The 55133-nt window shown below is 64.1% G+C and carries 55 protein-coding genes and 2 tRNA genes (2 of these 57 cut by a window edge); 21 read left to right on the forward strand and 36 right to left on the reverse strand.

Annotated elements, in window-relative coordinates; translation table 11 throughout:
- Positions 1 to 611 carry the end of a glucose-6-phosphate isomerase gene (gene pgi / locus Q7J44_RS08495; protein WP_304878867.1) on the forward strand. 991 nt of this gene lie to the left of the window's left edge, so 611 of the gene's 1602 nt are visible here — the last part of the coding sequence; its start codon lies beyond the left edge, outside the window; its stop codon occupies positions 609 to 611.
- A gap of 56 nt (positions 612 to 667) precedes the next feature.
- Here the strand turns inward: pgi and Q7J44_RS08500 are convergent, their stop codons facing one another.
- The 12 genes from Q7J44_RS08500 to Q7J44_RS08555 all read right to left on the reverse strand — a co-directional run bounded on the left by Q7J44_RS08500 (position 668) and on the right by Q7J44_RS08555 (position 10112).
- Positions 668 to 1021 carry a RidA family protein gene (locus Q7J44_RS08500; protein ID WP_304878869.1) on the reverse strand — a complete coding sequence of 118 codons (354 nt, stop codon included), beginning with the start codon at positions 1019 to 1021 and terminating at the stop codon, positions 668 to 670.
- Positions 1022 to 1113: 92 nt separating this feature from the next.
- Positions 1114 to 1187 (reverse strand) — tRNA-Gly (locus tag Q7J44_RS08505).
- A gap of 92 nt (positions 1188 to 1279) precedes the next feature.
- Positions 1280 to 1999, reverse strand: coding sequence for a GIY-YIG nuclease family protein (locus Q7J44_RS08510; protein WP_304878870.1), 720 nt, complete (start codon positions 1997 to 1999; stop codon positions 1280 to 1282).
- A gap of 9 nt (positions 2000 to 2008) precedes the next feature.
- Positions 2009 to 3154, reverse strand: coding sequence for a DNA cytosine methyltransferase (locus tag Q7J44_RS08515; protein WP_304878872.1), 1146 nt, complete (start codon positions 3152 to 3154; stop codon positions 2009 to 2011).
- Between the two features lie 271 nt (positions 3155 to 3425).
- Positions 3426 to 3968: a fasciclin domain-containing protein gene (locus Q7J44_RS08520; RefSeq protein ID WP_304878874.1), complete on the reverse strand. Its 543-nt coding sequence runs from the start codon at positions 3966 to 3968 to the stop codon at positions 3426 to 3428.
- Between the two features lie 158 nt (positions 3969 to 4126).
- Positions 4127 to 4774 carry an anti-sigma factor domain-containing protein gene (locus Q7J44_RS08525; RefSeq protein WP_304878876.1) on the reverse strand — a complete coding sequence of 216 codons (648 nt, stop codon included), beginning with the start codon at positions 4772 to 4774 and terminating at the stop codon, positions 4127 to 4129.
- Entirely contained in the window at positions 4771 to 5319 is a 549-nt protein-coding gene (locus tag Q7J44_RS08530) for a sigma-70 family RNA polymerase sigma factor (protein ID WP_304878878.1), read from the reverse strand. Before Q7J44_RS08530 ends, Q7J44_RS08525 begins: the two co-directional genes overlap by 4 nt.
- 51 nt (positions 5320 to 5370) lie before the next feature.
- Entirely contained in the window at positions 5371 to 7413 is a 2043-nt protein-coding gene (locus Q7J44_RS08535; protein WP_304878880.1) for an ASKHA domain-containing protein, read from the reverse strand.
- Positions 7406 to 7858, reverse strand: a complete 453-nt coding sequence (locus Q7J44_RS08540; RefSeq protein WP_304878882.1) for a cupin domain-containing protein — start codon at positions 7856 to 7858, stop codon at positions 7406 to 7408. The genes Q7J44_RS08535 and Q7J44_RS08540 overlap by 8 nt, the downstream gene beginning before the upstream one ends.
- A 6-nt stretch (positions 7859 to 7864) precedes the next feature.
- A complete protein-coding gene (locus Q7J44_RS08545; RefSeq protein ID WP_304878884.1) occupies positions 7865 to 8845 on the reverse strand; it encodes a methyltetrahydrofolate cobalamin methyltransferase in 981 nt (326 codons plus the stop codon).
- A gap of 15 nt (positions 8846 to 8860) precedes the next feature.
- Entirely contained in the window at positions 8861 to 9778 is a 918-nt protein-coding gene (locus Q7J44_RS08550) for a methylenetetrahydrofolate reductase (protein ID WP_304878886.1), read from the reverse strand.
- A gap of 31 nt (positions 9779 to 9809) precedes the next feature.
- Complete coding sequence (locus Q7J44_RS08555; RefSeq protein ID WP_304878888.1) at positions 9810 to 10112, reverse strand: virulence factor; 303 nt, start codon at positions 10110 to 10112, stop codon at positions 9810 to 9812.
- 184 nt (positions 10113 to 10296) lie between these two features.
- On the opposite strand from Q7J44_RS08555, the gene Q7J44_RS08560 reads away from it, so the two are divergent.
- The gene (locus Q7J44_RS08560; protein ID WP_304878890.1) at positions 10297 to 11433 is read left to right on the forward strand and encodes a Ppx/GppA phosphatase family protein; all 1137 of its coding nucleotides are present in this window, start codon (positions 10297 to 10299) and stop codon (positions 11431 to 11433) included.
- Positions 11430 to 12176, forward strand: a complete 747-nt coding sequence (locus Q7J44_RS08565; protein WP_304878892.1) for an RlmE family RNA methyltransferase — start codon at positions 11430 to 11432, stop codon at positions 12174 to 12176. Before Q7J44_RS08560 ends, Q7J44_RS08565 begins: the two co-directional genes overlap by 4 nt.
- Before the next feature lie 87 nt (positions 12177 to 12263).
- On the opposite strand, the gene Q7J44_RS08570 is transcribed toward Q7J44_RS08565, so the two are convergent.
- Positions 12264 to 12833, reverse strand: coding sequence for a DUF882 domain-containing protein (locus Q7J44_RS08570; RefSeq protein ID WP_304878894.1), 570 nt, complete (start codon positions 12831 to 12833; stop codon positions 12264 to 12266).
- A gap of 322 nt (positions 12834 to 13155) precedes the next feature.
- On the opposite strand from Q7J44_RS08570, the gene Q7J44_RS08575 reads away from it, so the two are divergent.
- The 4 genes from Q7J44_RS08575 to Q7J44_RS08590 are packed head-to-tail and all read left to right on the forward strand — an operon-like array spanning position 13156 to position 17424.
- Complete coding sequence (locus tag Q7J44_RS08575) at positions 13156 to 14772, forward strand: murein L,D-transpeptidase (RefSeq protein WP_304878896.1); 1617 nt, start codon at positions 13156 to 13158, stop codon at positions 14770 to 14772.
- A gap of 41 nt (positions 14773 to 14813) precedes the next feature.
- A complete protein-coding gene (locus tag Q7J44_RS08580; protein WP_304878898.1) occupies positions 14814 to 15893 on the forward strand; it encodes a UDP-3-O-(3-hydroxymyristoyl)glucosamine N-acyltransferase in 1080 nt (359 codons plus the stop codon).
- A 40-nt stretch (positions 15894 to 15933) separates the two neighbouring features.
- A complete protein-coding gene (locus tag Q7J44_RS08585; RefSeq protein WP_304878900.1) occupies positions 15934 to 16215 on the forward strand; it encodes an acyl carrier protein in 282 nt (93 codons plus the stop codon).
- 6 nt (positions 16216 to 16221) lie between these two features.
- Positions 16222 to 17424 carry a beta-ketoacyl synthase gene (locus tag Q7J44_RS08590; protein WP_304878902.1) on the forward strand — a complete coding sequence of 401 codons (1203 nt, stop codon included), beginning with the start codon at positions 16222 to 16224 and terminating at the stop codon, positions 17422 to 17424.
- A gap of 61 nt (positions 17425 to 17485) precedes the next feature.
- Here Q7J44_RS08590 and Q7J44_RS08595 read toward each other — a convergent pair whose 3' ends face one another.
- Positions 17486 to 18148 (reverse strand): invasion associated locus B family protein, encoded by a 663-nt coding sequence (locus Q7J44_RS08595; RefSeq protein WP_304878904.1) that lies wholly within the window; start codon positions 18146 to 18148, stop codon positions 17486 to 17488.
- Positions 18149 to 18545: 397 nt separating this feature from the next.
- Between Q7J44_RS08595 and Q7J44_RS08600 the strand changes: the two genes are divergently transcribed.
- On the forward strand, positions 18546 to 20144 hold the full coding sequence (locus tag Q7J44_RS08600; RefSeq protein WP_304878906.1) for a helicase HerA-like domain-containing protein: 1599 nt from the start codon (positions 18546 to 18548) through the stop codon (positions 20142 to 20144).
- A 33-nt stretch (positions 20145 to 20177) separates the two neighbouring features.
- Here Q7J44_RS08600 and Q7J44_RS08605 read toward each other — a convergent pair whose 3' ends face one another.
- The 4 genes from Q7J44_RS08605 to Q7J44_RS08620 are packed head-to-tail and all read right to left on the reverse strand — an operon-like array spanning position 20178 to position 24176.
- Positions 20178 to 21482: an HlyC/CorC family transporter gene (locus tag Q7J44_RS08605; protein ID WP_304878908.1), complete on the reverse strand. Its 1305-nt coding sequence runs from the start codon at positions 21480 to 21482 to the stop codon at positions 20178 to 20180.
- A 33-nt stretch (positions 21483 to 21515) separates the two neighbouring features.
- Positions 21516 to 22481, reverse strand: coding sequence for a tyrosine recombinase (locus tag Q7J44_RS08610; protein ID WP_304878909.1), 966 nt, complete (start codon positions 22479 to 22481; stop codon positions 21516 to 21518).
- Positions 22478 to 24049, reverse strand: coding sequence for a hypothetical protein (locus Q7J44_RS08615; protein ID WP_304878910.1), 1572 nt, complete (start codon positions 24047 to 24049; stop codon positions 22478 to 22480). Before Q7J44_RS08615 ends, Q7J44_RS08610 begins: the two co-directional genes overlap by 4 nt.
- Positions 24039 to 24176 carry a hypothetical protein gene (locus Q7J44_RS08620; protein ID WP_304878911.1) on the reverse strand — a complete coding sequence of 46 codons (138 nt, stop codon included), beginning with the start codon at positions 24174 to 24176 and terminating at the stop codon, positions 24039 to 24041. The genes Q7J44_RS08615 and Q7J44_RS08620 overlap by 11 nt, the downstream gene beginning before the upstream one ends.
- 262 nt (positions 24177 to 24438) lie before the next feature.
- Here Q7J44_RS08620 and Q7J44_RS08625 point away from each other — a divergent pair, with 262 nt between their 5' ends.
- From Q7J44_RS08625 to Q7J44_RS08635, 3 genes are all read left to right on the forward strand, one after another.
- A complete protein-coding gene (locus tag Q7J44_RS08625) occupies positions 24439 to 24987 on the forward strand; it encodes a shikimate kinase (protein WP_304878912.1) in 549 nt (182 codons plus the stop codon).
- The gene (aroB, locus tag Q7J44_RS08630) at positions 24984 to 26099 is read left to right on the forward strand and encodes a 3-dehydroquinate synthase (protein WP_304878913.1); all 1116 of its coding nucleotides are present in this window, start codon (positions 24984 to 24986) and stop codon (positions 26097 to 26099) included. The genes Q7J44_RS08625 and aroB overlap by 4 nt, the downstream gene beginning before the upstream one ends.
- Before the next feature lie 198 nt (positions 26100 to 26297).
- Positions 26298 to 26651 (forward strand): hypothetical protein, encoded by a 354-nt coding sequence (locus Q7J44_RS08635; RefSeq protein WP_304878914.1) that lies wholly within the window; start codon positions 26298 to 26300, stop codon positions 26649 to 26651.
- Positions 26652 to 26757: 106 nt separating this feature from the next.
- On the opposite strand, the gene Q7J44_RS08640 is transcribed toward Q7J44_RS08635, so the two are convergent.
- Both Q7J44_RS08640 and Q7J44_RS08645 read right to left on the reverse strand, forming a co-directional pair.
- Positions 26758 to 27207, reverse strand: coding sequence for a hypothetical protein (locus tag Q7J44_RS08640; RefSeq protein WP_304878915.1), 450 nt, complete (start codon positions 27205 to 27207; stop codon positions 26758 to 26760).
- 78 nt (positions 27208 to 27285) lie between these two features.
- A tRNA-Gln gene (locus tag Q7J44_RS08645) sits at positions 27286 to 27360 on the reverse strand.
- 167 nt (positions 27361 to 27527) lie between these two features.
- On the opposite strand from Q7J44_RS08645, the gene Q7J44_RS08650 reads away from it, so the two are divergent.
- Positions 27528 to 28709 (forward strand): NAD(P)/FAD-dependent oxidoreductase, encoded by a 1182-nt coding sequence (locus Q7J44_RS08650; RefSeq protein WP_304878917.1) that lies wholly within the window; start codon positions 27528 to 27530, stop codon positions 28707 to 28709.
- 36 nt (positions 28710 to 28745) lie between these two features.
- Here the strand turns inward: Q7J44_RS08650 and Q7J44_RS08655 are convergent, their stop codons facing one another.
- Positions 28746 to 29789, reverse strand: coding sequence for a lysine-2,3-aminomutase-like protein (locus Q7J44_RS08655; protein ID WP_304878919.1), 1044 nt, complete (start codon positions 29787 to 29789; stop codon positions 28746 to 28748).
- 9 nt (positions 29790 to 29798) lie between these two features.
- Positions 29799 to 30275, reverse strand: coding sequence for a lytic transglycosylase domain-containing protein (locus tag Q7J44_RS08660; RefSeq protein WP_304878921.1), 477 nt, complete (start codon positions 30273 to 30275; stop codon positions 29799 to 29801).
- 168 nt (positions 30276 to 30443) lie between these two features.
- Between Q7J44_RS08660 and Q7J44_RS08665 the strand changes: the two genes are divergently transcribed.
- The 7 genes from Q7J44_RS08665 (at position 30444) to Q7J44_RS08695 (ending at position 38955) form a co-directional block, all read left to right on the forward strand.
- Complete coding sequence (locus Q7J44_RS08665) at positions 30444 to 31163, forward strand: response regulator transcription factor (protein WP_304878924.1); 720 nt, start codon at positions 30444 to 30446, stop codon at positions 31161 to 31163.
- Between the two features lie 118 nt (positions 31164 to 31281).
- The gene (locus Q7J44_RS08670) at positions 31282 to 32439 is read left to right on the forward strand and encodes an FIST N-terminal domain-containing protein (protein ID WP_304879343.1); all 1158 of its coding nucleotides are present in this window, start codon (positions 31282 to 31284) and stop codon (positions 32437 to 32439) included.
- Entirely contained in the window at positions 32432 to 34630 is a 2199-nt protein-coding gene (locus tag Q7J44_RS08675) for a PAS-domain containing protein (protein WP_304878926.1), read from the forward strand. Before Q7J44_RS08670 ends, Q7J44_RS08675 begins: the two co-directional genes overlap by 8 nt.
- A gap of 81 nt (positions 34631 to 34711) precedes the next feature.
- Positions 34712 to 35239, forward strand: coding sequence for a carbon monoxide dehydrogenase subunit G (locus Q7J44_RS08680; protein WP_304878928.1), 528 nt, complete (start codon positions 34712 to 34714; stop codon positions 35237 to 35239).
- A gap of 41 nt (positions 35240 to 35280) precedes the next feature.
- Complete coding sequence (locus Q7J44_RS08685; protein ID WP_304878930.1) at positions 35281 to 35766, forward strand: (2Fe-2S)-binding protein; 486 nt, start codon at positions 35281 to 35283, stop codon at positions 35764 to 35766.
- Positions 35767 to 35775: 9 nt separating this feature from the next.
- Entirely contained in the window at positions 35776 to 38154 is a 2379-nt protein-coding gene (locus tag Q7J44_RS08690) for a xanthine dehydrogenase family protein molybdopterin-binding subunit (protein ID WP_304878932.1), read from the forward strand.
- Between the two features lie 12 nt (positions 38155 to 38166).
- Complete coding sequence (locus Q7J44_RS08695; RefSeq protein ID WP_304878934.1) at positions 38167 to 38955, forward strand: xanthine dehydrogenase family protein subunit M; 789 nt, start codon at positions 38167 to 38169, stop codon at positions 38953 to 38955.
- 64 nt (positions 38956 to 39019) lie between these two features.
- Here Q7J44_RS08695 and Q7J44_RS08700 read toward each other — a convergent pair whose 3' ends face one another.
- From Q7J44_RS08700 to guaA, 13 genes are all read right to left on the reverse strand, one after another.
- Positions 39020 to 40762, reverse strand: a complete 1743-nt coding sequence (locus tag Q7J44_RS08700; protein WP_304878936.1) for a capsule biosynthesis protein — start codon at positions 40760 to 40762, stop codon at positions 39020 to 39022.
- A complete protein-coding gene (locus Q7J44_RS08705; protein WP_304878938.1) occupies positions 40740 to 41399 on the reverse strand; it encodes an ABC transporter ATP-binding protein in 660 nt (219 codons plus the stop codon). The genes Q7J44_RS08700 and Q7J44_RS08705 overlap by 23 nt, the downstream gene beginning before the upstream one ends.
- Before the next feature lie 198 nt (positions 41400 to 41597).
- A complete protein-coding gene (locus Q7J44_RS08710; RefSeq protein ID WP_304878940.1) occupies positions 41598 to 42830 on the reverse strand; it encodes a Na+/H+ antiporter NhaA in 1233 nt (410 codons plus the stop codon).
- A 111-nt stretch (positions 42831 to 42941) separates the two neighbouring features.
- Complete coding sequence (locus tag Q7J44_RS08715) at positions 42942 to 43574, reverse strand: TetR/AcrR family transcriptional regulator (RefSeq protein WP_135428374.1); 633 nt, start codon at positions 43572 to 43574, stop codon at positions 42942 to 42944.
- Positions 43571 to 44446: a polyphosphate kinase 2 gene (ppk2, locus tag Q7J44_RS08720; protein WP_304878943.1), complete on the reverse strand. Its 876-nt coding sequence runs from the start codon at positions 44444 to 44446 to the stop codon at positions 43571 to 43573. Before ppk2 ends, Q7J44_RS08715 begins: the two co-directional genes overlap by 4 nt.
- Before the next feature lie 46 nt (positions 44447 to 44492).
- Positions 44493 to 45443, reverse strand: a complete 951-nt coding sequence (locus Q7J44_RS08725) for an alpha/beta fold hydrolase (protein WP_304878945.1) — start codon at positions 45441 to 45443, stop codon at positions 44493 to 44495.
- Positions 45418 to 46335, reverse strand: a complete 918-nt coding sequence (metA, locus tag Q7J44_RS08730) for a homoserine O-succinyltransferase (protein WP_304878947.1) — start codon at positions 46333 to 46335, stop codon at positions 45418 to 45420. The genes Q7J44_RS08725 and metA overlap by 26 nt, the downstream gene beginning before the upstream one ends.
- 35 nt (positions 46336 to 46370) lie before the next feature.
- Positions 46371 to 47240, reverse strand: a complete 870-nt coding sequence (locus Q7J44_RS08735; RefSeq protein ID WP_304878949.1) for an ATPase — start codon at positions 47238 to 47240, stop codon at positions 46371 to 46373.
- A 109-nt stretch (positions 47241 to 47349) separates the two neighbouring features.
- A complete protein-coding gene (locus Q7J44_RS08740; RefSeq protein WP_304878951.1) occupies positions 47350 to 48438 on the reverse strand; it encodes an outer membrane protein transport protein in 1089 nt (362 codons plus the stop codon).
- 97 nt (positions 48439 to 48535) lie between these two features.
- Positions 48536 to 49447: a DMT family transporter gene (locus Q7J44_RS08745; RefSeq protein ID WP_304878953.1), complete on the reverse strand. Its 912-nt coding sequence runs from the start codon at positions 49445 to 49447 to the stop codon at positions 48536 to 48538.
- A gap of 41 nt (positions 49448 to 49488) precedes the next feature.
- Positions 49489 to 49767, reverse strand: coding sequence for a putative quinol monooxygenase (locus Q7J44_RS08750; RefSeq protein WP_304878954.1), 279 nt, complete (start codon positions 49765 to 49767; stop codon positions 49489 to 49491).
- A complete protein-coding gene (locus Q7J44_RS08755) occupies positions 49764 to 50756 on the reverse strand; it encodes a zinc-dependent alcohol dehydrogenase family protein (RefSeq protein ID WP_304878956.1) in 993 nt (330 codons plus the stop codon). The genes Q7J44_RS08750 and Q7J44_RS08755 overlap by 4 nt, the downstream gene beginning before the upstream one ends.
- A 96-nt stretch (positions 50757 to 50852) precedes the next feature.
- Complete coding sequence (guaA, locus tag Q7J44_RS08760; RefSeq protein WP_304878958.1) at positions 50853 to 52421, reverse strand: glutamine-hydrolyzing GMP synthase; 1569 nt, start codon at positions 52419 to 52421, stop codon at positions 50853 to 50855.
- A 200-nt stretch (positions 52422 to 52621) separates the two neighbouring features.
- Between guaA and Q7J44_RS08765 the strand changes: the two genes are divergently transcribed.
- Complete coding sequence (locus tag Q7J44_RS08765) at positions 52622 to 54169, forward strand: trimethylamine methyltransferase family protein (protein WP_304878960.1); 1548 nt, start codon at positions 52622 to 52624, stop codon at positions 54167 to 54169.
- Positions 54170 to 54214: 45 nt separating this feature from the next.
- Here Q7J44_RS08765 and Q7J44_RS08770 read toward each other — a convergent pair whose 3' ends face one another.
- Positions 54215 to 54493 (reverse strand): DUF6477 family protein, encoded by a 279-nt coding sequence (locus Q7J44_RS08770; protein ID WP_304878962.1) that lies wholly within the window; start codon positions 54491 to 54493, stop codon positions 54215 to 54217.
- Between the two features lie 226 nt (positions 54494 to 54719).
- Here Q7J44_RS08770 and Q7J44_RS08775 point away from each other — a divergent pair, with 226 nt between their 5' ends.
- Positions 54720 to 55133: the start of a DUF6456 domain-containing protein gene (locus tag Q7J44_RS08775; protein ID WP_304878964.1), read on the forward strand. The gene runs 705 nt beyond the window's last position; only the first 414 of its 1119 coding nucleotides appear in the window; it begins with the start codon at positions 54720 to 54722; its stop codon lies off the right edge, out of view.

Genomic DNA, 55133 nt, shown 5'->3' on the forward strand with positions numbered 1-55133 from the left:
TGCCCGCCTATCTTCAGCAGCTGGAGATGGAATCGAACGGCAAGCGCGTCTCGATGGATGGCGCCGATCTGCCCTACCATTCCGGCCCCGTGGTCTGGGGCGAGCCGGGCACCAACGGCCAGCACGCGTTCTACCAGCTGATCCATCAGGGCACGCGGGTCGTGCCATGTGAATTTCTGGTCGCAAAACGCGGGCATGAACCCGACCTCGCGCATCAGCACCTGTTGCTGGTGTCAAACTGCCTCGCCCAGTCCGAAGCCCTGCTGCGCGGCCGCTCGCTGGCCGAGGCGACGGCGATCATGGCTTCAAAGGGCCTCACCGGGGCCGAGCTGGACCGTCAGGCCCGCCACCGCGTCTTCCCCGGCAACCGCCCGAGCACCACGCTGGCCTATGATCAGCTGACGCCCTTTGTGCTGGGCCAGATCATCGCGCTCTATGAACACCGGGTGTTTGTCGAAGGCGTGATCCTTGGGATCAATTCCTATGATCAATGGGGGGTGGAACTGGGCAAGGAACTCGCCCTTGCGCTGCAACCCATGCTGGAAGGCAAGCGCGAGACGACCGGCAAAGACGGCTCGACCCGGCAACTGGTCGAATGGGCGCGCGGCTGATCCTTCATCTTGATAAAAATACTCTGGGGGTCCGGGGGCAAAGCCCCCGGGGCCGGTCATTTCAGCGCAGCGGTGACGATCACTTCAACCAGATAGTCCGGCGTCGCCAGCTTCGCCTCACCCGTCGCACGCGCAGGCGTATGGCCTTGCGGCACCCAAGCATCCCAGACCGCATTCATCTCGGCAAAATCCGCCATATCGGCCATCCAGATCTGCGCCGACAGGATGCGGGTCTTGTCGGTACCGGCCTGCGCCAGAATCCGGTCCACCTCGGCCAGACAGTCGCGGGTCTGATCCGCCACCGGCGCACCCGGCGTCCCGACCTGACCGGCCAGCCAGATGATCCCGTTGTAACACACAGCCTCGCTCATACGCGCGCCGGTGCCGATGCGTGTGATATCGTCGTTCATGGGGCAACTCCGCTTGTGAAAATCCCCCGCCTGCCTAGCGGGCGGGCCCGGCAAAGGGAAGGGGGGTTGCCTGCGGATTGTGAGGGCGGGATTGGAGCGGGTGAAGGGAATCGAACCCTCGTCATCAGCTTGGGAAGCTGCTTCTCTACCATTGAGATACACCCGCGTCGCAGATTGAATATCTGGTGTGCAGGCCAAGTGCAAGACACCGCTGCGGGGGTGGGATTCACTTTTTGCGGCAAGCGCCGCTGCGTTCTGCTACGGATCTTCGCCTTCGGCTTCTGTCGCGACCGATGCGTCACCGCCAAGTGCGTTGTAGCGGCGGTCGGCCAGCCATTGCAGGCGTTTGGCCTGGGTCAGCAGCACCCGGCGCAGGCCGCCCTGCACCTTTCGTTCGGCAATCACCTGTGCCAGCCGTGACAGGATCAGCGCGCGCCGGGCGGTACGGAAATCGGGGTGCGCGCGGATTTTGTGCACATGATCCGACACGATGCGCCAGCGCAACGAGGGCGGGGCGGTGACGGCAACCACCGGCAGCGGCGGATCTTTTTCGTTCAGCACCGCCTTGAAGGTGCTGTCGGCAATGGCGGTCTGATAGACCAGATGCTCCAGCGCGTTCAGATGGGCGCGGGCGACCGGATCGGCCTTTGGCGTGCGTTCAAACTGGGGCAGGGGCCAGACCTCGATCTCGAACACCTCGAACGGGTCGAGCACGGACATCGCCACCGCATCGGTGCGCTGGTTGGTCAGGTGACGGCGGATGCGGGTGCTGATCTTTTCCTTGGTCTGGCCGACATAGATCGGCTCACCGTCGTAATCGAAAAACGCATAGACGCCCCAGGTGAACGACCCGACCGGGCGGCTGCGGCCTGCGACCGGATCGTCAAACGGGGCCGACAGAAACTCCGCCAGATTGGCCCGCAGATCCTCGGTCTCGAACGGCGGGAAATTGGTGTCATCCGGGTTTCTGTCTGCCATTCCGGATGCTTATGCCACCAAAGCCAGCCGGTTGCGCCGCAGCACAGGCTCAAAAATCGCCGTCGCCAGATGGCGCACCACCGGCACCGCCACGCCGTCGCCCGCCAGTTTATAGGCGTCATTGTAACGGTCCGGCAGAATGAACGTATCGGGCAGGCCCATCAGGCTGACCGCTTCGCGCGGCGACAAAAGGCGCGAGCGCACGCTTTGCCCTTCGACCAGCATGATGGTCTGGCGGCTGGACCCGCCCGACGGTGTGCGCAGGCAGCCGGCGATATCGTCAAACCGGACCTCGGCCCGCTGGCGCTTCAGCCCCGCCGCATCGGTGCGGGTGCGGCGGTAAATCGTGCCGATCTTGCGGCTGCCAAGCTGCTGTGCCGCCTCAACCTTGCTGCGGTTCAGGTCGGACATCAGGGACAGCAGATAGCTGGTTTCCGCCGCCGTGTGCCAGACCACCCCCTGCGGCTGATCTTCGATCAGATCCGACAGTGCCGATGTGCGCGACGCGGGCACCGGCAGGTTCCACCAGACCCAGCGCGCGCGGGCACTGGGCGACAGCAGGGCCTGACCTTCGATCAGCGCGGGCGGATGCCAGACCGCAGACGGCGCGTCTTGGGTGCAGCCGTCAGGCAGGCGCAGATCGCCGCGCACGCCGATGATGAAAAACCGCGGGCGCGATTGGGGCAGGAAGTGCACCGCATCCACCACCACCGCGCCAAACCGATAGCCAAGGCCGGAAAACGCCGCCGCCAGCGTGGCAAAATCGCGGCCGCCATTGCTGGTGATCGCGCCAGACACATTTTCAACCGCCACCATCTTCGGGCCGCGCCCCTGCGCGTTCAGGTCGCGCACCAGCTGCCAGAACGGTCTGAACATGCCCGAGCGTTTGCCCGCCAGCCCCGCGCCCTTGCCCGCAAGCGACAGATCCTGGCAGGGAAACGAGGCCCAGACCAGATCGGCGGTGCCCGGCACCTCATCCGCCGTGACCTGTGCCACGTCTTTCAGCAGCAGTTCCGTGCCGCCATGGTGGTTGGCGCGGTAGCTGACCGCCTTTTTCGGGTCGATGTCATTGGCGAACAGGCAGGTCCAGTCTGGCCCGAGGCCAAAGCCCGCCATGCCACCACCGGCGAAGAAATCGTAATAGGTGTGCGGCATGATCCCTCCGTCTTTCCCTGCTGGTTAGCGCAAGCGGTTGTGTCTTGTCCAAGACTATCCGGCAGCACAGTCGAAGGTGGCGCAAAAACCGACGGCGTTCAAGAACAAACTGGCAACAATGAGCGCCCGCGAAATGGAAAACCCCCCGATGCCAGGGGCACCGGGGGGCTGGGCAGCACATGGGCCACACCGCGTCTGGGGACATTGATCAGCGGCAGACCCATGCGCGCCACCAAAGCGCGGAGGGAGTGACTCCCCGCGCGAGGGTGTCTTACATCGCTGGCAGCAGGACGGTGTCGATCACATGGATCACGCCGTTCGACTGTTTCACATCGGCGATGGTGACCGTGGCCACATTGCCCATGCCATCGGTGATCTTGACGGCATCGCCGTCCATCGCGGCAGTGAACTCGCAGCCGCCGACGGTGCCGATCTTGTGCATGCCGCCGTCATCCGCGATCATCTTCACGATGTCGGTCGACATCGCATTGGCGGCCACGACGTGACAGGTCAGGATCTTGGTCAGCTGATCCTTGTTTTCCGACATCAGCAGGGTTTCGACCGTGCCGGCGGGCAGCTTGGCAAAGGCGTCATTCGTCGGGGCAAACACGGTGAACGGACCTGTGCCGGACAGGGTTTCGACCAGACCGGCGGCCTGAACGGCAGCCACCAGCGTGGTGTGATCGGCCGAGTTCACGGCGTTTTCAATGATGTTCTTGTCCTCGAACATCGCGGCTCCGCCGACCATCGGGTTTTCGGCAAAGGCTGCCACGGTGGACAGGGCAAGGATCGAGGCTGCAAGTGTGAATTTCATCAGACATCTCCCGGAAAGCTGAGGCAGGATCATCCTGCCTTCACCAATGGATACGAGAGGCTGTCGGGGCAAGTTTCAGGTGCGCGCAGAAATATTCGTCAGAATGTTTGCGGGGCGCTGATGGCCGGCCCTGCCTGCACTGCAGGCAGGGCGCGCGCCTAGAGCTCGGCGGTCAGGATGACCGGGCCGGTGGGGGCGCCGGTGGGCGACCCGCCTGCGGGTTCGACCGACACGGCCAGCAGCCAGCCTGCGGGCGGACGCGGGTATTCCACATCCAGCGGGTCGGTGCCCAGCAGGCCCAGCGACACCGGGGCCGCGCCGGGGGCAATCACCCAAAGCTCATGGGTCTGGCCTTCGGGGGCAGGTGTGCCGGACACGCGGGTCACCATCAGCGTGTTGCCATCGTGCCGGGCTTCATACACCAGTGCTGCATCCGGGCTGCCAAGGCTGGCAATCACCTCTCCGGGGGCGGAGGGCGGCATCAGCAGGAACACGCCAAAGCCGACAACCGCCGCTGTGACCGCACCGGCCAGCCACAGACGCCAGCCGCCGCGCAAGGTCGCGACCTTGGGGAACAGCCGCGATTCGATGCGCGGCAACAGATCGGGCGGCACCGGCACAGAGGCATAGGCCTCATTCAGCGGGGCCAGATGCGCGACCCAGGCCGAGACCTGTGCCGCAAATGCGGCATCTGTCTTCAGCCGCTCTTCCACGGCCAGCCGTTCGGACAGGTCGAGCACGCCCAGCACATATTCTGCGGCCAGCGCGTCATCTTCTTCCTGCGGGGTGAGGGGGGCGTCGGTCATTGCTCCAGACACTCCCGCAGTTTGAGCAGGCTGCGGCGCAGCCATGTCCGCATGGTGTTGAGCGGGATGCTGTGGCGCAGCGCCAGCACATCATAGGACAGCCCGTCCAGATAGGCCCCGCGCACCGCATCGGCGCGGGCAGGCTCCAACGTGTCAAAGCAGTCGGTCACCCGCCGCGCCTCGCCCTTGGCGATCAGCCGGGATTCGGCGCGCGGGGCTGTGTCGGCAATCAGCGCGGCCGCATCATCATCATTCTGTTCGGGCTTGCGGGCGCGCAGACGGTCAATCGCATGGTTGCGCGACAATGCCACCAGCCATGTCATGCCTGCGCCGCGTGACGGATCAAACCGTCCCGCCCGCAGCCACACTCTGGTAAACACTTCCTGCAACGCATCCTCCGCCTCTGATCTGGTGCCAAGGATACGGACCAGCACGCCCATAAGTTTCGGACCGGCGTCGTGATACAGCGCGCGGAACGCGGCGCGGTCCTGCCGGGCGATACGCTCCAGCAGCAGGCAGGTGTCGGTGGGGGCGGTTGCGGTCATGGCGCTGAATCTAGCATGCGGGCCGGGCATTGCCAGCCCCAAAACAGGCCCTCAGCCACGCCGCCTGCGCCCCTCACGCCCGCCAGAGGTGTTGAAGGACACATCCGGCAGGGTGACAATCGCCGCAAGCGACGGGAACGTATCCACCGCGTGCGGAATGGCGTTGGCATTGACGAAATGCTCCTGAAAGCGCGGCTCGATGGCGGTTTCGACCTTGTGGATCTGATGCACGGTTGCCTCGATCTGGTCGCGCGCGGCCACATTGCACAGGGCGATGCGCGCGCCGGTGCCTGCCGCGTTACCGGCGCTTGTTACCTTGTCCAGCGGCGCATCGGGGATCATGCCCAGCACCATCGCATGTTTCGGGCTGATATGCGCGCCGAACGCCCCGGCCAGCGTGACCCGGTCCACACGGTCAATGCCCATTTCATCCATCAACAGCCGCGCCCCGGCATAAAGCGCCGATTTCGCAAGTTGGATGGCGCGGATATCGCCTTGGGTCACCATGATGCGCGGCCCGCCCTCCGCCGTGCCATCGTGCAGCAGATAGCTGTGGGTGCGTCCCTCGGGCACACAGCGCGCAGTGCCGGTCTGATCCGGCCCGCCGATCAGCCCGCCCGGATCAACCAGCCCCGCCATCCGCATCTCGGCCACCGCTTCGATGATGCCAGACCCACAAATGCCGGTGATGCCAGAGGTTGCGGTCGCGGCGGCAAAGTCGGGATCGTCGGACCACAGGTCGGACCCGATCACGCGGAAGCGGGGTTCTTTGGTCACGGTGTCAATCTCCACCCGTTCAATCGCGCCGGGGGCGGCGCGCTGGCCGGAACTGATCTGCGCGCCTTCAAACGCCGGTCCGGTGGGCGAGGAACAGGCCAGAACCCGGGTCTTGTTGCCCAAAAGCAATTCCGCATTGGTGCCGACATCGACGATCAGCACCATATCGTCCGACTGGCCCGGCTGTTCCGACAACGCCACCGCCGCCGCATCGGCCCCGACATGGCCCGCGATGCAGGGCAAAAGGTAAACCCGCGCCGCGCGGTTGATCGCCCCGAGATCCAGATCGCGCGCATCAAGCGACAGGCTGCCGGATGTGGCCAAGGCAAAGGGTGCCTGACCCAGCTCTACCGGGTCGATCCCCAGCAGCAGATGGTGCATCACCGGGTTGCAGACCACCACGGCCTCGTAAATGCTGGCCGGATCAATCCCGCCTTCCGCCGCGATCGACTGCGCCAGTGCATTCAGCGCCTCGCGCACCACGCGGGTCATCTCGACATCTCCACCGGCGTTCATCATCACATAAGACACCCGGCTCATCAGATCTTCGCCAAAGCGGATCTGCGGGTTCATCACCCCGCCCGATGCCAGCACCCGCCCGTCACGCAGATCACACAGATGCGCCGCGATGGTGGTCGATCCAAGGTCGATGGCCAGCCCGTGGATTGCGCCGTCATGAAAGCCGGGCCAGATGTCGAGGATGCGCGGGCTGGCATCATGGTTGCCCTTGTGCAGGGCGACCGTCACCTTCCACTGGCCCTTGCGCAACACCGGCTGCAACCGGCGCAGGATCGCCAGATCGGCGGTCACATCATCAACCTGCCACTGGTCGCGCAACGCGCGCGCCAGCCGTTCAAAATCGCCGGTGGGTTCGTGCATGTCAGGCTCGGCCACCTCGACGTAGAGCAGGCGGGTGGCGGGGTCCATCGCGATGACCCGCTCGGTCGCGGATTTGCGGATCACCTGCTTGTGGACCTGGGATTCGGGCGGCACGTCGATGACCACATCGCCCATCACCTGCGCCTGACAGCCCAGACGGCGGCCATCGAGCATGCCGCGTTTGGACTTGTACCGCTCTTCCACCGCGTTCCATTCGGTCAGCGCATCATCGCGCACGGTGACGCCGTGTTTGGAAAACTCCCCATAGCCCGGCGTGATCTGGCATTTGGAACAGATGCCCCGCCCGCCACAGACCGAGTCGAGATCGACCCCCAATTGCCGGGCTGCGGTCAGCACCGGGGTGCCAAGCGGGAAATGCCCGCGCTTGCCCGACGGGGTAAAGATCACAAGCGGGTCGTCGGAACGGTCGTCAGACATTGGAATTCTCCTGCGCGCCCGACGGTTCCAGGCCGGTGGGCGGCGACTTCAAGGCGACGGATTGTGCCGTCTGAAAGCTGTAGGCGATTTCAGTAAAGCAATCGGCGGCAAAAACGTAGAACCAGCGCATCGGTTCTGTCGCCTGCAAAATGCCATGCACTGCGCCGCCGGGAATGAACAGGGCAACACCCGGCGACAGTGCCCATGGCGTGCCGTCAATCATCACAACGCCGTGCCCGGACAGCCCGAAATAGACCTCGGCCTGCGGATGGCTGTGCAGGGTGAAGGTCTCGCCCGCATCAATATGCGCCACACCGCAGGTCAGGCTGTCGGTCGGGGTCAGGCCAGCCGAAAACAGGCTTTGCCACCGCACCGTGCCGCAGGCAGGATCAGCCCATGTTTCCATGGGCTGATCGGCGGCGTTCAGGGCAAAGGCTGTGCTCAAGATCGCTCAGGCGCGGCCGCGACGGCCACCGCGACGGCCCCCGGCAGCCTGAGACGCCGCGGCTGAGGCTTCGGCAAAGCTCATCCCGCCTTCAACCGCTTCCAGAACCTTGGCAAAGCGAATCCATTCGCCGCCATTGGCATCGTGGTTCATCAGGAAATTGGCGGCGCGGATCGCCTCCATCTCCTGCAGGCGCACCGGGTTCATGATGGCGCTGGTCATGCCGGCCCCGATGGCCATCGGCAGAAACGCCGCGTTGATGCCATGCCGGTGCGGCAGGCCAAAGCTGATGTTTGAGGCACCACAGGTGGTGTTCACCCCCAGCTCTTCGCGCAACCGGCGCACCAGTGCAAACACCTGCTGCCCCGCAGACCCCATCGCGCCCACCGGCATCACCAGCGGGTCAACCACGATGTCATGCGCCGGGATGCCGAAATCGGCGGCGCGTTCGACGATCTTTTTCGCCACCGCAAACCGCACATCCGGGTCCGGCGAAATGCCGGTATCGTCGTTGGAAATCGCCACCACCGGCACGTTGTATTTCTTGACCAGCGGCAGAACCAGCTCCATCCGGTCTTCCTCGCCGGTGACCGAATTCAGCAGCGGGCGCCCCTCACAGGCGGCCAGACCGGCCTCCAGCGCTGCGGGAACCGATGAGTCGATGCACAGGGGCACGTCCACCGTGGCTTGAATGATCTCGATCAGCGCTTTCATCAGCGGCGGCTCGACAAAGTTGTTGTCGGCGTAGCGCGGGTCCAGCGCCATCTTGTTGGTGAACACCGCGCCTGAATTCACATCCAGCACCGTGGCCCCGCAGGCCACCTGTTCCAGCGCGTCGCGGATCACGGTTTCAAAATTCCCCGCCTCCAACTCGGCGGCCAGCTTTTTGCGCCCCGTAGGGTTGATCCGCTCGCCGATCACGCAAAACGGTTCGTCAAAACCGATGATGACGGTTTTTGTCTTTGATTCAATAACGGTACGGGTCATTCTTCAACCTTTTTGTCAGGCAGCTTTCGCGGGTTTTCCCGCGGTACCGCCGTGCTCTGTCACCCAGGCAGCGTTGGTCTTGATCCCGCCAAGCGGGAAGAAATGGACCTGTTCGATGCCAAAGCCCGGGTTTGCCGCCTTGTGGGCTGCAAGGGCTGTCAGCACATCTGTCGGCTCATAGGGCATCAACAGCTTGGTCACATCCATTGCCCGCTTTTGCAAGACCTTGAGCGACGGGCCCACCCCGCAGGCAATGGCAAACTTGATCAGCGTCTGCAGTTTTGCGGGGCCCGCGACGCCAATGTGAACCGGCAGTTTGATTCCCTCGGCCTGCAGACGCTCCACCCAGTCAATCACCGGCCCTGCGTCAAAGCAGAACTGCGTCGCCATTGCCATCTGCGCATCGGTCCGCGCGGCAAAGGCCGATTTCCAGCGCGCGGCCTCCATCACCATATGGTCTGACCCGTCCGGATCAATATCGCGGTTGCCCTCGGGGTGTCCGGCGACATGCAGCCGGTCAAAGCCGTCAAACGCGCCAGACTCCAGCAGCTGCATCGAAGTGTGGAAATCCCCCACCGGCTGCGCGACGCCGCCCGCCAGCAGCAGGCCCTGCCGCACGCCGACATCGCGGTAGCGGCTGACCCAATCGGTCAGCGTGGCGCGGTCCTTGATGATGCGGGCGGGGAAATGCGGCATGGCGGTGAAGCCTTCACCCGTCACACGTCGCGCGGTGGCGATCATCTCTTCAATCGGAGTGCCGTCGATATGGGCAATATAGACGCGGGTGCCTGCAGGCAGCAGAGCGCGGAAATCTTCAACCTTCTCAGCCGTGCGTGGCATCACCTCGATGGAATAGCCCTGCAAAAAGGCCTCCATCTGCCCGGGCGAAGGCGCGGCGGGGGCTGTCTTGGTGCGGAAATTGAACAGGGCCATCAACCTCTCCCTCAGGGTCATGCGAGCTGCCTCAGGCCTTGGCCCAGCCATCCGCTGCGATCAGTGTTTTCAGACGGTCAGTGTCGTATTCGGCTTCCAGCCGGGCGGCCTCATCGCGGGCGACATCTTCCTGCGCGCCCTCCACCTCATAGGGGGGAGCTTTGCGCCATTCGGCCAGATAGGCGTCGGCATCCTTGGCCCCGATCTTCATGGCGCAGCGGTCGATCGCCTGTTCAAAGCGTTCGGTCAGCTGCACCTTGGCCCCGCGCCGGCCCTTGCCCACAATCACCTGGGCCGGGATGTCACGCCAGAACACCACTGTCACTTCAGCCATGGCATGATTCCCTCCCGACATCTGCTCCTTTCCGTTCTAATGGTCCGGTTGCGACAAGACGGTGCGTTTTCGACATCGCGCATCGCATCTGCGACCCAAGGGCAGACATCGGCCCGCCGCATGAGTGCTTGCGGGGGCTGGGGATCAGCGCTACGTTTGGGATAACCACATATGGAGGGCGACCATGACGCCCGAGCGTCCCCGAGGGGGGGACGCATCGCAAACGCCGATCGAGCCAGATGATGGCTCTCGTCTCGTCGAATCGTCACCCCCTCAAAAGCCGGGGCAGGGCACGCTTTATGCGGCGCTCGACCTTGGCACCAATTCTTGCCGGATGCTGATTGCCCAGCCCAAGGGCAGTCAGTTTCTGGTCGTGGACAGTTTTTCCAAAACTGTTCAGCTGGGCATCGGGCTGGAAGCCTCGGGCCGGTTGTCGCGTGCGTCGATGGGGCGGACGGTGCAGGCGCTGCGGATCTGTCAGAAAAAGATTGAACGCCATGGCGTCAAACGGATGCGGCTGGTCGCGACCGAAGCCTGCCGCCGCGCCCGCAACGCCCGCGATTTCATCCGTCAGGTCAAACGCGAAGCCGGGCTGTCGCTGGAGATCATCACGCCCGAAGAAGAGGCGCGGCTGGCGGTGATTTCCTGCGCGCCTTTGGTCAATGAACGCACCGAACAGCTCCTGGTGGTCGATATCGGCGGCGGCTCGACGGAACTGGTGTGGATTGATCTGTCGGGCGTGGTGCCTGAAAACCGCCCGCGCGCGATCATGAGCCTGCATTCCGGCTTTGACGCCCAGCCGATAGGCGGGGCGCGGGTGGTGGACTGGATCTCGGTGCCGCTTGGGGTGGCAACGCTGCGCGACCAGTTCGGCGATGTCGACGATGACGCCGCCCGCTTTGCGCTGATGAGCTGGTTTTTTGAAGAACAACTGTCGAGTTTCTCGCCCTATAACGCCCAGCACCCGCGCGAAGGGTTCCAGATCATCGGCACCTCTGGCACAGTGACCACGGTGGCCGCCAGCTATCTTGGCCTGCGCCGCTATGACCGGACCAAGGTGGACGGGCTGCAGATGACCAGTGATCAGATCGATTTCGTGATCCGCGATTATCTGACGCTGGGGCCAGAGGGGCGGCGCACCGACCCGCGCATCGGGCGTGACCGGCATGCGCTGATCATGTCCGGTGCGGCTATCCTTCAGGCGCTGATGCGGATATGGCCAACCGACCGCCTTTCCGTGGCCGACCGTGGCCTGCGTGAGGGGCTTTTATATGCCCAGATGACCGCCGATGGCGTGTTGACCGAAGGACCGTTCACATGAGTGAAAAGAACATTTCCGGCCGTGGCCAGCGCGAGCTGCGGGTGCGGGTGAAAACCGCCAAGGGGCGCAAGCTGTCGTCCACCCTCTGGCTGGAGCGTCAGCTGAACGACCCTTACGTGATCCGCGCGCGCAAAGAGGGTTATCGTGGCCGCGCGGCTTACAAGATTTCGGAACTCGATGACCGCTATGGCTTTCTGAAGCCGGGGGCGCGGGTGGTGGACCTTGGCTGTGCGCCGGGGGGCTGGTGTCAGGTGGCGGTGGTGCGGGTGAATGCGCTGGCGCAGAACCCGAAAAAGCCGGTGGGCACGGTGCTGGGCGTTGACTTGCAAGAGATAGAGCCGATTCCGGGGGCAGAACTGCATCAGCTCGATTTCCTGTCGGACGGGGCCGATGATCTGGTCAAGGGCTGGCTGGGCGGGCGGGCCGATGTGGTGCTGTCCGACATGGCAGCGGCGGCTTCGGGGCACAAGGCGACCGACCACTTGCGCATCGTGGCGCTGATCGAGGCGGCCTTGGATTTCGCCTTTGACGTGCTGGAAGACGGCGGTACCTTTGTCGCCAAGGTTCTGGCGGGCGGGGCGGAAAACACCATGCAGGCCATGCTAAAGAAGAACTTCACCAAGGTCGCCAATGTGAAACCCCCGGCGAGCCGCGCCGACAGTTCGGAAAAGTTCGTGGTGGCCATGGGTTATCGCGGACGCGCGATTGCCGCCGCAAAGGCGGCAGAGGATGATGAGGATTGACCCGGATCTGACAACAATCCGCCCTATGCGAAAGGCACCCCGCGGGGTGCCTTTTCACGAAAATCCTGCGAATTTTCGGCTGATCCCTCAGCCGCCCCAGCTGCGGACCGGCCCGCAATCCATGTGGACGAAATCTGACCGCGAGTATTTTCCCACCCCGCCAGAGGCGCAGGCAGAGGCGGCTTTGGCCATCTGACCGACCGAACGCGACTTGAGCCGCAGATCGGCCGCCTGACCCTTGAGGTGCAGGGAATTCTGCGCAACGCCGCCGGATTGCGACCGCAGCATCGCGTTCGTGCGCGGGCTGCGATAGCCCGACAGCATCATATAGGGTTCTTTCACATCCATCAGACGATGGGCGGCGGCCATGATATCGACCGTGCGCGCGTCGATGCCGTACACGTCATTGGACCGCCAGTCGCGCATGAAGTGATTGATTTCCTTCATGACTTCGGGGATGTATTTGCCTTCGATCCAGTAGATCGTGTCAATGCTTTCGCCCGTCCGTCCGGAATACATGCGGATGCGGCGGATATCGCCTGCACCGCGCAACAGACCGAACGCGTTGGAGTATGTCGGGGCCGCAACCACCACAGACGCCGCAAAAGCGCCCAGCAAGCCACGCCGCGAAAAGCCCAACTTCGATGTATCTGTCATTGTAACGCCTGTCCCGTCGCATTGTTGACCACCTAGACGGCGGTTCGTCTGCACTTATCCCCAAGTGTGCAGATCTTATGCCACAGCACATTATGCAACCCAAGGGCAGATTCTCCGCCGGTTCCCCTTTTAGGGTCGATAGGCAAATTTTTGCTTAAAGCGCTGGAAGCGGTGCGCTGTATTTTTCTTATGCCACTGTTGCCAGAAAGTAACGAAATCCGGCGTAAACGTGACCTTCTGGCTGGAACGTGAATGGACAGTGCTGCCCACTTCGCGGAAAGTCGGGAAATTATTGCAAAAAAACCGCAAGGACCATTTCACGATGAAGCGATTGACCGGGACGGCTGTGGCGCGTGGGTTTCTGATTTCTGCCTCTTTTTTGGTCTTTGCCGCGCAGGCCCCGGTGCTGGCGCAAGGTTTTCCCAGCCCTTTCGTCCAGACCATCGCCATCGCGGCGAGCGAAGATGACGCGGTTGCCGCCTTTTACCGTGACAACGGCTATCGCACCCTGTGGACCGGCGCGGCCGAGCAGGATGTGCAGCGCCGCGCGGCGCTGTTTGCCGCGCTGGCAAAGGCCGGGGATCATGGTCTGCCGGTCGCCCGCTATGATGCGACCAGACTGGTGGCGATGCTGACGGGGGCCCGCACCGAAGGCGACCGCGCCCGTGCCGAGGTGGCGCTGACCCGGGCCTATCTGGCCTATGCCCGCGACATCTCGTCCGGTGCGACCGACCCCAAGGCGATTGACCCCGGCATCGTGCGCGACATTGCGCGGCCAGATCCGGCCCGGCTGCTGGCTCAGATGCAGACCCGCAACCCGGCACAGGTGTTGCAGGCGCTGGTTCCGGTCTCCCCCCGCTATGCGCAGCTGATGCGGGCCAAGCTGGGGATAGAGGCCAGGATCGCTCAGGGCGGCTGGGGCCCGGTGGTGCGCGCCGCGTCGCTGGCCCCGGGGGAGTCGGGGGACGCTGTTGTTGCCCTGCGCGACCGGCTGATCACGATGGGCTACCTGACCCGCTCGGCCACCAGCCGCTATGACGCGGCGATTCAGGCCGCTGTTCAGCGCTTTCAGCTCGATCATGGGCTGGCGGGGAATGGCAAGGCCGATGCGGCAACGCTGGCGGCACTGAACACCGCGCCGGAAGAGCGGTTGAAATCGGTGATCGTCGCGATGGAGCGGCTGCGCTGGATGCACGACACCCCGTTGGGCGACCGCCACATCTGGGTGAACCTGCCGGACTTTACCTCGAAAATCATCGATCACGGCAAGGTCACCTTTGAAACCCGCGCCGTGGTGGGCAAGAACGTGCCCGCGCAGCGCACACCGGAATTTTCCGACATGATGGCGCATATGGTGATCAACCCGAGCTGGGGGGTGCCGCGCTCTATCATCGTCAGTGAGTATCTGCCGTTGTTGCAGCGCAATCCGAATGCGGTCAGCCATCTGCAGGTGATCGACAACCGGGGCCGGGTGGTGCCGCGCAGCGCGGTGAACTTTGCCGGCTATTCGGCGCGCACCTTTCCCTTTGGCCTGCGCCAGCCGCCGTCTGACGGCAATGCACTGGGGCTGGTAAAGTTCATGTTCCCCAACAAGCACAACATCTATCTGCATGATACGCCATCAAAAAACCTGTTCAGCCATGAGGTGCGCGCCTATAGCCACGGCTGCATCCGTCTGGCCGATCCGTTCGATTTTGCCTATGCGTTGCTGGCGCTGCAAAGTGATGATCCGCAGGGCGAGTTTGAGCGTCATCTGAAAACCCGCAACGAAACCACGGTGAGGCTGGAGCAGCACGTGCCTGTGCATCTGGTCTATTTCACCGCCTGGCCGGGGGCGAAGGGGCAGATGACCTATCGCCGCGATATCTATGACCGCGATGCCAAACTGTTTCAGGCGCTTGAGGCTGCCGGGGTGGTCTTGCCGGCGGTTCAGGGCTAAAATCCCTGCCAGCCACAGCGTGTGGTGACAGGAGCATTGCCATGACCCATCGTATCGCCGACATCGCTGCCGCCCTTGGGGCAGAGTTTGCCGGGGATGGCGAGGTGATGGTGCGTGGTGCGTCCGAGCCGCAGCAGGCCGGGCCCGACGATCTGGCCTTGGCGGTGAACCCGAAATACGCAGATGGTCTGGCGCAGGGGGCGGCGATTGCAGCGATGCTGTGGCCGGGCGCAGACTGGCAGGCGCTTGGGATGAAGGCCGCGATCTTTGCGCCGCGTGGACGGTTGGCGATGGCGGGGCTGACCAGCATGCTTGACCCCGGACCGGATATCGCGCCGGGGGTTCACGCGATGAGCGTGATCGACCCCACCGCGCAGATCGGCGCGGGCGCGGCAGTCGGCCCCTTTGTCACCATTGGCGCGGGCGTGGTCATCGGCCCCAATGCACGGATTGCCAGCCATGTCAGCATTGCCGAAGGCGCCACCATCGGCCCCGATGCGCTGATCCTGCAGGGCGCGCGCATCGGCGCGCGGGTGACCATCGGCGCGCGGTTTGTCTGCCAGCCCGGGGCGGTGATCGGGGCCGATGGGTTTTCCTTTGTGACCCCCGAGAAATCGGGGGTGGAGGAAATCCGCGAAACCCTTGGCCAACGCGCCGACATCCGCGCCCAAAGCTGGACGCGGATACATTCACTTGGGGCCGTAACCATTGGCGATGATGTGGAAATCGGCGCGAATGCCTGCATCGACCGCGGCACCATCCGCGACACCACGATCGGCAATGGCACCAAGCTCGATAACCTTGTGCACATTGGCCACAACGTTCAGGTCGGGAATGATTGTCTGTTGTGTGGTCAGGTCGGCGTGGCCGGATCGGCGCGGATTGGCAACCGGGTGGTGCTGGCCGGGCAATGCGGAGTGAATGACAATATCTTTATCGGCGATGACGTGATCTGCGGCGGGGCGACAAAGGTGTTCACCAATGCCCCGGCGGGCCGGGTCATGCTGGGCTATCCGGCGGTCAAGCTGGAAACCCATGTCGAGATGCAAAAGGCGCTGCGGCGCCTGCCGCGTCTGGCCGCAAAACTTGCCGAGCGGGAGAAAGTCATTCAGAAGTCATGAACGCTTCCTATATGTTGCGCGAACAGAAAGGAATGATCGCATGACCCAGACCGCACAGACCATCATCGGGATCATCGCCGAACAGGCATTGCTCGACCCCGCAGATCTGACCATCGACACAAGGCTTGATGCGTTGGCGCTGGACAGTCTGGCCATGGTCGAGCTGATCTTTGCGCTGGAAGAGACGTTTGACATCTCGGTCCCCTTCAACGCCAACGCCAACGCCAACGCCAACGACCCCGGCACGCAGGAGTTTGACCTGTCGTCGGTGGGCGCGATCATTCAGGCCGTCGAAGGTCTTGTCTCGCAAAAGGCTGCCTGAGCGCCGATGCACAGGGTTGTCATTACCGGCGCGGGCACCATCAATGCCCTTGGCCATGATCTGCCATCAACACTCGCGGCGTTTGCCGATGGGCAGGGCGGGATCGGTCCGTTGGACATTCCGGATGTGGACCGGCTGTCGATCCGCGTGGCGGGGCAGGTCCGGGGCTGGACCGCATCGGACCATTTCGATCTGCGGGGCCTTAGCCTCTATGACCGGATGACGCAGTTCGCGCTGTGGTCGGCGCAGCAGGCGGTGGCGCAATCGGGGTTGAATTTTGACGAGGAACTTGGCCTGCGGGCCGGGGTGGTGCTGGGCACGGCGGGCGGCGGGCTTGGTACCATCGACGACAGCTACCGCGCGGTTTATGCCGAGGGCAAGAACCGGGTGCACCCGCTGACCGTGCCGCGCCTGATGGCCAGTGCCGGGGTCAGCCATATCAGCATGACCTATGGTTTGCGCGGGCCTGCCTTTACCGTCTCGACCGCCTGCGCCAGTTCCAACCATGCGATGGGGCTGGCGTTTCAGATGGTCCGCTCGGGCACCGCCCCGGTCATGCTGACCGGCGGGGCCGAGGCGATGCTGACCTTTGGCGGGCTGAAGGCGTGGGAGGGGCTGCGGGTGATGGCAACCGACGCCTGCCGCCCGTTTTCCGCCGACCGCAACGGCATGGTGCAGGGCGAAGGGGGGGCGGTGTTCGTGTTCGAATCCTATGACCACGCCCGCGCGCGCGGAGCGGAGATTCTGGCCGAAGTGGCGGGCTTTGCCATGTGTTCCGACGCGCATGATATCGTGATGCCCTCGGCCGAAGGGGCAGTGCGCGCGATGCGCGCAGCGCTTGCCGATGCGGGGATAGATCCGGGGCAGGTGGGTTACATCAACGCCCATGGCACCGGCACCAAGGCCAATGATGCGAATGAGGCGATGGCGATCCGCACGGTGTTTGGCGATACGCCGCCGCCGGTGTCATCGACCAAGGGCGCGCATGGCCATATCATCGGCGGCACCGGCGCGGTGGAGCTGCTGGCCTGTCTGATGGCGCTGCGTGAGGGCGTCATCGCGCCGACGCTGGGTTATCGCGTGGCCGACCCCGATTGCGCGCTGGATGTGGTGCCCAACACCGCCCGCACAGCGCGCGTGGATGTTGCCATGACCAATGCCTTTGCCTTTGGCGGGCTGAATGCGGTGCTGGTGCTGCGCCGGGTCTGACCCCTAAGAAAAAGGCCGCACCCGATGGGCGCGGCCTGTTCTGTCGGCCAAGCCGTTCGCGTTACGGGTTGGTCGCAGACACCGCCGCGAAGCCCGCCGTAAAGCCCTTGAGCGACAGATCAACCGCAACTTTCTGGTCCGGCGCGACGACCGGAACGATGGTCAGCACCGCCTTGGCACCCTTTTTGAACTGCTCCACCTCGGCGGCGGTAAAGCCGATGCGCGAGATGCAGCCGATGGTCGAGCAGAAGGTGAAGGGATAGACCTTTGGCGCGGTGCCATCGATGGCCATCAGCAGGTTGTCGGTCAGCAGCGTTTCCAGCGGCACGATCACGGTCGCCCCGGCAACGGCCTGGCCACCTGCGGGCAGGTTGAACATGCTGAACTCGGCCACGGCATTGCCGTCGGTGTCTTTCAGCAGCTGATACAGCTGGCACGGATCAGAGCCGTCTTCGGTGCGGATGCAGCGCTGTTCCCAAGCGTCAAAACTGGCCTGAACGTAGGAGCTGCCCAGCCCGTCATTGCCCACTTCGGTGCCCATCGACAGACCGTTATCGGCGGCGGCATCTGCGGTTGGTGCCGCATCTGCGGCCTCAGCCGGGGGGGCTTCGGTGGCGGGGGGCGTGGTGGCGTCCTGCGCCCAGACCGCCGTTGCCGCCGAGGATGCCAGCAGAACGGCCACGGCAAGGGATTTCGAGAAGGGAGAGATCGCTGAAAGAGTCATGTCACGTCCATCTGTCGCTGATTTGGTTTTCACCGCTCGCGCCGCTGTAGCATGTTGCGCCAGAGCTGTCAGGTGGCAAAAGCGTGAGCAGGGGGCGGGGCAGGGTGCGGGGGCGGGAAGGCCTTCCACGCAAATAAAAAAGGGCCAGAAATCCGGCCCTTTTTCACGTCAATTTTTTGCTCCCTGTCGGACTGGCCGACTTGATGGTGGAGACGCTACGGCGGAATTTCGCAGGCGTCAACCCGTCAAATGATCACAAAATCGCCTGTAAAACATGATAAACTCCCACTTGTTTTTGCCACCGCGTGTGGCCGGTGCCCGTCACCGCGCATCGGGCAGGGCGCAGCGCACCAAAGCCGCGATACGATCAAGGCTGGCATCGAAGGGTGAAGCGGATATGGTTGCGCCCGTGGTGCAGATCCGCGTGGGAACAGGGAGACAGCTGGTGTCGGAAGGGCCTTCAATTTTTGTCGGTGGTGGGGGGGCAGACTATGGCCTGCCGCAAAGCCTGCTGCTGGAATACGGCAATCGTCACGGGCTGATCGCGGGGGCGACCGGCACCGGCAAAACCGTGACCCTGCAGATTCTGGCCGAGGGGTTTTCTGCCGCCGGGGTTCCGGTCTTCATGTCTGATGTGAAGGGCGATCTGTCCGGGCTGGCGGTGGCCGGCGACCCGGCGGGCAAGCTGCACGGGGCCTTCATGGCCCGCGCGGCGACCATCGGGCTGGATCTGCAGTACCGGGCGTTTCCGGTCACCTTCTGGGACATGTTCGGCGAACAGGGCCATCCGGTGCGGGCGACGGTGGCCGAGATGGGGCCGCTGCTGTTGTCGCGGCTGCTGGACTTGACCGAGGCGCAGGAAGGCGTGCTGAACGTGGCGTTCCGGCTGGCGGATGAGGAAGAACTGCCGCTTCTGGACCTCAAGGATCTGCAGGCGCTGCTGGGGTTCATCGGGGAAAATGCGGGCGAGATTTCCACCCGCTACGGGTTGGTCGCCCCGGCATCGATCGGCGCGATCCAGCGCCGGTTGCTGGTGCTGGAAAACGAAGGCGGCACCGGGTTTTTCGGCGAACCGGCCCTCGATCTGGCTGATCTGATGCGCACCGACGCGCAGGGCTTTGGCCAGATCAACATTCTGGCGGCGGACAGGCTGATGCACAGCCCCCGGCTGTACGCGACCTTTCTGTTGTGGCTGCTGTCCGAACTGTTTGAAACCCTGCCCGAGGTGGGCAACCCGGATCAGCCCAAGCTGGTGTTCTTTTTCGACGAGGCGCATCTTTTGTTCACCGATGCCCCAAAAGCGCTGGTGCAAAAGGTGGAACAGGTCGCCCGGCTGATCCGGTCCAAGGGGGTGGGGGTGTATTTCGTCACGCAAAACCCGGCGGATGTGCCCGAGACCATTCTGGGCCAGCTTGGCAACCGGGTGCAGCACGCCCTGCGCGCCTTTACCGCCAAGGATCAAAAAGACCTGCGCATGGCCGCCCAGACCTATCGCGACAACCCGGAGTTCAAGACCGAAGACGCGATCCGCGATGTCGGCACGGGTGAGGCGGTGACATCGTTTCTGGAACGCAAAGGCATTCCGGGCGTGGTGCAGCGCACCCTGATCCGCCCGCCGTCCAGCCAGCTTGGGCCGGTTGACGCGGATGTGCGGGCGCAGCTGATGGCGATGTCGGCGCTGCGCGGCAAATACGACACCGCCATTGACCGCGACAGCGCGTATGAGCGGCTGCGCGCCCGCGCCCAAAAGGCGGCAGCCGAGGCCGAAGCGGCAGAGCGCGGGGCCGCGAGCGATCCGCAAAGCGATCCGGGCGAATTCAGCCGGGGCCGCCGCTATGATGGTGGCAGCACCCGTGCGCAGGCCCCCAAAACCCCCCGCCGCAGCAGTGATTCCGTGGGTGAGGCGTTTGCCAAAAGTTTTGCCCGCCAGCTTGGCACCAAATCGGGGCAGGCGCTGGTGCGCGGGGTGCTGGGCACCTTGTTCAAGAAACGCTGATCCGGTGGCCGGGCGATCCGCCCGGCCAGACGCTTACAGCGCCCGCAGCTTCAGCTTCACGATCCGGTTTTCGCGCTTTTGCAGCACCTCGAACCGGAAGCCGTGGAAGCTGAAGGCCTGCCCCTCATTCGGGATCATCTGCGCTTCATGGATGACCAGACCGGCGATGGTATTGGCCTCGTCATCGGGCAGGTTCCAGTCCAGCGCGCGGTTCAGGTCGCGGATCGTCATCTGACCCTCGATCAGGTAATCGCCGTTCTCGGCCCGTTTCAGCGCACTTTCCTTCTGGACCACATCGAATTCGTCGGTGATCTCGCCGACGATTTCCTCCAGAATATCCTCCAGCGTGATCAGCCCCTGCAAGCCGCCGTATTCATCGACCACCAGCGCAAAATGCGTCCGGCGTTTCAAAAATTCGCGCATCTGTTCGTCCAGCGCGGTGGTGTCGGGGATGAAATAGGGCTTCATCGCCACCTTGACGATATCCAGATCCTTGACCGAGCCCACAATGCCGGTCTGACTGCGCATCAGCCGGTCAACTTCGCGCAACAGGTCTTTGGCATGAACCACGCCAAGGATATTTTCCTCATCGCCGCGAAACAGCGGCAGGCGGGTGTGGGGCGATGCCAGAACCTTGGTGATGATCTGATCGGGCGACAGATCGGCGTCGAGCATTTCGATATGGCGACGGTGGCGCATGATTTCATCCACCGTGCGGCTGCCCAGATCCAGCGCGCCCAGCAGACGGTCGCGGTCTTCCTTTTCCACAGCGCCTTCGGAATGGCCAAGCGCAATCGCGCCCATGATTTCCTCGCGCAGGGCCAGAATTTTGCCCTCGGGGTCGGCCTTCACGCCAAACAAGCGCAGCACCCCGCGCACCAGAATACGGACCACGGTGACAATCGGCGAAAAGATCAGGATCAGAACCTTGATGATCGGGGCCACGCGGGTGGCGACCCCTTCGGGAAAGGTGATGGCCAGCGTCTTGGGCAACACCTCGCCAAAGATCAGCACCAGAATGGTCATGCCCAGCGTGGCAAAGGCCACCCCGGAATCGCCCAGCACCCGCGTCAGCAGCGCCGTCGCCAATGACGCCGACAGGATGTTGACCACATTGTTGCCAAGCAGGATCGCCCCGATCATCCGTTCATTGTCTTCGGTGATCTTCATCGCCGCAGTGGCCCCGAGCGAGCCTTTGTCGGCAAGGGTTTTCAGCTTGGCGCGCGAGGCGGCGGTCAGTGCGGTTTCCGACCCCGAAAAGAACGCGGACAGCACCAGCAGGCACATGATTCCCACGGCCGTCAGCCAGAAGGCGGAGTCGAGGGCAGAACTTTCCATGTCAATCAATCTCTATGTAGGGAAGGCGGCATTTTACGAACGCTTGCCCGCTTTTGCCAAGGGGTGATGGTCCAGCACCAGCGATTTCAGATGGTCATCCAGCACATGGGTGTAGATTTCCGTGGTCGACAGATCCGCATGGCCCAGCAGGGTCTGGATCACCCGCAGATCGGCCCCGCCGGCCAGCAGATGGGTGGCGAAGGCATGACGCAGCGCATGGGGCGTCACCCGCGCGGGCGATACCCCGGCGGTGATGGCGATGTCTTTCAGCATCAGGTGGAAATGCTGCCGCGTCAGGTGGCCATCGGCCCCCGGGCCGGGGAACAACTGGCGCGACGGCGGCTTGCCCGCCAGCCGGGCCTTGTCCTCGGCGGCATCGCGGTGGTGCAGCCAGTCGGCAAGTGCCGTGCGGGCGGGCGAGGACAGCGGCACCATACGCTCTTTGCCGCCCTTGCCCCGCACCAGCACCATGCGCGGATCGCCCCGCGCCGCCGCGACCGGCAGGCCGACCAGTTCGGTCACGCGCATGCCTGTGGCATAGACCAGTTCCAGCAGGGCGGTGGCGCGGGCATGGTCGGCTGGCGTGCGGCCATGGCTGCGGGCGGCGTCCATCAGCCGGGTCACATCCTGCTGCGACAGGGCATCCGGCAGGCGCTGCACCGCGCCCGGCCCCTTGATGCGGATCGCCGGATTGTCGGCGCGCCAGCCTTCGTCATGCGCAAAGCGGTACATCTGCCGGATCGACGACAACCGCCGCGCGCGGGTGGCCTTTGACAGCCCGTTCGCATCGCAGGACACGAGGTAGGATTCGACATCGTCGCGCGTCACAGTGGCAAACTGGCCCCCCCGATGCGCAACCCAGGCCGCAAAGTCTTTCAGATCGCGGCCATAAGCCAGCTGGGTGTTGCGCGCCGCGTCCAGCTCGGCGGCATGAGCGTCAAGAAAGGTGGAAATCCAGCCTTCGGGCGTGGCGGGGGCGTTGGATAGATCGGCGGTCATCCCCGCCGCTCCAGCAGCATCAGCTCCAGCGCGGTGCGGCGGGCCACGTCTTCCAGCCCGACATGGCGCAGGAACGCCAGCCCATCGGTCACGCCCGACAGATTGCCCTGCACCCCGCGCCCGATCTTTTCCACCGCCAGCAAGATCGCCTCGCCCATCCGGCGCTGTTCCAGCAGGGCGGCAAATTCGGGCGCGGCCCCGGCGCGCAGAAAGGCGGGGGCGATGGCGCGGCCCAGCGATTCGGGCGGCAGCGCACCGGACAAGGACCCCGTCGCCAGACCGATCAGAAACGCCTCACGCGGGGATTCGGGTTTGCGGGTCCGGGCGATGGTTTCATAGGCGGGCGACAACATCCCAAGGTCAAAGGCAATGCGCCCGGCCTGTCCGGTCAGCGGCAGGCGCGACAGATCACTCGCGAACAGGATGGCAAAGGGCACCTCCAGCTCTGCCTCGGTCATCTTCGCCCAGGCGGCGGGCAGGCTTTGCGCCACCGCCCCCGGATCGCCCGCCCGCAGCGCGGTCTCGAACCGCTGGAACGCATCCACCCGGTCCCACACCCCGCCCGACGCGGCAGGCAGCCGTTCGGTATAAAGCCCCAGCAGCACATTGGGCGCGATCACCCCGGCACGGGCCAGACGTTCGGCCGATTCGATCTGGCTTTTCCAGCCAGCAGTGTCGCGCAACTCGGCATGGGCAAAGGCCAGCGGCAGGCTGAGGGTGGATTGCGGCTCGCCGATCGCCTCGAACATGCGCCAGGACAGCGGCGTCATCCGGGCCGGAATCGGCGGCAGGGCGTCACCTTCATACAGATCAGGGTCCAGAAACCGCGACAGCAGCGATTCTTCTTCCGGCGTCACATAGCCAAGCGCCTGCGCCGTGCGCAACGTCAGCGCTGCCGCATTCCAGTCGCCCGAGCGGGCCACACAAAAGATCCGCGCCGGAAAGGTCGGGGCAAGGTCGGGCGTGGCCTGCATCATATCGCAGCCCTGATCCTCATTGCCGGTCAGCAAGGCCACGTCAAAGGCGCGGCGGAACAGCTCCGGGTCGCCGGTCGGGGCCGCTTTGAGCAGGCTCGCCGCCTGATCCAGCGCGCCCATGGCAAGCAGCCGGTCAATCCGTGCCAGCAACAGCGTGCCCTTGCCGGTGCTGTCGGGCGGCGGTACCGCTTCGGCCAGCATCAGGGTCATGGTCAGCGATTGCAGGGCTGGCAGATGGTCGCCACGGTCGCGCATGATGGCGCTGCGCACTTCTTCCTCCAGCCCCATGCCCCACAGGTCGCGCGGCAATCCGGTGGTGGCGGGCGACAACAGCCCGATGGCATCGGGCGAGGGCGCATCCAGCACGCTGACCGCCACATCCTGTGGCAGCGCTCCGCCAGAGGTGACCGGCGCCTCATCCCGTTTGGCTGTCGGCGCGGGCCTGCCAATCGCCGACCCTGCTGGCGTGGCGACAGAGCTGGACAGCCAGTCAATCGCCGACAACGGGGTTTCGGCACCAACCGGCCCCGCCATCAGCGCGCACAGCACTGCGGCCAGGTGCCCCGCAGACGATGCGGTCTTAATCGGCATTCAGCGTCACCGGAACCGTCACCTGACTTTGTTCGGGCGACAAGTCGGCCAGATAGGCATAGCCGGTCAGGGCGACAAACCCCAACAGACCCAATACAACCAAAGCCTTGAGGATACGCCCCACCATTGTTCTTCTGCCCTTTCAGCCCGATGTTCTGCGCGCCACGGGTTTATCCCGTCGTCTTGCCGCAGAGGCTCGTCATTCCGCGTGTCGTCACCGGGCATAGCCGCGCAAGCTGGCCCCGCCCGGATGATTTCGGTGCGATTATATATGGCATTCGTGGCGAGTTCACGCCATGAACAAAAAAATGCGCGTGATGCGGGCGAAACGCCGCTGTTGCCGGCAAACAAAGCCGCTCCGCGCCGAAGATGAACCAAGGGGAGGCAGCGTGGCACGCCTGAAGAAGACGGTCGCCATGGTCGGGATGATGGGGGCGGGGAAAACCGCGGTGGGAACGGCCGTGGCGCGGGCGCTTGGGGTGCCTTTCCTCGATTCGGACGATGAAATCGTCCGCGCCGCCAACCGCTCGATCACCGAGATTTTCGAACGTGACGGCGAGCCGTTCTTCCGCGCCCGCGAATCCGAGGTGCTTGCCCGTCTGTTGCGCGGCCCGCCTTGCGTGCTGTCGACCGGCGGCGGGGCCTACCTTGCCGACAGCAACCGCCGCCTGATCTCTGACGTGGGGGTCGCGGTCTGGCTGCGCGCCGATCTGGATCTGCTCTGGAGCCGGGTGCGCCACAAGGCGACCCGCCCCCTGCTGCGCACCGCAAACCCGCGCGACACCCTGCGCGCGCTCTATAACGCGCGGGTGCCGTTCTACGCTCAGGCCGATATCACCGTCGATGCCAGTGCGGATCTGACGATTGAAGGCATGGCCGAACGGGTGGTCACAGCCCTTGCCGCGCGCCCCGATGTTCTGGAGGAAGACAAGACATGACGCTTGATGTGGTGAAGGTCGATCTGGGCAGCCGCAGCTATGAGGTGCGGATCGGCACCGGCCTGATCGACGGTGCCGGGGCGCAGCTCTTGCCGTTTCTGCGGCGGCGCAAGGTGGCGATTGTCACCGACGAGTCGGTCGCCGCCCTGCATCTTGACCGTTTGCTGGCGTCATTTGCCGCCGCCGGGATTGAGGCCAACGCTCTGGCCCTTCCAGCGGGTGAGAGCACCAAGGGCTGGCCGGAATTCGCCCGCGCCACCGAATGGCTGCTGGACCAGAAGATCGAACGCCGCGATCTGGTGGTGGCCTTTGGCGGCGGGGTGATCGGCGATCTGGCAGGCTTTGCCGCCGCCGTGCTGCGGCGCGGGGTGCGGTTTGCGCAGATCCCGACCACGCTGCTGTCACAGGTCGACAGCTCGGTCGGCGGCAAGACCGGAATCAACACCGCGCAGGGCAAGAACCTTGTCGGGGCCTTTCACCAGCCAACGGTGGTGCTGGCCGATATTGACGTGCTGGCGTCATTGCCCACGCGTGACTTTCTGGCGGGCTATGGCGAGGTGGTGAAATACGGTCTGCTGGGCGACGCCGCGTTCTTTGACTGGCTGGAGGCGAATGCCCCCGGAATGGCCGCCGACCGTGCCTTGCGCCAATACGCCGTGCGCCGGTCGGTCGAGATGAAAGCCGGCATCGTCAGCCGCGATGAAACCGAGGAGGGGGAGCGTGCGCTGCTCAATCTGGGCCACACCTTCTGTCACGCGCTGGAAAAGGCCACCGGCTATTCCGACCGGCTGCTGCACGGCGAAGGGGTGGCCATCGGCTGCGCCCTCGCGTTCGAGCTGTCGCAGCGTCTGGGCCTGTGTTCGCAAGAGGCCCCCAGCCGCGTGCGCGCACACCTGCGCGCCATGGGCACCAAGGTGGATCTGGCCGACATTCCGGGCGATCTGCCGGATGCCGGGGCGCTGCTGGCGCTGATGGGGCAGGACAAAAAGGTGGTGGATGGCCAGCTGCGATTCATTCTGGCGCGCGGCATCGGTGAGGCCTTCGTGGCAGAGGGCGTGCCGGGCGACATGGTGAAAACCCTGCTGGCAGAGGCGCTTGCGGCGCGCGGTTGATGTTGCGCCCGAAGGTCTGCGCCAAAGGCTGTTCTACAGGGCCCAGGCATAGACCGGCGCCTTGCGTTGCAGATTACGCGAGGCGTTTTTGATGCCGCCTTCTGCCAACTGCACATCATTCTATAAACATAATCGCGCCGCACTTAAGGCGACATATCATTGTTTCTGAAGGATATCTGCAGAAGGAACAGACAGAATATGAACAAACAAGTTCTCACTACGTTGTTGGCCGCCACGTTGGTACTTACAGCTTGCGCCAACCAACCCGACAAGGTTGTCGCGACCTACGTTAGCCCAACAACCTACAGCAGCTTTAACTGCAGACAGATCATTTCAGAACGCAATCGAATCGTTCAAAAGGTCAATGAATTGAGCGGCGTCCAGAAGAAGAAAGCCGACAATGATGCAGCTGCGATGGGGATTGGTATGATCCTTTTCTGGCCTGCACTTTTTGCCTTGGGTGGTGGCTCGGATGTGGAGCCGCAGCTTGCGTCTATGAAGGGCAACTATGATGCGTTGACCGCTGTAGGCACGCAAAAGAACTGTTTCTGAAGGCTAGAACAAAGCACGTTCCATAAGCCTCCCGAGCGCAAGCCTGGGGGGCAACCTGGGGCACACCGCCCCCCCCTGGGGCACTTTAGGGGGCCTTCAAGCTGGGTCAGAACAACAGCTTGTAGACATTGCCATTGGTGTCGGTGGCGCGGCCTGTGCCGCTGGTCGTGCCGCTGCCCGAGATGAAATTGCCTTGCACCCGGGTGCCGTCGGTGCACACGGCATAGATCTCGCCATTGTTCACGCGCGCCGATGTCTTCACATCCCGCCCCAGACGCCCGCCGGTATCTCGTATGGTCAGCGACACGCCTTTGGTCTGCGACACCTCTTTGGGGGCGACCGATGACCACGTGCCTTGACACTTCACCTTACGCTCCAGCCGAAAGCTGATTGGCCCCGAGGTTTCGTTGGTGTTCTGCGCCCTGATCCCGATCACCTTGGTCGCATCCTCTTGGGCAATCGGGCCTTCCAGCGGATAAAGCTGCATCTCGCTGGTGCCGCTGGCACAGGCGGCGAGCGGCAGGAGAACGGCGAGGACGAAAGGGCGAAGGGTCATTTTGGGTCTCTCTGGCGCAGTCGGTGCCCTGTGGGACGGGGATGGGCATGGATGCGCAAACAAGAGGAAGAAAACGGTTGGCTGGGGCGCCAGGATTCGAACCTGGGTATGTCGGTACCAAAAACCGATGCCTTACCGCTTGGCGACGCCCCAACCGTGCGGCGGTGTTTAGACAAGGGTGTTGGCGGGTGCAAGGGGGTTCATCACAAAAATGCAAAGATGCCGGCGGCCTCTGGTGTGGGGCAGGTCAAAGACCGTTCTGGCCACTGTAGCGCAAGGCAAAGATGGACGCGGGCGCGGGGCCGGGTTATGGCGCAGGCATGGAAAAGCTGGATGTCATTGTTCTGGGGGCCGGGGCGGCGGGTCTGTTCTGCGGAATCGAAGCGGCGCGGCGCGGGCGGCGGGTGCGGGTGATTGATCACGCGCGTGCGCCGGGGGAAAAGATCCGCATTTCGGGTGGCGGGCGGTGCAATTTCACCAATCTGGAGATTTTGCCCGACAGGTTTTTGTCGCGCAATCCGCGCTTTGCGCTGTCGGCGCTCAAACGCTTTACCCAATGGGATTTTATCGCCCGGATGGACGGGTGGGGCATCCCCTGGCACGAAAAGACGCTGGGGCAGCTGTTTTGTGACGGGCCTGCCACGCAGGTCGTGGACGCGCTGACCCGCGATCTGTCCCGTGCCGGGGGGGATCTTTGGCTGGGGGGTGAGGTGGGGGCCATCGGCACCCTGCCGGGCGGTGGGTTCAGCGTCGAGACGCCGCGCGGGGTGCTGCACTGCGCATCGCTGGTGGTGGCGACCGGGGGCAAATCCATTCCGAAGATGGGGGCCTCGGGCTTTGGCTACCGCGTGGCGGAACAGTTCGGCCTGCCGCTGGTGGAAACCCGCCCCGGTCTGGTGCCGCTGACCTTTGCCGAGCAGGAACTGGTCTGGATGAAGCCGCTGTCGGGCCTGTCGCTTGAGGGCCGGGTGCGGCACGGGCGGACCGAATTTGCCGAGGGGCTGCTCTTCACCCATCGCGGGTTGTCCGGCCCGGCGATCCTGCAGATCTCCAGCTACTGGCGCGAGGGCGAGGCGATTGCGGTTGATGTCAGCCTTGGCCGCGACGTGGCGGCGCTGTTGCGTCAGGCCCGGGCCGATGGGCCGAAACTGGCGCTGCGGACGGCTTTGGCGGGGCTGGTGCCGGAACGGTTGGCGCGGCATCTGGAAACGGTGATCGCGCCCGCCGGGCCGCTTGGCACCCTGTCCAATGCAGCACTCGAGCAGGTGGCAGAGGTTCTGCGCAACTGGCGGCTGATGCCGGTGGGGTCGGAGGGTTACCGCACCGCCGAGGTCACGCTGGGTGGCGTGGACACCGATGCGCTGGACGCGCGCACGTTGCAGGCCAAGGGTGTGGCGGGGCTGTATTTTGTGGGCGAGGTGGTGGATGTGACCGGTTGGCTTGGGGGGTATAACTTCCAATGGGCGTGGTCATCGAGTTGGGCGGCGGGGCAGGTTGTTTGATATCAAGATGTTGCGCGGCGTAGTTCGCGCAATGCCTTAGCTTTCAGGATCGCTGTAGCGGTGCTGCTGCCCGTTCGGATCGGTTACCGTCCAGCCCTGTGCATCGGGCACCAGATACCCCGGCCCGATCGGCACCTTGCCATAACCTCCGGGGATATCCAGAACATACGTCGGCAAAGCCGTGCCCGACAGCCGCCCGCGTAAGGAGGCCATGATCGCCTGACCCTGATCAATCGTGGTGCGGAAATGCCCGGCCCCGCGCGCGAGGTCGCAATGGTGCAGGTAATAGGGTTTGACCCGCAGCCGGATCAGCGCGCGGAACAGCGCCTCCAGCGTATCGGCACTGTCATTCACCCCGCGCAGCAGCACCGATTGCGACAGCAGTGGAATGCCCGCATCGGCCAGCCGGGTCAGGGCTGCGCGGGCCTCTGCCGTCAGCTCATCGGCGTGGTTGGTGTGCAGCACGATCCAGACCGACGGGTGCTGGCGCAACGCCGCGATCAGCGCATCGGTGATCCGGTCGGGGGCCACCACCGGCACGCGGGTGTGCAGGCGCAAAACGCCCACATGCGCAATATCGGCCAGCCGCGCCACCAGATCGGCAATCCGCCGCGCCGACAGCACCAAGGGATCGCCCCCGGTCAGGATCACCTCGTGTATCGCGGGGGTGCGGGCGATGTAGTCCAGCGCCGCGTCCAGCTGGTCTTGCGGCAGATGGCCGGTGTCGCCCACGGTTTCGCGGCGAAAGCAAAAGCGGCAATAGACCTCGCAGGTTTTGGTGACATGCAGGATCACCCGGTCTGGGTAGCGGTGCGTCAGCCCCGGCACCGGGGCGTGGGCATCATCGCCAATGGGGTCGGGCAGGTCTTCCGGCCGCTGGATCAGCTCTGCCGCCGTTGGCACGAACTGCCGGGCCACGCCGTCAGACCGGGCCGAGGCTGCGCGCATCTGCGGCGTCAGGCGCAGGCGGAAATCCTGCGCCACCTGTTCCAGAACCGGGGCATCATCGGCGCGCACCAGACCATCGGCAACCAGATCAGGAATCGTCAGCGCGGCGCGCGGGGGGGAACTGCCGTCCATGCGCAAAGATCAGCCGCGCAAGCCGGTGGCTTGCAGCAGACCACGGCGCTTGGCCTCGTAATAGTAACCTTTGGAATACCACATCACCGCGCGGTCTTCCGACCCGTCGGCGACCATCCACGCCCCGCGCAGGTATTTGACCGCATAGCGCAGGTTGGTATCAGGATCGAGCAGATCGGACGGTGATCCGCGAAACCCCATGGTCTGCGCGGTTTGCGACCTGATCTGCATCAGCCCGAGGTACGGCCCGTTGCGCGCCTGCGGATTGTAGCGCGATTCCCGCTGCACCACCCGGTGCACCAGACTGACCGGCACGTCATACTCCGCCGAATAGCGCTGGATCAGGGCGCGCAGCTCCGGCGTCTCCCCCTGGTTCAGCGGGCCGCCGCCGGCCACCAGCGTCCGGGTTTGATCGCGCCCGCCACAGGCCGAAACGGCCAGCGCAAGGCCAAGAAACAGTGCCGCGCGGCGCGGGATCGGGGGCATGGGCAAGATCCTTCTCCCTTGGGGTTGGGCCATGTTCTACTGCATCTGCGCCCCACGCTCCAGCCCCCCGTTCTGACATCGGCGGCAAGGCGAGGGTACGACGTTAGGCGGGCTATGCTGCGGCGGCCCCGCCTGTTAGCCTTGGCTGACCGCAGCCACAGGTGAGCCATGACCGTGCATACCTTGCCCCGCACCGACGCCAACAGCCCTGATCTGCCGCGCGCACTTCATTCAGCGCTGGTGGTGGATGACCATCCGCTGTTTTGCGACGCATTGGCGATGACGCTGAAGGCGGTGGCGGGGATCAGCAGGATTGAAACCGCCGACCGTCTGGAAACCGCAATTGCACGGCTGGACCGCGCGCCGATGCCGGATGTGGTGGTGCTGGATCTGAACCTGCCGGATGTGGACGGGCTGGACGGGCTGATCCGGCTGAAATCGGTGGTGGGGGCGGTGCCGGTGGTGGTGGTGTCATCCCTGGCCGACAACCGGGTGATCAGTGCGGCGCTGCGGGCGGGCGCGTCTGGCTTTGTGCCCAAGCACAGCCACCGCGACGTGTTCCGCGCCGCGTTCGAGGCGATCCGGCAGGGCCGCGCCTATCACCCCGACGGCTATTTCCCGCAAAACGACCCCAAAGCCCCGGCCAGCCAGCGGGAAGATGCGGTGGCGCGGCTGGCACTGCTGACCCGGCAGCAGGCGCGCATTCTGCAGCTGATCTGCGAGGGCAAGCTGAACAAGCAGATCGCCTTTGACCTGACCATTGCCGAAACCACGGTCAAGGCCCATGTCACGGCGATCATGCGCAAGCTGGGGGTGCAAAGCCGGACTCAGGCGGTGCTGATCGCGCGCGGGGCCAGTTTTGAAAGCCTGATGCCGGAAGGCGATTGACCAGGTTGGGGCGATTGAACCGCTTGCCGAAGCGGGGGGCAGGTCCTAGCCTGCCCCTATGGGGGATGCGGACATGCAAAGCGCGCGCGGCCTGAACGGCGGACATCCCGGTCTGCCGATGATGCCGTCTTCGGCAGTTCTGGCCTCGGCCTGCGTGTCGGCGCAGGCCCCGGATGCGGCATGGCAACTGGCGCAGGCGCTGGGGCAGGGGCCGTTTTCGCGCGTGGTGCTGTTCGTCTCTCCGCAAGCGGATCTGGCGCGGCTGTGCGCTGATCTGGGCCGTCATTTTCCGCCCGGTATCGTGATCGGCTGCACCACGGCGGGCGAGATTTCGCGGCAGGGCTACACCGAGGGCGAGATTGTGGCGGTCGGCTTTCCGGCGGCGCATTTCAGCACCGACTGTCTGCTGGTGCCCGATCTTGCCGGGATCGACCCGCAGGATCTGATCGGCCAGCTGATCCGCGCCCGCACCGGGTTGCAGCAGGGCCAGCCCGGATGGGAACATGAATTCGCGTTCATGATGGTGGACGGGCTGTCCACGGCCGAGGATGATCTGGCCGCTGCCGTCGCCTCTGGCCTTGGCCCGGTGCCGCTGTTTGGCGGATCGGCCGCCGATGGTTTGCGCTTTGGCCAGACCCACGTGATCTGGCAGGGGCAGGCACGGGGCAATGCGGCGATTGTCATGCTGGTGCGCAGCGCCTGCCGGGTGCGGGTGTTCAACCTTGATCATCTGGTGCCGACCGACCGGCGCATGGTGGTGACGCAGGCCGATCCGGCCCGGCGCATCGTGCGCCAGATCAACGCCGAACCCGCCGCGCAGGAATATGCGCGGCTGCTCGGCAAAGACCCGGCGCAGCTGACCACATTCACCTTTGCCGCGCATCCTTTGGTGGTGCGCGTCGGCGGGCGGCACCATGTGCGCGCGATCCAGCGGATGGAGCCGAATGGCGATCTGGTGTTCTTTTCCGCCATCGACGAAGGGCTGGTTCTGACGCTGGCCGAGCCGCAGGATATGGTGGCGCATCTGGACCGCGAACTTGCCCGCCTGTCAGATCAGGGGCCGCCCGCCGCCATTCTGGCCTGCGACTGCATTCTGCGCCGGCTGGAGGCGTTGGAAAAGCAGATGACCGGCGCGATTTCGGCTGTGTTGCGCGCGCATTCCGTGGTCGGGTTTTCCACCTATGGCGAGCAGTGGAATGCGATGCATGTCAACCATACCATGACCGGGGTGGCGATCTATCCGCCGGACCCCGAATGCCAGACCCGCCATGATTGATACGCTGATCAACCCCGCCGATCCGCCGGAACGGCAGATGGAAAAGCTGATGACCATCGCGCAGGTGCTGATGCGGCGGGTGGAATCCGATACCGATGACAGTGGCGCGGCTTACGCGCAGTTCCAGCGCGCGGCGATGCTGGAAGATCAGGTGCGCGACCGCACCCGCGATCTGGAACGCGCCCTGGACCTGCTGAACGATTCGAACGCCCGTCTGGGTGAGGCGACCCGCAGCGCCGAAGCCGCGCGGCAGAACCTCGCCAATGCGATTGAAACGGTGCAGGAAGGCTTTGCCCTGTTTGATGCGGGCGATGTGCTGGTGCTGTGCAATTCCCGCTTTGGCATGCATATGGAGGATATCCGCGACGCCCTGCGCCCCGGCCTTGCGTTTGACACCTATGTCGACCGGGTCAGCCGGTCACGTTTTCTGGAACTGCCGGACGGGGAAAGCCCCGGGGACTGGGCGATCCGGCGCAAACGGCGGCATCACGACCGGCATGTGATTTTCAACGTCCGCATGATCTGGGACCGTTGGGTGCAGGTGTCTGAACATCGCACGGCGGATGGCGGCACGGTGATCCTGCAGACCGATGTGACCGATATCATCCGGTCCGAACGGCAGGAGCGGGGCAAACTGCTGGATGATCAGGCCCGGATGATCCGCGCCACGCTCGATCATATCAATCAGGGCGTGTCGATCTTTGACGCGCAGGCGCGGCTGGTGGGGTGGAATGCGCGGCTGGGGCAACTTCTGGCGATTCCGGTGGCGCGGTTCCGGGTCGGCACCTCGTTTGACACGCTGCTGACCCGGTTTCGCGAAGATATCACCCTGCCCGACGGGATGACCGATGCCCGGCTGGGGGAATGGGTCCGGGCCGGGGCGGGGCGCAGCCCGCTGTCGTTTGAGCTGCGGCATGGCGATGACCTGATCCTTGCCGTCTTTGCGCAGGAAATGCCGGACGGTGGCTTCGTGATGAGCTTTACCGATGTCACCGCCGAACGCGCCGCAATAAAGGCGCTCAGCCGTGCCAATGAAACGCTGGAAGCGCGCGTGATGGACCGCACGCTGGAACTGGAAGATGCGCTTGCCCATGCCGAGCGCGCCAATGCCAGCCGGTCGCGCTTTGTGGCTGCCGCCAGCCACGATCTGCTGCAACCGCTGTCCGCCGCCAAGCTGTTCATCGCCAGCATCGGCGGTGAAGGCGTGCCACCCGAAGCCGTCGAGGCGCTGGAAAAGGCGCAGAATGCGCTGGTTTCGGTTGAGGGGATTCTGGACGCGCTGCTGGATATCTCCAAGCTGGAATCGGGGCGGGCGGCGGTGTCGGTGGGGCAGGTTGGCTTACGCCCGATTCTGGCGCAGCTTGCGGCAGAATTCACCGCGATTGCGGCGGCCAAGGGCCTGCGGCTGACGGTGCGGCTGTCAGACGCGGTGGTGATGACCGACCCGGCCTATCTGCGCCGCATTCTGCAGAACCTGATCGGCAACGCGATCCGCTATACCGATCGGGGCCGCGTGGTGGTGGCCGCACGCAGGCGTGGCGGCATGATCAGGCTTGAGGTCTGGGACACCGGCCCCGGCATCCCCGAAAACGAACAGGACAACATTTTCAAGGAGTTTCACCGGCTGAACGCGCGGGCGTCGGCCAGCGAAGGCATGGGGCTGGGGCTGGCGATTGTGGAACGCGCCTGCGCGCTGCTGGGGCATCCGCTTGGCCTGTCATCCCGGCTGGGACGGGGCACCTGCTTCATGCTGCAACTGCCCTGCGTCACCGCTGAGGAAACCCTGCCGCCACCCGCTCCGGCCGCACCCCGCCCGCGTATGCGCCTGCAGGGCAAAATCGGCTTTCTGGTCGAGAATGACCCTGATCTGTGCCGCGCCATGGGGCTTTTGCTGGAAAAATGGGGCCTGTCGGTGCTGGATGCCGACAGCGGTGAGGCGGCTTTGGCGCTGATCGACGAACTTGGCATCCTGCCCGATTTCTTTCTGGTCGATCATCAGTTGGGCGATGGCATGACGGGGATAGACTTCATCCGCACCTTGCGTGCTGTCCATGGCGATGTGCCCACCCGTCTGGTCACCGCCAACCGCAGCCCGCAGGTGCGGGCTCAGGCGCAGGCCGAAGGGGTGACCCTGATGATGAAACCGATGGATGCCCGCGCGCTGGAAGCGTTTCTGCGCGACCTGCCATAAGGTGCCGGGTGTCCTACGACTTATGTTCCATAGCGCCGGGCGCTGCTGCCGCCTAATCTGCCGTTCAAGGGAGACTGACCGATGCAAATGAGTGATACCCGCGAGATCAAGGCCCCGCCGTCCGAGGTCTGGGCCGCCATTCTGAACCCCGATGTGCTCAAAGAGTGCATCCCCGGCTGCACCGAAGTCACCGGCAACCGGGATGACGGGTTTGAGGCCGTGGTGACGCAAAAGGTCGGCCCGGTGAAGGCCACCTTCAAAGGCGTGGTTGCGCTGTCCGACATTACCGAAGGCGAGGCGGTGACGATTTCCGGTGAAGGCAAGGGCGGGCCTGCGGGCTTTGCCAAGGGCGGCGCCGTGGTGCGGCTGGAGCCGATCGCCGAGGGCACCCGCCTGTCCTATGAGGTGGAGGCCAATGTCGGCGGCAAGCTGGCGCAGCTTGGCAGTCGGATCATCGACGGTTTTGCCAAGAAGATGGCGGATGAGTTTTTCAACCGCTTCCAGACCGCCGTTGAGGGCCCTGCCGAACCGGACGTGGTGGCAGAGGCTGCGGGTGACGGCGAAGACGACGCACCGAAAAAAGGCTGGTTCAAGCGGCTGATCACCTGAACCGCAAAACGTACCCAGGACAGATCCAAGGGAGGGAAAACATGACAAAAGTCACGATGACCGTGAACGGAAAATCCGTCTCGGCCGATGCAGAGGGGCGCACCTTGCTGGTGGACTATCTGCGCAGCGGGCTGGGGATGACCGGCACACATGTGGGGTGTGACACCAGCCAGTGCGGGGCTTGCGTGGTGCATGTCGATGGCCGCGCCGTCAAATCCTGCACCGTGTTTGCGATGGATGTGGAAGGTGCCGACGTGCGCACGATTGAAGGCATGGCCAATGCCGATGGCAGCCTTGGCGTGGTGCAACAGGCGTTTCAGGACCATCACGGGCTGCAATGCGGGTTCTGCACGCCGGGCATGGTGATGACCACCGCAGCCCTGCTGGCGAACAACCCGAAGCCGACCGAAGCCGAGGTGCGCCATGAGCTGGAAGGCAATATCTGCCGCTGCACCGGCTATCATAACATTGTCAAAGCGGTTCTCGCCGCGTCCGGTCAGGACGCAGACGCCATTGCTGCCGAATAGGGGGATCAGATGCCAAAAGATACCGGAATAGGCGCATCCACCAAGCGCCGCGAAGATGTACGCTTCCTGACGGGCCGGGGGGTTTACACCGATGACCTCAGCCTGTTCGGGCAGGCCCATGCCGTGATGGTGCGGTCCACCGTGGCGCATGGCCGGATCGTGTCGATTGACACATCGGCGGTCGAGGCGATGCCCGGCGTGCTGGCGGTGTTCACCGGCGAAGATTTCAAGGATGTCGGCGGCAACCCGGCGGGCTGGCTGATCAACAGCCGAGATGGCACGCCGATGCGCGAACCCAAGCGCCCGGTGCTGGCGCATGGCAAGGTGCGCCACGTCGGCGACGCCTACGCCGCCGTGATAGCGGAGTCCTACGCGCAGGCCAAGGATGCCGCACAGGTGCTGTCTGATGCCACGGTGATCGAGGAACTGCCCGCAATCGTCGACATGAAGACGGCGGCGGCGGATGCCAGCAACCGCGTGCATGACGAGATTCCCGACAACATCTGTTTCGACTGGGGCTGGATCGAGGACAACCGCGCCGCAGTTGACGCCGCGATGAAAGCCGCCCCGCATGTGGTGACGCTGGAGCTGACCAACAACCGGCTGGTGCCCAACGCGATGGAGCCGCGCGCCAGCATCGGCGAGTATTTCCCCGGCACGGGTGATTACAAGCTGACCACCACCAGCCAGAACCCGCACCTGACGCGCCTGCTGATCTGCGCCTTTGTGATGGGCATTCCTGAGAATAAACTTCAGGTCGTGGCCCCCGATGTGGGCGGCGGCTTTGGCTCGAAGATCTATCACTACGGTGAAGAGGCGCTGGTTCTGGCCGCCGCCAAACGCCTTGGCCGCCCGGTGCGCTGGACGGCAGAGCGGACGGAAAGTTTCCTCTCCGACGCGCATGGCCGCGACCATGTGACCAAGATCGAGATGGGCTGCACGGCGCAGGGCGATATTCTGGCGATCCGCACCGAGACCTATGCCAATGTCGGCGCGTATCTGTCGAACTTCTCGACCGCCACGCCGACCTTTCTGCATGGCACGCTGATGGCGGGGCCCTACAAGGTGCCGCATGTCTATGTGAATGTGAAAACCGTGTTCACCAACACAGCACCCGTTGACGCCTATCGCGGTGCGGGCCGGCCCGAGGCGACCTATAGCATCGAGCGCGTGGTCGACAAAATGTGCCGCGAGCTGGGGCTTGACCCGTTCGAGGTGCGCCGTCGCAACCTGCTGACGCCCGATCAGTTCCCCTACACCACCCCGGTCGGGCTGGTCTATGACACCGGCAATTATCAGGCCACGCTGGATAAAGCGGTGGAGCTTGCCGATGTGGCGGGGTTTGAGGCGCGGCGGGCGGAGTCGGCCAAACGCGGCAAGCTGCGCGGCATGGGGCTGTCGACGTGGATCGAGGCCTGCGGCATTGCACCATCGCATCTGGTGGGTGTGCTTGGCGCGCGGGTTGGTCTTTATGACGCGGCCACCGTGCGGGTGAATGCCACCGGCACAATCTCGGTGATGACCGGGGCGCACAGCCACGGGCAGGGGCATGAAACCGTGTTTCCGCAGATCGTGGCGGAAAAGCTGGGCATTGATGCCTCCTCGGTCGAGATTGTGCATGGCGATACCGCCAAGATTCCGTTCGGGATGGGGTCTTATGGCTCGCGCAGCCTTGCCGTGGCGGGGTCCGCGATGGACCGCGCCATCGACAAGATCATCGCCAAGGGCAAGAAGATTGCCGCCCATATGCTGGAGGCTGCGGAAGGGGATATCACATTCGCCGATGGCAAGTTTTCTGTGGCGGGCACCGACAAGGCCAAGACTTTCGGCGAGATCGCCTTCAGCGCCTACGTCCCGCACAACTACCCGCTGGAAACGCTGGAACCGGGGCTTGAGGAGACCGCCTTCTATGACCCCGCCAACTTCACCTATCCCGCAGGCACCTATATCTGCGAGGTCGAGGTGGATGAAGGCACCGGCAAGGTCGATGTGGTGTCCTTCACCTGCGCCGATGATTTCGGCAATGTGATGAACCCGATGATCGTTGAGGGGCAGGTGCATGGCGGTGTGGGCCAAGGGATTGGTCAGGCGGTGCTGGAAAGCACCAGCTATGACGAGAATGGCCAGCTGCTGACCGGGTCCTACATGGATTACGCGATGCCACGCGCCGATGATGTGCCGTTCTACACGGTCGATCATTCGTGCAGCACGCCTTGCACCCACAACCCGCTTGGGGTGAAAGGCTGCGGCGAGGCGGGGGCGATCGGATCACCCCCGGCTGTGGTGAATGCGGTGATCGACGCGCTGCAGCGCGGCGGCCATGCCCATGTGACACATATCGACATGCCCGTCTCACCCAACCGGGTGTGGCAGGCGATGAACGCGTAAGGAGGGTTAGCCATGCATAACTTTGAATTCGTCAAACCCTCGTCCATCGCAGATGCCGTCGCGGCTTTGGCGACCGAGGGCGCACAGCCGCTGTCGGGCGGGCAGACCCTGCTGCCGACGATGAAGCAGCGGTTGGCGGCACCCGAGGTGCTGGTCAGCCTGACCGGCATTGCCGAGATGCAGGGCGTCTGCACCGGCGATGGCGGGTTGCACATTGGCGCCGCCACCCCGCATGCGGTGGTGGCGCAAGAGGCGGCGGCGCATTACCCCGCACTTGCTGCCCTTGCCGGCGGCATCGGCGATCCGGCAGTGCGCAACCGGGGCACCATCGGCGGGTCGGTTGCCAACAATGACCCGGCGGCCTGCTATCCGGCGGCGGTTCTGGCCTCTGGCGCGACCGTGGTGACAAGCACCCGGAAGATCGCGGCAGAAGATTACTTTCAGGGCATGTTCACCACGGCGCTGGAAGAGGGGGAGTTCATCACCCAACTGATCTTCCCGATCCCGCAAAAGGCGGCCTATGTGAAGTTCAACCAGCCCGCCAGCCGCTTTGCGCTGACGGCGGTGTTCGTGGCAAAGTTCGCAGATGGCGTGCGGGTGGCGGTGACGGGGGCGTCGAACAACGGTGTGTTCCGTTGGGCCGAGGCCGAGGCCGCGCTGTCGGCAGATTTCTCTGCTGCGGCGATTGGCGGGCTGACGGCCTCATCCGAGGATATGATCAGCGATCTGCACGGATCTGCCGCGTACCGGGCCAATCTGGTCAAGGTGCTGACCGGGCGCGCGGTGACGGCGGCCCAGTGATCTGATCCAAAAGAAAACAAGCCCCCGGTCGCAGGGCCGGGGGCTTTTTCATGTGTCGGTCAGATCAGGCCGAAACCTGTTCGCGCAGGATTGCAGCGGTCATCGAGATCATCAGGTACAGGCCCGCAAAGATCAGCAGTGCCACCATCGTGTTTTCAAACGCGCGCGGATAGGTCGCCTCATCCGGGGGCACCGGGTTGACGGACACCGACAGATAGCGCACCTGGCGATTGGCATCGGTGCGCGCGGTTTCCATCGATTGCAGCGATTGCGACAGCAAAAGCTGCCGGGTCTGCACATCGGCCTGCGCCACCAGCAGTTCCGACTGCACCTGCGCCAGCGATTTGCCGCCCGCAACGCCTTGGGTCAGACGCGAGCGCAAGGTGGCAATCTCGGTCTCCAGCGTGCCGATCCGGCGCAGCAGCGGCTCCATCCGGGCGGCGTTGGGGGTGGCGTTGGAACGCATCTGCGCCAGGCTCAGCCGGTCCTGGCTCAGCTGGGTTTCCAGCTGGCCGATCTGGGTGGTGATCAGGCTGACCTCGACCTCGGAGGACAGGATCTGGAACTGTTCCTGCAGATCCACCACCTTGCGCTGCGCACTCAGCATCGCGGCTTCGGCCAGCTCATACGCCTCACGCGCGCCCTGCATCTGGTCGGCGCGCAGGCGTTGGGTCAGATGATCGACCTGTTCTTCGGCATAGCCGATCAGCGCCTTTGAAAAATCGGCCGATACCGTGGGATCGGCGGCAATCACCTCCATCTTGATGATGCCTTCGGTGGGGTCATAGGCAATTTTCACGTTGCGCTGAAACACCTTATAGGCCGCTTCGCGTGTGGCGTCGGCGGCCAGCCGCTGGATCGGGTCAATCTGACTTTGCGCAAAATGGTCGATGAAGCGATGGTCGGCATCCAGCCGCATCATCGCATCGCGCGATTGCAGATAGCCCAGCACCGCGATGCTGTCCTGCGAGGTGGCGAATTGCGTGCCCGACAGCAGCCCTCCCATACCCTGCGCGCCGGCAGGATCGGCCTGCTGGATCACGAATTCGGCCTTGGTGGCAAACAGCGGTGTGGCGACCATGTAGTAATACCAGCCCGCCAGCAGGGTCGGCAGGCCGACAAAGAAGAACAGCCGCGCCATCAGCAGGGCTGATTTGCGGCGGCGGCGCTTGGCCAGATCGCGCTGAATGCGCTGAATTTCCGACAGGTGCGATTCCTCGGCGCGCATCTCGGTCGAGGGCACCTTGATCGGCCGGACGGTTTGCGGCAGCTGCACCCCGTCGCCGCGGGGCCCGACGGTCAGGGCACGTGACGCCTGTTCGCCACTGTCCGGCCCGGCCCCGGAGCCTTCGGCGCTGATCATTTCCATGATCGTCGATTTCTGGAACGGATCGACCCCTGCCGCCCGCAACAGGCGCACGGCATCAAAATCCGAGGTCGCGGGCAGCCCGTATTTCTGCGCCATGCGCCGCGCCATGCGCAACTGGCGCCCCGTCAGCCCCTCTTTGCGGATCTGGTCAATATCATTGGCGGTCGCAGGCCCGGCTTGGGCGGCGGCGGCTGCGCGGTGCGGGGCCGGGCGGTCGGCCCCGGCATCCATCATCGCCGAGATCTGATCGCCTGCGGTGGGAAACGGGTCGGAGCCGAAGCCGTCATCTGTCACCGGCGCGGCAGGCGCAGGGGCGGGGCGCAGGGTGCGGGCGGGTGCACTGCTGGTCGCGCGCGGCCGGGGCGGCGCGGGGACCGGGTCGGTCACCGGATCGGGGCGGCGCAGGTTGTAGCGTTTAACCTTGAGCTTGATAGTCATAAAGCTGCTTCGCCTCTTCCAAAGTGTCGAACGTGTAAAGCTGCCCGTTGCGCAGCACCGCGGCCTGCTTGCAGAATTTCTCCAGCGTCTGGGCCTGATGGCTGACGATCACCACGGTGGCCTGTTGCAGGCGTTCGCGCAGGATGCGCCCGGCCTTGCGGTTGAATTCGACATCCGTGGTGGCGGGCATGCCTTCGTCGATCAGATAGATGTCGAATTCCAGCGCCAGCATCAGTGAAAACGAAAACCGCGCCCGCATTCCCTGACTGTAGGTGCCGACCGGCATGTCGAAATATTCGGCAATCCCGCACAGCCAGCGGCAGAAGCTTTCAACATAATCGGGGTCAAGCCCGTACAGCCGGGCCACATAGCGGCTGTTTTCGGTCGCGGTGTGTTTGCTGACCACGCCGCCCATAAAGCCCAGCGGGAAAGAGATGCGGCTGGTGCGGGTGACCCGCCCCTCATCCGGTTTTTCCAGCCCCGCCATCATGTTGATGATCGTGGTCTTGCCGGTGCCGTTCGGGGCAAGGATGCCAAGGGATTGGCCAAGATCAATGCGGAACGAGGCCCGATCCAGAATGATCTTGCGCTGTTTTCCGGTCCAGAAAGACTTTGAAACGCCCTCGAACTCGATCACTGCCGCCCCTTACATGTCGTCAGGCAAAGTGGCAGGGCCTATGCCTTGTGCCACAGTGCTGCGCCATCCTCACCTCATGACCTTTGCCACAGATTTTCTCTGTCCGGTCGGTCTATTGTTGCCGATCTTTGCCGAAGATCGCTTTTTTTTCGGTTTATGTGCTGTCTTTCGGGCAGTATTATGTCCGACCGGCGGCTGCTATGGCAAGACCACCTTCTTGCGTCCCGGCAGAAGCCGGGCCAGCAGCGCCGCAAACCCGCCCGCCAGCAAGGACAGCACAAGCCCCAGCCGTGCGGCCTCTGCCATGCCACCGCCGGGCAGGGTGCTTTCCAGCGTCAGCACCGGCACGGTGAAACCCATGCCGGTCAGCACCGCGATGATCAGCAGATCGCGCGGCTTTACCCCCCGTGGCAGGGCAAACCCGAAGACCCGCAGCGCAATCAGCGCCCCCAGCATCACCCCCAGCGGCTTGCCGATCCACATGGCGGCCAGCACGGTGGCGGTGGTGGGGGCGAGTGCGAGCAGATCGACGCCGCCTTGGGTCAGGCCGAACAGGAACAGCACCAGTGCCAGCGGCCTGACCAGAGCATGGGCCAGCCGGTTGAGCGGATCGTGCAGAAACGCCTCGGCTTGCGCAAACAGGCCGAAAGCGCGGTCGGTATGCGGGATGACCGGCACTAACGGCAACAGCCCCAGCGCACCGGGCAGACCTGCCAGCACCACGCCAAGCCAGCTTGCCACCCCCGCCAGCACATAGGGCCACAGCGCAGCGGCGCGGCGATGCGCGCGCTCTGTCGCGTCGGCGCGGGCCAGACGGCCAAATCCCAGCCATGTGACTCCCACCGCCGCCAGCGTCAGCGCCAGCCAGACCAGCCGCAGGACCGGGCCCTGATAGGCCAGCCCGGCAACAACCAGCCCGAAGATGTCATTGGCGATGGTGATCAGCAGCAGCAGGTGCAGCGCCGGGTGGCCGTTGCCAAAGATCAGACGCCCGAGCAGATAGCACAGCACCACATCCGACCCCAGCGGCATTGGCCAGCCCACGCCGGGGCTGGCTTCCACCGCGGTTTCCACCATGGCCCCACAGATCAGCCAGACCAGCACCGCCCCGGCCCAGCCGCCCACCATCGCGGCCAGCGGCAAAGCCCCGCGCCGACCCGACAAGGCCCCGCGCCGCAGGCGGATCGCCTCCCACAATTCCTTGCCGACAAAGAACAGGAACAGCGCCATCAAGCCTTCGGACACAATCGCCAGCGGCGTCACAGCCGGGGGGTAGGGGGCCATCCAGACCGGCAGCGGCAGATCGAGCAGCCGGTATTGGATGGTGTCGTAATAGCTGTCGGGCGACAGGGTCAGCCAGCAGGTCGCCATGGCGATGCCCGCCAGCAAGGCAAGACCGAAATGGCGCATAAAGGGGGAGACGCGGTACATGGCACAGACCCGGAACAAAGGCGGCAGAGACCCCGTTCCATATCGCCCCCGTGCCGGTGCTTCAATGACAGCGCGACGCGAAGCGCGCCACTGTTGCCCGATCGCCCGGTTTCACGATAACCGGGTGCCGTCGGGGGGCAGCAACCCCAGACCGCGCAGATAGATGCCGATCCCGGCTTCCAGCAGATCTTCGGGCGGAAACGGGCTGCGCGCGCCGCCATTGGCACTGCCGCGCATGTACAATTCGACCACACCATGGCTCATCGCCCAGATATGGGCGGAAAACATGGTGGCGGGCGGGCGCATGTCGGCGGGCATGTGCTGCGACAGGCTTTCGGCCGCACGTTCAAGCACCGCCCGCGCCTTGCCCGCCACCAGCGCCAGATCGGGGTGGTCGTTCAGGCTTAGCCCCGCCTCGAACATCGCCATGTAATGGCCGGGGTATTTGCGGGCAAAGGCCAGATAGGCGCGGCCCGTCGCCTCGAACGCCGCAAGCGCAGTGGGGCGGCCGTTGTCGAAAGCAAATTCCATCAGCGCGGCGAAAATCTCATACCCCTGCCGCGCGACTTCGGCCAGCAGGTCTTCACGCCCGGCGAAATGGCGGTAGACCGCCGCCGGGGTCACATCCGCCGCCTTTGCCGCTTCGGACAGGGTAAAGCCGGTCGGTCCCTGATCGGCGATCAGGCCAAGTGCTGCCTCGACCAGCGCCTGGCGCAGGTTGCCGTGGTGGTAGCCGCGTTTCACGCCTTTGCCTTGCGGATTTCCGGCCCGCCGCAGATGGCAGGGTCGGGCGTGCCGATCACCGCCAGATCGCGGCCCTTGTAATCGACAGAGGACAGAATGGTCTGCACCGCCGCGATGCGGGCGCGTTTTTTGTCATCCGACAGAATAACCGTCCAGGGCGCAAAGTTGAAATGGCTGCGCTCCATCGTCTCGTCAATCGCGGTGCAATAGGCGTCCCATTTCTTCAGCCCGTCGATGTCGATGGACGACAGCTTCCACTGCTTCAGCGGGTCCTGTTCGCGGGCGATAAAGCGCTTGAGCTGTTCGGCCTGACCCACCTCCAGCCAGATCTTTCGGAAGATGATGCCTTCCTCCACCAGCATCCGCTCAAAATCCGGCAGTTGCGCAAAGAAATGCTCGCGCTGTTCGGGCGTACAAAAGCCAAAGACATGCTCGATCACGGCGCGGTTGTACCAGCTGCGGTCGAACAGGGCGATTTCGCCATGCGCGGGCAGCCAGTCGACATAGCGCTGGAAATACCACTGCGCTGCCTCACGGTCTGACGGTTTGGCAAGCGCCACCACAGAACACACCCGCGGATTGAGGTTTTCGCGCGTGGCTCCGATGGTGCCGCCCTTGCCCGCCGCATCGCGCCCCTCAAAGATCACCACCAGACGCTTGCCGGTGGTTTTCAGGTCAGACTGCATCTTGACCAGTTCGATCTGCAGTCTGTCCATCTGCACATCGTAGTCCTTGCCCTTCATCTCCTGCCGGTAGGGATAGGACGGGTCCAGAATGTCATCCTTATTGGCGGATTCGATGGCCTTGCGCACCGATTTGGGCGCTTCGGAGGTGAAGAATGCGCTGATCGCGCCGTCGAATGGCAGTGTCATGGCATGGGTCTCCCGTATCTGCCCCACCCTAGGGCGAATGCCCGGTTCAGCGCAATCCGGCGCGCTGTGCGGCACGGTCGATTGCTGCGATCACCGCTTCGGGGTGGGTGTGATGCGGCATGTGGCCGACCCCCGGCAGCACCGTCAGCGCCGCATTCGGCAGGATCTGCGCCAGCGGGCCTGAGTGGATGTGCACAGGCACGATGGTATCGGCATCGCCATGCACCAGTTCGACCGGCAGGGTCAGCCGCGCATAGTCTTGCTGCATCACCTCAACCTGCGGCTTCAACTCATTGATCTGCAACACATTTATCGCCATAGACTCGCGCCGCAATGTCAGCCCGATGCCCAGGTGATCGGCATATCCCGGCGGCGCGGTCTGCGGGGCGAACACCACGTCGATGGTGCGGCGCACATAGCGTTCCGCCACCAGCGCCGAGGCCAGCGGCACCAGCGTATGGCGGCCAAGCGCTGTGGCGGTGATCCGGTACCACGGGCCGAGGTCCCCCGGCCAGGGCAACGAGGGGGACGACACCAGCACCAGTGCTGCTGGCGGGCTTTGCAGTGCCCAGGCCAATGCCACGGTGCCGCCATAGCTTTGGCCCAGCACAATCGGGTTGGTGGCACCGACCTGTGCCACCGCTGCGCGCAGCAGGCGTGCCTGCGCCGCGACACTGGCATCATTCCCCGGCAAGGCACCGGAATAGCCCAGACCGGGCCTGTCCACTGCGATCACCCGGTAGCGGCTGGACAGCTGGTCCATCAGCGCAAAGGTGAATTCGCGCAGATTGCCATTCGCGCCATGGATCATCACCAGATCAGGGCCGGAGCCTGCGACCTGCAGATGCACCTGCACCCCGTCCACCGTCACAAACTGCCCTGTCGGCGGATGCGAGCGCACCGCCGCCGCTTCACGCGTCGTCAGCCGCCACTGGGTGGCCGCAATCAGGCCAAGTCCGATGAGCGCCGCACTAGCGGCCAATGTCTTGAGGGTCATAGGGCGTGGACTGATAAATCTCGTTGATCCAGTTGCCATATAGAAGATGCGCGTGGCTTCTCCAGCGGTTCAGCGGTGGCATCAACGGATTGTCATCGGTGTAATAATTCAGCGGCACGTTGATCGTGGTGCCATTGGCGATGTCGCGGTCATATTCCTGCTTGAGCGTGTCACTGTCATATTCAAAGTGGTTGAAGATATACAGCGCCCGGTGGTCCGGGTCCTCTACCAGACAGGGGCCGACCTCATCACTGCCCAGCAGGGTGCGCAGGGTTTGCGCCTGATCAATCTCGTCCTGCCGCATTTCGGTCCAGCGGCTGACAGGGATCACGAAATCATCCGAAAACCCCCGCAGGTAGGGCGAGGTGGGGGCAAGGTTGCGGTGGCGGAAGCAGCCGAACGCCTTGTGGTCCAGCATGTGTTTTTGCACGCCGTGGAAATGGTTGATCATCGCCATCCCGCCCCAGCACACGCCAAAGGTCGACTGCACGTTGGTCTGGGTCCATTCGAACACCTCTGCCAACTCGTCCCAATAGGTCACATCGCTGAACGGCAGGTGTTCGATCGGCGCGCCGGTGATGATCAGCCCGTCGAACTTTTCATCCCGCACTTCCTGAAACGGGCGATAAAACGCCTCCATATGTTCAGCGGCGGTGTTTTTGGTCTGGTGTTCCGACATGCGGATCAGCTCGAACTTGATCTGCAGCGGCGTGGCCCCGATCAGCCGCGCGAACTGGTTCTCGGTCTGGATCTTTTTCGGCATCAGGTTCAGCAACCCGATTTTCAGCGGCCGGATATCCTGCCGCGCCGCGCGTTCGGGCGACATGACCATGACGCCTTCGTTCCGCAGAACGTCAAAGGCGGGCAGGGTCTCTGGCAGGGTAATGGGCATGGGGCGCTTCCTTCGCAGCGGATGTATGGGCCGGATCAGCGCCGGTCAATGGCGCGCGCGATCAGGCGGTTGAAGTCGTCGGGTGTGGTGACGGTTGTCACCTCTTCGGCGGTGACCGTCACGCCCCGGTCTGCCATCGCGGCATAGCGCGGTTGGCGGTGGGCCAATGCGCGGGCGTAGGTCCAGCGCACGAAGTGATCAGGGTCGCAGGTTTCCTCGGATTTACCGTAGGTTGCGCGGTATTCTTCCCACGCAGACTGAAGAAAGCCGGGCTGGTAATACATCGGCTTTGGCGCGCGGTCAAACCGGCGGACAAGCTCTGCCGTGTGGTCGTCCGAGCCCTTGATCCAGATCAGCAGCAAAGTTTCCGACAATTGTCGCAAGACCGGATCATCGGCAGCTTCGGGATCGACCACTTCGCAGATTGACCCCGAGGTGTCGCAGACAAAATTCGGATAGCCGTAAAGATCTTCGGCACGGGCAATGAAATGCGCGGTGTCCAGCATCGCCGCCACCTCGGCTTTGCGGTGCTGTTCCTGGCGCATCATGTAATCGGCAAAGGGCAGGCCGCCGCGTGCCGGATCGCCGGGCTTGCCCAGATAGGTCGACAGCGGGGCCAGATTATCAAAGGTGATGTTCGACGCGATATAGACGGAATCGGTCATCAAAAGTTCGCGCAGCAGCGGCACCTTCATCGCCTCGCGCTTGAAATTGTCGGCGATGAATTCGTTCATGTAGCGGGTGCCGATCCGGTAATCGACGGAATAGTGGAACCAGCCGCCGGCATTGGGCGCGGTGTCGCGCAGCAGGTTCGACAGGTGGGTCTTGCCCAGACCCGACATGCCAAACAGCAGCACCCGCTTGCGCGGGCTGCCCAGATAGTCTGCGCCGCTTGCATAGATCATCACCGACCCCCAAAGATGCCGCCCGACAGTTACCGCCCTGCGCCCGCACCTTCAATGCAAAACCCGCCCCGGTGAGGGGGCGGGTTTGTGGTCTGTGCGGCAGGGCAGATCAGAAGGTGAAGCCGACTTTCATGCCGACGCCGACCGCTTTGTTGCCGGTAAAGCTGCTGTTGCCCGACAGCGCCGTCGCATTGCCGACATCGACATAACGCACGCCTGCGGTGACCTTCATGTTCTGATGGGTATAGGTGCCGCCGATCTGAATGCTTTTCTGACCATCGGTCGGCCCAAGATTACCGACGTTGCCGCCGTGGTGCTTTTCATAGCCGATGGAGATGGCACCCGAAAACGCATCACTGAACTTGCGGCCGACACCGATGTTATAGGTGATGGTGTCGTGGCTGTAACTGACCAGCGGGTTGGCGGTGCCGGCATCCGGGGCTTCCAGACGGGTTTCGCTCCAGTCCATCCAGCGGATCGAGCCGAAGACCAGCGTATCCGCCGCAACACCGGACTGGAAATCCAGCGTCAGCGACTGCGGCAGTTTGACGACGGTTGACCCGGTGATCACGCCACCCGCTGCGAAAGCAGAAAAGCCAGACGCTTCCAGAGTGTGCGAGGTTTCCGACGCATAGGTCAGGGCAACACGCAAGGCGATGTCGGGCCGTTCATAGGCCCCGCCGATCAGGTAGCCGATATCCCGGTCGTTGGCGAAGGTCGCGTTGTAGAAGTTCGTGCCGCCGTTGAACAGGCTGACATTGCCACCAATCCCGACAGACCGCACACCACCATGCACCGACAGCGCATCGTTGAACTTGTAGCGACCGACAATGGCGAGCGTATCGCCGCGCAGCTTTGCGTTCGATCCACGGATCGGGTACAAGCCGTCGGCGGGATAAGACACATCTGCGCCGAAGGTCGGGTCAATGGTCAGGCCCAGCGAAATCTTGTCCGACAGGTCGGTTTTGAACGCCAGCCCGACGGTGCTGTAATTCTCGGTCACGTTGCCGGTTGTTACGGCGGAGTTGGCAATCAGCGCCCCCGACACCTTTGGCCGGACCGCGCCAAAGCTCAGTTCGGCATAATTGCCGCGCTCAAACATGAAGCCCAGCGGCGTGGTCGACCGCTCAAACCCGCCCGCCTGTGCAGTGGTTGCCGTGGCCGCCACAGCGGCGGCTGTGATCAGTATCTTTTTCATTTTGTCCTCATCCCGCATGAAGGATTTCCCCTGCGCTGATGCTATTTGACGCAGGTTAATGCGGTCAATCAATGACGCCGCGTCACAAAGTTTTCATTCAGCGGGGGTGTGTCTTTCGGGTCTCGGACCGGATGTTGATCCAGTTTGCAAAGAGAATCAGGGCAGCACCGGCAAAGAGCAGCGCCTCCAGCTGCTCATTGTACAAAAGTGCGCCGGCCAAAGCCATCAGCGGCAGGCGGGTGAAGTCGATCGGCATGACAAAGGTGGCGGGGGCCAGACGCAGGGCAGAGGTCAGGCACAGATGCGCCAGCAGGCCGGTCACCCCGATCACCGCCAGCCATGGCGCGGTGGCTGTGGTGGGCCAGGTGATCTGGCCGTCCCATGCCGCCAGCACCGCGCCGAAGGTGAATTGCATCACCGTCAGCCAGAACAGGATCGACAGGATGGTCACATCGCGCGCCAGCCGCTTGGTGGCGATATTGGTGGCGGCAAAGCACACCGCCGCCCCGGCTGCGGCCAGAACGCCCACGTTCAGCGCGTTGAAGTCGGGGCGCACCACGATCAGGATGCCGACAAAGCCAAGGCCCGCCGCAAGCGCACGCGGCCCGGTGATCCGCTCGCCCAGCAACAGGGGCGACAGCAGGATCACCCAGAGCGGCGAGGTGAACTCGATGGCGATCAGCTGCGCCAGTGGAATCATGGTCAGCGCCCAGAACCACAGGTTCTGCCCGGTGAAATGCACCACATTGCGCAAGCCGTGCCCGCCAAGCCGGTTCGTGCCTATGTCGCCCAGACGGCCCATGGCGGCGGCGACCCCCACGACCAGAAAGAAGCTGACAAAGGACCGCGCCGCCATGATCTCGAACGTGTCATGCACGCCTTGCAACTGCCGTCCGGCAATCGCCATGCCGCTGAACGACACGACAGAGCCAAGCATCCACAGCGCTGCCGCCACCGGGCGATAGGGGGCGGGGGTCTGTGGGGCGGGGGGAAGGTCAGGGGCGGTCATGCGCCTGTTCTGATGGCAGAAACCCGGACTGTCCAGTGGGTTCAGTCAGGCAGCTCTTCCACCCGGAAATCGCGCAGGATGTGGCGGGTGGCGTCAAACCAGCTGCTTTGCCTTGTGCGGGTTTGATGCGCATCAAAATCCTCACGGGTGCGGAAGGATTCCTGCACATCCCAGACCATCGGGTCATCGGTTTCGCTGACATCAAACGACAGACAGCCGGATTCGCTCCGTGACAGGCGGGTATGCTCGGCCAGATGCTGGCGCACGGTCTGCGCCTCATCCTCCGACAAGCAGATCAGATGGCCTTTCAGGCGGATCATTGCGGCACCACGATGGCGCGCACCTCGCCCGCCGGGGCGGGGTGTGCGATGGCGGCAAGCGCCTCGGGCAGGGTCAGCAGGCGGGAGATCAGGGGGACGACGCTGATGGTGCCGGCGGCGATCATTTGCGCCGCGCGGGCATGGGTGAATGGATTAAGAAAGCTGTGCAACATCTGGATTTCCCGGAACAACAGGTCAAAGGGTTCTATCCTGACCCGGGTGCCTTTGGCCAGCACCCCAAGGATGACGATCCGCCCGCCGGTCGCAGTCAGCGCCGGGGCGGCTTCAAGGGTGTCCACCACGCCCGCACATTCGATGACCGCCTCCGCGCCCTGCGGCCAGATCTGCAGCGCCTGCTCTGGCGTGGCCGCCACATGATCCGCCCCCAGCGACAGCGCCAGATCCTGCTTGGCACGGCTGCGGGTCAGCATCAGCACCTCGGCCCCGGCAGTGCGCGCCAGTTGCAGGGCCAGCAGGCCGATGACGCCGCCACCGATGATCAGGCAGCGTTCTCCCGCGCGCAGGGCGGCGCGGTCCATCCCGTGCAGCGTGCAGGCGAGCGGTTCGCAGAAGGCGCCGTGATGGGGATGCAGATCGTCGGGCAGGGCAATGGCATTGCGCGCCGGGAACAGGGCGCGGGGGGCAAAGCCGCCATCGCGGCCCACGCCGGTGGGGCGGTTGTTGGGGCACAGGTTGGGGCGTCCGCGCAGGCAGTGCGGGCAGGTCAGGCAGGGGATGTTGGGGTCACAGGTGACGCGGGTGCCGGGGGAAAGCGCCACACCCGCGCCGGTGGCGGTGACGATGCCGCTGAATTCATGGCCGAGGGTGACGGGTGGGGTGCTGGGAAATTCGCCCAGGTAAAGGTGCCGGTCGGTGCCGCAGATGCCTGCGGCCTCGACGCGGATCAGCACCTCGCCCGGGCCGGGGACGGGTTCGGGAACCTCGTCGAGCCGCAGATCGTGGGTGCCGTAAAGCCTGAGTGCCTGCATGTACCATCCCCCTCTGGCCAGAGGGTGACGGTGCCCGGCTGTTCCGGCAAGGGGTGGCAGGACGATTTTTCGGCGAAAAATCGTGGCTGCCCCCGGTCACTCCAGCTCGATGGTGCCCGGCGGCTTGCTGGTGCAGTCGTAGAACACCCGGTTGATGCCCGGCACCTCGTTGATGATCCGGGTCGAGGTTTCGCCCAGAAAATCATGGGTGAACGGGTAGTAATCGGCGGTCATGCCATCAACGCTTGTCACCGCACGCAGGGCGAGGGCGAAATCATAGGTGCGCCCGTCGCCCATCACGCCCACCGTGCGCATCGGCAGGATGGCGGCAAAAGCCTGCCAGATCTCATCATACAGCCCATGCTTGCGGATCTGGTCGATATAGACCGCATCGGCCTTGCGCAGGATGTCGAGCTTTTCCACCGTGATCTCACCCGGGCAGCGGATGGCGAGACCGGGGCCGGGGAAGGGGTGGCGGCCGATGAAGCTGGCGGGCAGGCCAAGCTCGCGGCCAAGCGCGCGCACCTCATCCTTGAACAGCTCGCGCAGCGGTTCGACCAGTTTCAGCCCCATCTTTTCCGGCAGCCCGCCGACATTGTGGTGCGATTTGATGGTGACCGACGGACCGCCCGAGAAGCTGACCGATTCGATCACATCGGGGTAGAGCGTGCCTTGCGCCAGAAACTTTGCGCCGCCTACATCGGTGGCGTGTTTCTGGAACACGTCGATGAACAGCCGGCCAATGGTCTTGCGCTTGATTTCGGGGTCGGAGACCCCTTCGAGCGCGCCGAGGAACAGCTCGGATTCGTCAGCATGGATCAGCGGCATGTTGTAATGGTCGCGGAACATGGTAACGACCTGTTCCGCCTCACCCAGCCGCAGCAACCCGTGATCGACGAACACGCAGGTGAGCTGGTCGCCGATGGCTTCATGGATCAGCACGGCGGCGACCGAGGAATCGACGCCGCCCGACAACCCGCAGATCACCTTGGCATCGCCGACCTGGTCGCGGATCTTGCGGATCGCTTCCTCACGGTAGGCGCCCATGGTCCAGTCGCCCTTGAAGCCGGCCAGCTTCACGAAATTCTCGTACAGCTTCGCGCCCTTGGGGGTGTGGTGCACCTCGGGGTGGAACTGCACGGCGTAGAAATGCCGCGACGGATCGGCGGTGATGGCAAAGGGCGCATTGGGCGAGGTGCCGAACACCTCAAACCCCGGGGCGATTTTCGACACATGGTCGCCGTGCGACATCCAGACCTGTTCGCGCCCGCCGGTGGTGTTGGGATCAAACCAACCGTCGAGCAGCGCCAGACCCGCACCGCTTGGCGTGACGTAAGCGCGACCAAATTCAGCGGTGCCATGGCCGCGTTCGACCAGACCGCCGAGGCAATGCATCATCACCTGCTGGCCATAGCAGATGCCCAGCACCGGCACGCCAGAGGTGAACACCGTTTGCGGCGGCATCGGCGCGCCCGGCGCGAACACCGAGGACGGGCCACCCGACAGGATCACGGCCTTTGGCGCGAAATTGGCCAGAAAGGCATCGTCAACCTTGTTGAACGGATGAATCTCGCAATAGACATTCAACTCGCGCAGGCGGCGCGCGATCAGCTGCGTTACCTGAGAGCCGAAGTCGATGATCAGAAGGCGGTCATGTTGGGTCATGCGCCCGCATACGATGACCAATGGCCGACAGGCAAGAGGGTGAGACGCAGGAAGATGAGTATTTGGGTCAAGATGAAGGCGGATCGACGGGAGGGCAGGCCGGGGGCATGTCGTTTTTGGGCCACAAGCGACGGAAACAGGGTTTGGGTCAGCCGGCTTTGGCGGCATAAGGGCGACAAGCAGGCTTTGGAGGGTCGGATATGAGCGATGTTGCGGTTGAAGGGCGCCGTTTGCGCGGCGGCGGCGGATCGGCCCGGCGGGCAGAGCGCACGGCGGTGTCTTTGGAGACCGCAAAGTTCATCCAGCGCAACATCCCGAATTTCGAGATCCTGAACGCCGAGGCGCTGGAGATCATCGAATGGAATGCCGATACGGTTCTGGAAGAGATCGGCGTCAATTTCGTGGAAAACCCCGATGCCCTGGCGTTGTGGAAGGCGGCTGGCGCAGATGTGCAGGGCGAACGGGTGCGCATTCCGCGCGGTCTGGCGCGCAAGCTGTGCGCGACGGCCCCGTCCAGTTTCACCCAGCACGCCCGCAACCCGGCGCGCAACGTGGATATCGGTGGGCGCAATCTGGTGCTGGCCCCGGTCTATGGTCCGCCCTTCGTGCGCGACATCGAAGGCGGGCGGCGCTATGCCACCATCAATGATTTCCAGAACTTCGTGAAGCTGGGCTATATGTCGAAATGGCTGCACCATTCGGGCGGCACGGTGTGCGAACCCACCGATGTGCCGGTGAACAAGCGCCATCTGGATATGCTGCACGCGCATATGACCCTGTCGGACAAGCCCTATATGGGATCAGTCACCGAGCCCAGCCGGGCGGTCGATTCGGTCGAGATGTCGAAGATCCTGTTCGGGTCGGATTTCGTCGACCAGAACACGGTGATGACCAGCCTCATCAACATCAACAGCCCGCTGACCTTTGACGGCATCATGATGGGCGCGCTGGAGGTGTTTGCAAAGGCGGGTCAGGCGTCGATCATCAGCCCGTTCATCGTGGGCGGGGCGATGGCGCCGGTCACGGTGGCGGGCACGCTGACGCAGGTTCTGGCCGAGGTTCTGGCCGGGGTGGCCTACAGTCAGCTGGTGCGCCCCGGTGCGCCGGTGATCTTTGGCGCCTTTGTGACCAGTATCGACATGAACTCCGGCGCGCCGACCTTTGGCACGCCTGAGGCCGCGCATATCACTTATGGCGCGGGCCAGCTGGCGCGGCGGCTGAACCTGCCCTACCGTTCGGGCGGGAGCTTCTGCGGGTCAAAACTGCCCGATGCGCAGGCGGCCTATGAAACCGCGAACAGCCTGAACATGGCCCTGCTGGCGGGCGTCAACTTCATGCTGCACGCCTGTGGCTGGCTCGAAGGCGGGCTGGTCAGCTCTTATGAGAAATTCGTCATGGACGCCGATCAGCTGGGCACGCTGCACCATCTGGCGCAGGGCGTGATGATGGACACCAACGGGCAGGCGATGGAGGCTTTGCGCGAAGTGGGGCCTGGCGGGCATTTTCTGGGCTGCGAACACACGCAGGCCAATTTCAAATCGGCATTCTGGCGGTCGGATGTGTTTGACTACAAACCCTTCGAGACCTGGGCCGAAGAGGGGGCGCGCGACACACAGGCGCTTGCGGCGGAACGGGTGAAAAAGCAGCTGTCGGATTACCAGCAGCCCGTGCTTGACCCCGGTATCCGTGAGGCGCTGGACGCCTATGTGGCACAGAAAAAGGCGTCCATGCCGGACGCCTTCATCTGACCCGGTCAGCGGCCTGCCCCTTTGGGCGGGCCGCTGAACACTCGCTCAGGTGCGGGGCAGCACCAGCCGGGATTCGGCCAGAAGCGCAATCAGCACCTCGATATGCCGGGTGAGCGAATAGCCGGCATCGCCGCGCTGCCGGGTTTCCTCCAGCCGGTCTTCCTGCGACAGCAACTGACACACCGCCGCCTCATACGAGGCGGGCAGGTCCACCAGTCGTTTCAGGTCGCGGTCGCGCCGGTAATCTGACTGGCCGAACCTTGCCGCGCGCATCAACAGGGATGGGCGGCGCAGGTCGGCAAGGCGGGTGCGGACATCAGTCATGGGCAGGCTCCTTCTTGCTTCCGGGACAGCCTAATTCACACAACTTAGCGTTGCATTTTATGTGGATAACCGCGCGGTCGGTTTGAAATCACTTCACTTTATTCATCAAATATCCACAGGTCCGCCGAAATCCACCCGTTCCATTAACCAATGCGTAACCCGTTCCGTTCAGGTTGAATTAACCATGAAATGGCCAGGAAACCGCACGGCGGCATCGGAAACGAAGATGACATCGAACCTGTCCGCTGACTTTACCCTGCCCGCATGGCTGCCCAATGACGTCCGGCTGTATCTCGACCATACCGGGGTCGGCGTGCCGTTCCGCGAACTGGCCCGTCGTCAGGGGGCGCATGCCTCTACGGTGATGCGCCAGATCCGGCGCTGCGAAGCCCGCCGTGAGGATCCGCTGGTGGACGAAGCCCTTGCCCTTCTGGGCGACAGGTCGATGGCCCCAGACAATGAGGAGGATCCTGCCATGACCGCGTCTGTTGCCCCCCGATCGCTGAACCTCGACGAAGCCACCCTGTCCCGCGAGGGCCGCCGCATTCTGCGCCGGATGGCAGAACCGGGGGCGGTTCTGGCCATCGCCCCCGACCTGAACAAAGCCGTCGTGCTGCGCGAATTTCCCGACGGGCAGCAG

Source organism: Pseudotabrizicola sp. (assembly GCF_030656345.1).
Lineage (GTDB): Bacteria > Pseudomonadota > Alphaproteobacteria > Rhodobacterales > Rhodobacteraceae > Pseudotabrizicola.

What these genes read in the sequence shown, in the direction of transcription:
- Q7J44_RS08755 (WP_304878956.1), bottom strand. Translation starts at nt 50,756, where the DNA reads ATGCAGGCACTCAGGCTTTACGGCACCCACGATCTGCGGCTCGACGAG.
- Q7J44_RS08615 (WP_304878910.1), bottom strand. Translation starts at nt 24,049, where the DNA reads ATGCCGATTAAGACCGCATCGTCTGCGGGGCACCTGGCCGCAGTGCTG.
- Q7J44_RS08525 (WP_304878876.1), bottom strand. Translation starts at nt 4,774, where the DNA reads ATGACCGACGCCCCCCTCACCCCGCAGGAAGAAGATGACGCGCTGGCC.
- Q7J44_RS08510 (WP_304878870.1), bottom strand. Translation starts at nt 1,999, where the DNA reads ATGGCAGACAGAAACCCGGATGACACCAATTTCCCGCCGTTCGAGACC.
- Q7J44_RS08620 (WP_304878911.1), bottom strand. Translation starts at nt 24,176, where the DNA reads ATGGTGGGGCGTATCCTCAAGGCTTTGGTTGTATTGGGTCTGTTGGGG.
- Q7J44_RS08520 (WP_304878874.1), bottom strand. Translation starts at nt 3,968, where the DNA reads ATGAAATTCACACTTGCAGCCTCGATCCTTGCCCTGTCCACCGTGGCA.
- Q7J44_RS08515 (WP_304878872.1), bottom strand. Translation starts at nt 3,154, where the DNA reads ATGCCGCACACCTATTACGATTTCTTCGCCGGTGGTGGCATGGCGGGC.
- Q7J44_RS08580 (WP_304878898.1), top strand. Translation starts at nt 14,814, where the DNA reads ATGACCCATCGTATCGCCGACATCGCTGCCGCCCTTGGGGCAGAGTTT.
- Q7J44_RS08545 (WP_304878884.1), bottom strand. Translation starts at nt 8,845, where the DNA reads ATGACCCGTACCGTTATTGAATCAAAGACAAAAACCGTCATCATCGGT.
- Q7J44_RS08575 (WP_304878896.1), top strand. Translation starts at nt 13,156, where the DNA reads ATGAAGCGATTGACCGGGACGGCTGTGGCGCGTGGGTTTCTGATTTCT.
- Q7J44_RS08590 (WP_304878902.1), top strand. Translation starts at nt 16,222, where the DNA reads ATGCACAGGGTTGTCATTACCGGCGCGGGCACCATCAATGCCCTTGGC.
- Q7J44_RS08690 (WP_304878932.1), top strand. Translation starts at nt 35,776, where the DNA reads ATGCCAAAAGATACCGGAATAGGCGCATCCACCAAGCGCCGCGAAGAT.
- Q7J44_RS08700 (WP_304878936.1), bottom strand. Translation starts at nt 40,762, where the DNA reads ATGACTATCAAGCTCAAGGTTAAACGCTACAACCTGCGCCGCCCCGAT.
- Q7J44_RS08595 (WP_304878904.1), bottom strand. Translation starts at nt 18,148, where the DNA reads ATGACTCTTTCAGCGATCTCTCCCTTCTCGAAATCCCTTGCCGTGGCC.
- Q7J44_RS08665 (WP_304878924.1), top strand. Translation starts at nt 30,444, where the DNA reads ATGACCGTGCATACCTTGCCCCGCACCGACGCCAACAGCCCTGATCTG.
- Q7J44_RS08600 (WP_304878906.1), top strand. Translation starts at nt 18,546, where the DNA reads ATGGTTGCGCCCGTGGTGCAGATCCGCGTGGGAACAGGGAGACAGCTG.
- Q7J44_RS08530 (WP_304878878.1), bottom strand. Translation starts at nt 5,319, where the DNA reads ATGACCGCAACCGCCCCCACCGACACCTGCCTGCTGCTGGAGCGTATC.
- Q7J44_RS08750 (WP_304878954.1), bottom strand. Translation starts at nt 49,767, where the DNA reads ATGATCCGCCTGAAAGGCCATCTGATCTGCTTGTCGGAGGATGAGGCG.
- Q7J44_RS08695 (WP_304878934.1), top strand. Translation starts at nt 38,167, where the DNA reads ATGCATAACTTTGAATTCGTCAAACCCTCGTCCATCGCAGATGCCGTC.
- Q7J44_RS08675 (WP_304878926.1), top strand. Translation starts at nt 32,432, where the DNA reads ATGATTGATACGCTGATCAACCCCGCCGATCCGCCGGAACGGCAGATG.
- Q7J44_RS08745 (WP_304878953.1), bottom strand. Translation starts at nt 49,447, where the DNA reads ATGACCGCCCCTGACCTTCCCCCCGCCCCACAGACCCCCGCCCCCTAT.
- Q7J44_RS08770 (WP_304878962.1), bottom strand. Translation starts at nt 54,493, where the DNA reads ATGACTGATGTCCGCACCCGCCTTGCCGACCTGCGCCGCCCATCCCTG.
- Q7J44_RS08740 (WP_304878951.1), bottom strand. Translation starts at nt 48,438, where the DNA reads ATGAAAAAGATACTGATCACAGCCGCCGCTGTGGCGGCCACGGCAACC.
- Q7J44_RS08640 (WP_304878915.1), bottom strand. Translation starts at nt 27,207, where the DNA reads ATGACCCTTCGCCCTTTCGTCCTCGCCGTTCTCCTGCCGCTCGCCGCC.
- Q7J44_RS08735 (WP_304878949.1), bottom strand. Translation starts at nt 47,240, where the DNA reads ATGATCTATGCAAGCGGCGCAGACTATCTGGGCAGCCCGCGCAAGCGG.
- Q7J44_RS08680 (WP_304878928.1), top strand. Translation starts at nt 34,712, where the DNA reads ATGCAAATGAGTGATACCCGCGAGATCAAGGCCCCGCCGTCCGAGGTC.
- Q7J44_RS08605 (WP_304878908.1), bottom strand. Translation starts at nt 21,482, where the DNA reads ATGGAAAGTTCTGCCCTCGACTCCGCCTTCTGGCTGACGGCCGTGGGA.
- Q7J44_RS08585 (WP_304878900.1), top strand. Translation starts at nt 15,934, where the DNA reads ATGACCCAGACCGCACAGACCATCATCGGGATCATCGCCGAACAGGCA.
- guaA (WP_304878958.1), bottom strand. Translation starts at nt 52,421, where the DNA reads ATGACCCAACATGACCGCCTTCTGATCATCGACTTCGGCTCTCAGGTA.
- Q7J44_RS08610 (WP_304878909.1), bottom strand. Translation starts at nt 22,481, where the DNA reads ATGACCGCCGATCTATCCAACGCCCCCGCCACGCCCGAAGGCTGGATT.
- metA (WP_304878947.1), bottom strand. Translation starts at nt 46,335, where the DNA reads ATGCCCATTACCCTGCCAGAGACCCTGCCCGCCTTTGACGTTCTGCGG.
- Q7J44_RS08710 (WP_304878940.1), bottom strand. Translation starts at nt 42,830, where the DNA reads ATGTACCGCGTCTCCCCCTTTATGCGCCATTTCGGTCTTGCCTTGCTG.
- Q7J44_RS08655 (WP_304878919.1), bottom strand. Translation starts at nt 29,789, where the DNA reads ATGGACGGCAGTTCCCCCCCGCGCGCCGCGCTGACGATTCCTGATCTG.
- aroB (WP_304878913.1), top strand. Translation starts at nt 24,984, where the DNA reads ATGACGCTTGATGTGGTGAAGGTCGATCTGGGCAGCCGCAGCTATGAG.
- Q7J44_RS08565 (WP_304878892.1), top strand. Translation starts at nt 11,430, where the DNA reads ATGAGTGAAAAGAACATTTCCGGCCGTGGCCAGCGCGAGCTGCGGGTG.
- Q7J44_RS08560 (WP_304878890.1), top strand. Translation starts at nt 10,297, where the DNA reads ATGACGCCCGAGCGTCCCCGAGGGGGGGACGCATCGCAAACGCCGATC.
- Q7J44_RS08570 (WP_304878894.1), bottom strand. Translation starts at nt 12,833, where the DNA reads ATGACAGATACATCGAAGTTGGGCTTTTCGCGGCGTGGCTTGCTGGGC.
- Q7J44_RS08650 (WP_304878917.1), top strand. Translation starts at nt 27,528, where the DNA reads ATGGAAAAGCTGGATGTCATTGTTCTGGGGGCCGGGGCGGCGGGTCTG.
- Q7J44_RS08555 (WP_304878888.1), bottom strand. Translation starts at nt 10,112, where the DNA reads ATGGCTGAAGTGACAGTGGTGTTCTGGCGTGACATCCCGGCCCAGGTG.
- Q7J44_RS08765 (WP_304878960.1), top strand. Translation starts at nt 52,622, where the DNA reads ATGAGCGATGTTGCGGTTGAAGGGCGCCGTTTGCGCGGCGGCGGCGGA.
- ppk2 (WP_304878943.1), bottom strand. Translation starts at nt 44,446, where the DNA reads ATGACACTGCCATTCGACGGCGCGATCAGCGCATTCTTCACCTCCGAA.
- Q7J44_RS08635 (WP_304878914.1), top strand. Translation starts at nt 26,298, where the DNA reads ATGAACAAACAAGTTCTCACTACGTTGTTGGCCGCCACGTTGGTACTT.
- Q7J44_RS08660 (WP_304878921.1), bottom strand. Translation starts at nt 30,275, where the DNA reads ATGCCCCCGATCCCGCGCCGCGCGGCACTGTTTCTTGGCCTTGCGCTG.
- Q7J44_RS08670 (WP_304879343.1), top strand. Translation starts at nt 31,282, where the DNA reads ATGATGCCGTCTTCGGCAGTTCTGGCCTCGGCCTGCGTGTCGGCGCAG.
- Q7J44_RS08535 (WP_304878880.1), bottom strand. Translation starts at nt 7,413, where the DNA reads ATGTCTGACGACCGTTCCGACGACCCGCTTGTGATCTTTACCCCGTCG.
- Q7J44_RS08725 (WP_304878945.1), bottom strand. Translation starts at nt 45,443, where the DNA reads ATGACCCTCAAGACATTGGCCGCTAGTGCGGCGCTCATCGGACTTGGC.
- Q7J44_RS08500 (WP_304878869.1), bottom strand. Translation starts at nt 1,021, where the DNA reads ATGAACGACGATATCACACGCATCGGCACCGGCGCGCGTATGAGCGAG.
- Q7J44_RS08685 (WP_304878930.1), top strand. Translation starts at nt 35,281, where the DNA reads ATGACAAAAGTCACGATGACCGTGAACGGAAAATCCGTCTCGGCCGAT.
- Q7J44_RS08550 (WP_304878886.1), bottom strand. Translation starts at nt 9,778, where the DNA reads ATGGCCCTGTTCAATTTCCGCACCAAGACAGCCCCCGCCGCGCCTTCG.